The following is a 57671-nucleotide window of genomic DNA, read 5'->3' on the forward strand; positions in this document are numbered from 1 at the left end:
TAAGCTACCAATAAAAATGGTTTGCTTGCTTAAAACTTGGTTCTTAGTGTTTAAATAAAGACAAACAAAATGTTCCTGAGATAGAAAACGCATTTCGTTCATCACATAATTAGCAGCATCTTCTGGTGAACGAATGCTGTATCTTTCATCGAAGGTTAAATTAGCCATTCTTCTGCCGATTTCTACAGCTGCCATGATTTGAATGGCTTTTGCCTGGCCAATACCTTTCACTTCGGTAATTTCGCTAAGGGAAGCATCCTTTAATAAACGCAATCCATCAAACTTTGTTAGCAAGCGATTGGACAGCTGCAAAACAGATTCATTTTTTGTCCCTGTCCGCAATAAAATAGCTATTAGTTCATGATTGGATAAGCTCTCTGGTCCACTCTGCATTAACCTTTCCCTCGGCTTTTCATCTTGAGGGAAGTCTTTAATCATTAAGCTTTCCGTATGCATCCCTTTCCTCCTTTTTCATTATCCAAACAAATGGTGAGGAAGTGAATAGCCCATTTTGCGCAACTCTCTAATCGTTTGTGAAATAGGCAATCCCATCACAGCAAAATAGTCTCCGTGTATTTGTTTAACAAGTGTTGCACCAATTCCTTGGATCCCATAGCCCCCCGCTTTGTCAAAAGGCTCACCCGTTTGGATATAGGCATAGATTTCTTCTTCTGAAAGCGGCCAAAATTCAACTTTTGTAACAACAGAAAAACGAGTTATTTTATTAGCTGTTAGTATCGCTACACCTGTGTACACTTCATGTGTACCGTTCGATAGGTTCTTAAGCATAAGATACGCTTCATCTTCATCAATCGGTTTGCCTAAAACCTCGCCTTTTTGGACAACAACCGTATCTGAGCCAATAACAAAAGTATCACTTTCGTTATTGTAGACTGCTCTCGCTTTTCGTTCCGCCAATTCTTGCACAATTTCATCCGGCTTTAAATTGGCTTCAAACTGCTCATCAACATGACTGCCTTTTACTTTGAAAGATAAATTTATTTGTTCAAGGAGCTGTTTTCTACGAGGAGAAGTGGAAGCGAGTATGAGGGTTTGTGTTTGCATGTGGTTCACCTTACTTTCATCGTATTTCAAATTGGGAGATACTTCTCTATCGTATCAAACAATCCACCTATTAACAATTTTAAATCATCTAATAATATGAATTTCCCACAAAAAATAGCCCGAAGAAAATCGAGCTAAAGAGAGGTAATCTGCTAAAAATAAATATAGACAGTGAAATCAGTGTTTCATAGATTCAATTAGAAATAAAATTAAATTATTCCCCAGAAAATAATATACTAAGAAACTTTTAAGTTTGAACGATGACCGTATATGATTGTAGGAAATTTAAGGCTGCCTGTTGAGCGTCCTTTCCGTTATTAGCTTTTAGAGCAGTAAGCATTTTATCCTTTAATGCTATTAGGTCTTCATGGTTCAGTCCTTGATTAATCTCATTTAACGTACTTGAATATGCATTAATTTGTTCAGGGGACGCTTCACCTGTCAATAATTGATACACTTGGGGTGAGAGCTCTAAGATTTTCTTTTCTTCTGCAGTTAAACCTTCTACCTTAGCACCATCAATCGTATACTCTTTAGCAAACACTTCTGCACCTTGACCTTCTAATTGGGTACTCATAGTCTTAGCCGCTTCACTTGTAGCTGCTACTCCGATGATAAGTGTATATTGTTCTTGATTCTGGTGGATAAATGTAGGAATGCCTTTTTCCTTATACGAAGCAGCGATACCCTCTGCACTATCCTTGGTAGTAAAAACACCTCCTTGGACGATAAACGTATCTAAAGCAGGTAATTCTGCCGTCTCACTACCCGCAGTTACTGCTCCTGATGCACCTACTTGGGAACTTGCTGCGCCTCCTTCTGCCGTTTCCCCTTTATCGAGAACATTTAACATTACCAACCCAAATCCCGTTCCGATAACAACAGCAAACAGAATGGTAAAAAACATCGACGGGTTTAATTGATATTTCATTTGTTTAAAACTACTTTTCTTAGCTGTGCTTTTACTGTATTTGTTTTTCTTTTTCGTCACTTTTTCTCTATCTGCAAGTTCTTTCTCCCAATCTACTTCTTCTTCTCCACTTGGTAAAATCCAATCAAATTGATCCTCCGCTTCATTTTCCTTTGTGGCCGCTTGCTCCTTTACACCTTCTTCTTTATGCTTCGGTTGCCCGTCCTGATTTAATTTTATTGTGATTGTTCTCGCCTTTCCATTATGCTTGTCCATCTTTGTCCACTTCCCTCCCTCTTACCTTTTACTATTATTTTCATCACTTTATCATAGGAGAAAAAAAAAATAACAAGACTTTTGTCGTCTTGTTACAGAATGATTTCGTCAAATTCCATCATGGATAAAAACTTTGTCAAAGAAAGGCATCAGTCTCTATCTTCAAAAGGATAGGACTTGCCAGCAGCTTGATCATTGACGATTTTAGGATCATTTTCTTTTAAATCAATAGCGGTAGGAAAATGATAAACTGATACAACCATAGTGTAGTCTCTTATACCATCTTTCACCTGGGTGATTTCGATTGATTCAATGGTTGTATACCGCTCTAGATGCTGTAATTCCTCTGTGAATGAAAGCCAATCCTCATAGCTTTGAGATTGCAAGTGCATGCTAATGACGGTCTTTTCTAATCCATTGGGCAACTTTACTTCAACAATACCTTCTTCTGATGTTGTCGAAATATCATTGATTGTTTCACTATTTGCCGTCTCATCCGAATGAACTCTTTCAACATTAATGGCCATTTGTGTAAGCTGAATCTTATTGACCGTTGCCGCTTCATCTAATAATAATAAAAACTGTTCTTCTAATGGCTCGATAGGTAGATGTAGTTGAGCATCTTCCCATTGTTCTGTCTGTGATACCGTTGCGGAAGAGCCTTGTTCCTTTAAGCTATTTAACCGTGCTTCTTCTGTAATGACCCTTTTTTTTATGGCCGATTCCTCTAACTTGAGTGGGTATAAGTAAAGAACGTAGGTTAATACAACTGTTATAAGCATGGATAAAACAATTACCAACAACCAATATTTACTTCCTTTGAACACAGTCAACGTTTTTCCTCCTCTACAATTGAGAAATAAGAGGGATCAAACGTGAAGGAGTAACTTGCTTCAAAACGAGACCGTTCCATTTCAGCTGCCTGTTGTTCATTAATCGTTGCTAAAGACGCATCTATAGACCAATCAGCTTGTTTAATACTGTGCAATAAATAAGCTGCTTCTCTTTGTGTATCAAATTGAACAAGCATCTCAACCTCATTTTTGTTCGATAGCTGCAGCGAAAGAATATAGCCTCTTGTTGGCAAAAGAGCTGTTAATTCAGATAAAAACCCGGTGATATTCACGCGTTCTTGTTCTAGCCAAGTTGTTGCATTCATTAACTCTTCTAGCGATTGTGATTGCTCTCTCTCATTCGACATTTCTGTTTGCTCTATTATTTCAACTTGTATATACGCTAATTCTTCCTCACTTGATTGGATACTTCTTTTTATTTTGTAGGCTCCTACGAAAATCGAAGCTAAGAGTAGCAGCAGGATGACCAACAAGATAACTATAAAAGTTGGGTTAACTAAAGGCTTTTGCTTTTGCAACAAATTTATATTGACCGTCATTTAAAGCACATCCTTTAACGCTAACCCCAGCACCTTATTCATCGAAGGTACAATCGTTTCATCATCCATTATTTTCCTAGCGTCAACAATAGCTATACGGCTTGTCATTCTACTACTTAAAAACAACTGAAAACTATGTATAATATTTTCACCACTTAATAAAACACTTGTAGTTGCATGATTGGTTTGTTGAAGGGTGAAAAAATGAAAATCTTGTAATCGATCCACTTCACGATACACTTCGGTAAATAAATAATCATCATTGGTTAATTCTATATTGTCATCATAGGGTAAATAATGAACAAGCATAGGAATGCCATGATGAATGATAGAGATATGAACACCTTGTTTTTCAAAATGAATGATAACAACACTCTCATTATCCTCTGCTAATCCTAAATAGGCGCTCAACCTCCATAAAGATAATGCTGTGATCTCTGCTTCTTCTGGGTAAACATTAGCTTGAGCGATTACTTGTTCAAACTGATGAACGAGCGTCTCCTCCGCAGCAACTAACAACACACGTTTCTCTTCATTCACCTCTTTATTAGGCATGAGGTGATAATCAAATACTGGTTGTTGAAATGGTAAATGAATGCTAGCCCCTATTTCCATATCCAAATATCCATGAATATGCTTTGCAGGCACTTCATCAGGAATAACTACTGACCTTACAACACTTTGTCCATCCGGAACTATAAATCTAACTTTTTTCCGATGAAGCTGCCAGTCTTCCACACAGCTTTGGAGGATTAAGGATAACCCCGTTTCATCTATTATTTTTCCTTCTTCAATGATTCCTTTTGCAATAGGTTTCACTGCTAGCTTTGTACCATAGGGAAACTGCCGCTTGTTCACTTGGCAATAGCGAATGCAATCATCCTCTATGACTATATTACAAAAGCTTTTTCTTAAGAAAGATAAAGCCATCATTTAAACTCCTTTGTCTAAACTAGAAGATTTGTAAATAATACAGCCATATTTCTTTGCCGAAAAAGTAAGCAGAAAGCGCTCCAGCTGCAATAAAGGGGCCAAAGGGGATGGGGTTGCCTCGTTTAACTTTGCCTACTAGCATAGCTAGTAAACCGAATACAGCGCCGTAAATCGTCGCAAGGAAAAAGGTTAACAAGACAAGCTTTGCACCAAGAGCAAACCCTAATAACGCAAACAGTTTAATATCACCACCGCCCATCCCACCATTACTCACAACTGCAATGGCAAGAAGCAAAAAGAAGCCAATAGCGCAACCTACTAAACTATCCCACCAAGGTGAAAGTGGCCAAATCAATCGTTCTATTATAAAAATGACTGCAAAACTTAGCAAAATACGATCCGGTATTAACATATATTGAATATCCGAAACGAAAATAATCATAAATAAAGATATCAACGTTAGAGCAAACAAAAGCTCTGGCGTCCAACCTAACGTGACAAGCGCAAGCACGAATAACAGCCCTGTTAACAGTTCAACAATAGGATATAAGGGCGAGATCCTCACACCACAGTGACGACATTTCCCGCGCTGAAATAAATAAGATAACACTGGCACCAATTCATACGCTTGTAAGTTATGGCCACAGTCAGTACAAGCTGACCGCGGTTTTACAATCGATTTTTTCACAGGTACCCTCAAACCGACAACATTGTAAAAGGAGCCGAGGATGAGGCCTATGATAAATAAGTAGATTAGTAGTATGTGATTGACCTCCTAACTTTATTCCTTAACACTTTCTCTAGATAAGTCAGATTCTAGAACGGCTTCATTATTTCCATCAGAAACTGATCTTTCTCCGTTTGTTAAGAAAACTTTGTATGTGATATTGCTTTTATCTTTTTCAACTTCAACATAGGAACCATTTTTATTTTTATTTCTTTTATATCCATTTTTAACTTTATCTGGATCATCCATCTTTTCCAAATAACCAGATTCCTCTATATCAGCTAAGTATATTATTTTATTTCCATTGTTCTCTTGAATAACATCCTCTGAAGCTACCATTAATTTAGCTGAACTAATCATCTGCCTTGCATTGGCGACGTGAGCATCCTTTTTACTATTATCAATCAATCCTCCGATACTAGGCACAGCAATGGCAGCTAGTATACCAAGGATGACAACAACTGCTAATAATTCAACAAGCGTTAGCCCTCGCTCATTTTTACACTGTTTTTTCCATTTTTTCAACATGTTCATCTACCTTTCTATCTTTTTATTTAAAATAGGTATAATTACCTAAGTATATTATACTATTTTTCTGTGAAATAAATAGATATTTTTTCCTCTAAATGGTAGATATTATTCAACATGATTAAAAATATCAAACATAGGCACAACGATACTGATAACGATTGTACCGACGATAAGTGCTAAGATGATAATCATAAGCGGTTCAAGCAGCGCTTTCATCCGTTCGGTTGTCTGATCGATTTCACTATCATATAAATCAGCTACTTTTTCAAGCATCTCATCTAAGGAACCACTTCTTTCACCAACGGCAATCATATGTGAAAGCAATGGAGGTAGCAGACGATTCTTCATCGGCTTCGCTAATGATCTTCCTGTCTCAATACTGAGACTTGCATCTTGTAGAATAGTTTTTATTACCGTTAAGGAAGCCATTCTTTCCACTATTTTAAGTGCTTCTACAATCGATACAGAACTGATTAACAAGCTTGATAATGTTCTCGTAAATAAAGCGACCTCTTTAATAATAAGCATTCTTCCGATAAATGGGGTACGTAACAATAACCAGTCTCTACAACCTCTAAGGAGTTTATGATCACGAAATAGTAAAATCGTGAGTACAAGCACGAATAAGAAAAAGAGAATCATATACCAGTTCATCGTAAGGTAGTCACTAATACGAAGGACAAATATCGTAATGGCTGGAAGTTCTGCATTGAAGCCTGCGAACATTTGAACGAATGTCGGCACCACTTGTAGCATTAAAAATAGAACAACAAAAATAGCAATGATGCTGACAACAATAGGATAGGCTAGGGCAGATAAAACCTTGTTTTTTAGCTGATTTTGTTTTTCGTAATAATCGGCCAGACGGCGTACGACATCATCTAGCATCCCCCCGGCTTCTCCAGCATGTATCATATGAATCATATAAGGCTGAAACAAATCAGGGTGTTCTTTTACTGCTTCCGATAGAGGCTTTCCTTCATCCAAAGTGTCTCTCATACTTAATAATGCTTGCTTTAAACGTTTATTTTCCGTCTGCTCTGCTAACATATCTGTTGCCTCAATTACTGTAATTCCAGCTTGTAAAAGGGCAGCGAATTGCCTCAAATACACTACAAGCACACTTGTCTTTAATCCCTTTTTTAAGGCAATATCTTTTGTCCAGAATGTTTCTCTCACTTCATTTAATTCGATAACCCGAAATCCTTTTTGCTCTAATTTAGTGACCGCCTCTTTTTTTGTCCAGCCATGAATGATTCCTGTCCGCTTTCCTTTTAAGCTTTTAGCGACATAGGAGAATCTAGCCATGACGTCTCCTTTCTTTTATAAAGGGAGAAGCCACCTCCGGAGAGATGAGCTGTTTTTGTAATAATTTCGTTACGCTTGTCTCTAGTGTATGCATGCCAATCTCTCTTGATGTTTGCATCACATTGATGAGCTGATGGATTTTCTCGTTACGAATAAGGTTAGCTACTGCTGCTGTATTCACTAATAATTCAGTAGCTACCGTTCGACCGGTACCCGTTTTTAAAGGCAAGAGTCGCTGTGAAAAAACCCCTACTAAGACGGATGAAAGTTGAAAGCGAATTTGCGTTTGTTGGTCAGCCGGAAAAACATCAATCATACGATTAATTGTTGAAGGAGCACTAGATGTATGCAATGTGCCTAGAACGAGATGACCCGTTTCAGCAGCTGTAATCGCTGTTTGAATCGTTTCAAGGTCACGCATTTCACCCACCAATATGACGTCAGGGTCTTGTCTTAATGCAGCCCGCAACCCGTTGGCAAAGTTTTGTGTATCAAAACCGACTTCTCTCTGATTAATAATTGACCGATGATGTTTATGTAAATACTCAATCGGATCTTCTAAAGTGATAATATGCTTAGAAAAAGTTTCATTCATTTGTTGAATAATAGCTGCTAATGTTGTTGATTTGCCGCTACCTGTTGGTCCCGTCACTAAGAAAAGCCCTTGTGGTTGCTCAACTAATTTAGCTAACACCGGCGGTAAAGAAAGCTGATTCAATGTTGGAATGCTGACTGGAACAACACGAATTGCGAGGCTTATACATGACCTTTGATGATAAGCATTGACTCTAAAACGGGATAAACCAGGAATGCCATATGAGAAATCTAATTCCCCTTTTTCTTTAAACTTTTGCCAAAGGTGAATAGGAATGATCTCTTTAGCCATCTCCTCTGTCGCCTGTGGTGTTAATATTTCCTCTGTGATTCTTTCTAGCACACCATTGATACGAATAATCGGTTGAGTCCCTACACTAATATGTAAGTCAGATGCCTGTTTGTTATACGCGCTCGTTAACAAATCTATCATTTTCATTTCCCAAACTCCCCCCTTCCTCTAACATCGTTACTTTTAACACTTCCTCTAAAGTCGTCAGTCCTTGAGAGATTTTATGCAATCCGTCTTCTAATAAGCTTCTCATCCCAGCTTTCTTGGCTGCGATTTTTAATGTAGTAGTATCATGATCAGTAGTAATAATTTTTCGCAAAACGTCGTTTAATGTAAAAACTTCATGTAAAGCGATTCTCCCTTTATACCCTGTCATCTGGCAATGACTGCACCCTCTCCCTCTTTGTAAGTTTTCAGGTTCAATTCCTTTGCTAGCAAATACCGTTTGCTCATACGAAGTAGGTGTAACGGTTTCCCTACATTCAAGGCAGACTTTGCGTACCAATCTTTGAGCAACCACACCATTTAATGCTGAGCTCACTAGGAAAGGTTCAATTCCCATATCGATTAACCTCATCACCGTTGACACACTATCATTTGTATGGAGAGTACTTAAAACGAGATGCCCTGTTAAAGCTGCCCTTATAGCGACTTGAGCTGTTTCTTGATCTCTTATTTCACCGATCATGATGATATTTGGGTCTTGCCTTAATATAGATCTCAATCCACTAGCAAAGGTCATCCCCACTTGCTTATGAACTTGTAGCTGATTGATTCCTTTTAGAATTTGTTCAACAGGGTCTTCAATCGTAATAATATTGACTTCTTCTTTATTCATTTCATGCAAGGCGGCATATAAGGTAGATGTTTTTCCGGCACCAGTTGGTCCTGTAATTAGTACAATACCTGCCGGTTGCTGAATCATCTGCCTTATTTGCATTAAATATTCTTTTTGAAAGCCAAGATGTTCAAACTTCATAAGCCGCTCTTGCCGATCTAATATTCTTAATACCGCTTTTTCCCCATGAACCGTCGGAATAATAGACACCCTTATATCGACCGTGCGATAATCAATTGGTATTTTGATACGTCCGTCTTGTGCTATTCTTTGCTCGGTTGTATCCATCTCTGCCATGATTTTAATTCTTGAAAATAGTTCATTTTGGATTGATTTCGCTAATTCCCTCTCTCGACGTAATAACCCATCAACGCGAAAGCGAATAACAACACTGCTTTCTTGTGCATCTATATGAATATCACTAGCCTTCATGGCAATGGCACTACTTAATAATTGATCTATTAACTGGATAATCGGTGCATTCCTTCTACTTCTTTGCTTTCCTTGCCTTTCATTCCCAGCTGCCACTTCTTCTTTAGGTTCATCTCGATAATAGCGATGGATCGTACGAACAATATCATCTTTAGCAGCAATGGCTGGATGAATTTTATACCCTGTTGTTAATCGAAGATCATCAATTGTATAGTAATCTAGTGGGTCCGCCATCGCCACGAGGAGATGGTCACCCTCAAGCTTTAAAGGAATGACAAGATTTCTCTTCGCCACTTCCATTGAGATAAATTGCAAAATTGAGGGATTGATTGGATAAGCCGTTAAGTCCACATGAGGAATGCCCAATTGCCATTCGAGCGCTTGAATGAGTTGTTTCTCCGTTATTAATTCGCTTTGTAGTAAGGCATCCCCGAGCTTTTGACTCTTGTTCTTTTCCCATAATACCTTCTCTAATGCTTCATGGGTGATAACACCGGCATCTATTAATAATTCACCTAATTTTTTGCGCAAGAGATTTCCTCCTTTATTTCTCCATTTTTTCGCCCTCTATCCCCCATAAATCATCACGCGGTTCACTTTCTTCATTAGAATCCTTTGTTACTTTTTTGTTCTCTTCATCTTCCCTACCGTCACCTCTCCATTCAATTGTAGATATGGGGGGATAATAATCTTTCAATCTAGCAAATGTCTCTATAAACATACCTTTTCGCTTCTGGCGCTCAATGACAACCCGTATACCTACGGCACCCTCTTCAATCATTTTCACACCGTCTTCTAACCCTTCTTGGTTATATACCTTTGTCAGTGGCTCAATTTGCTCCATCTCTTTTATTACGGCTTCATAATCATAAATAAATGGTGGCCCCATTAAAGTAAAATACATCCTCCCCCTGTTCTCTTCTATTTTGATTGTATAATTGACAGTATTAGGGTTGTAGAATTTGAAATCATGTTGTCTTTTTTTGTCCACGTAAGCTTCATATCCTGCCTCAGTAAAGCTTGGCTGCTTATTTTGAATGTATCTTTCTTCAATGGAAAAATTCGTATGTAAAATAAGTTGATAAATGCCTGTTGCTATTATATGTAGATCATTTTCCTCACCGAATTGATCTAACACAGAGAAAAGGGAACGATTATCGATAGCAATGGATTGGGTATAGCCACTCCAATCAGCATCTACTTGTAGTACAACTTGAGCGAGTGGTTCTTGTACAAGTGTTACAGGTAAGTATTCCTCTATTTGCACATTATAGGATGTTTCTAATCTACTAACTTTATCTACAATGTCCTCATAGATTTTATTCATCTCTTCTTCATTCAACGTCAATTGTGAAAATAATTCTTCTACACGCTCATAAAATAATTGCTTATCATATTCAACAAAAAGTGGATTATTTGTTCCTTCTGTTAGTTCTTCAACAGTATCCTCCACGTTAAAGCGAAATAATTGCGGGTCAAGTATCCATTCTTCATCAAGGTAGGCAACCTTTATTTGTGCTTTATTTCGCCATTGTTCTATTTTTTGCAGTAACTTACTTTTTATTTCTCCTTCACTTAAACCTTTAATGACCACATCTGCCACTTTCGTTTTGCTTGAATGAATAGAAGGAGGAGTGGCATGAGCAACATACTGCCAAACGATGATGAGCAGAAGAATTAGTACAATACTTGTTAGAATTATTCTTGCTTTCATTTTTCTTCACCTTCATGTACGAATGCCATTGCAGATCCGCACTTATTTTTATAAATAGGGATTATACCTAACCCTTCTATATCCAATGCATTGTCACATTTACAAGCACTCGTCTCATCCTCTATCTCAACCCAAGATGTATCTGTAGCGAAAACCACACAGTGATGGTCAGATAGCGCGATTGCCTTGTTCCCTTCTTGTGTAGCAAATAGGATTACTCCTACTTCAATCAAACGACGATGTTGAATATCAAATTGACTTTGTGTGATTTGTTTGGTTGATTGAAGGACACCTAACAAAAGCGGTGGGATGATAATAAATATCAAGATTATAATTAAGAGAACAGTAACAAGTGCATACCCCTTTTCGCCATTTTCCTTTACTCGCACTCTGAACCCTCACCTTCAAGTTGTGATACACCATAGAGTTCCTCTAAAGGCTCATCTCTTTCCTTTCCATTAGAGACAGTAACCTTCAGTATTGCTTTTTCTTCTACCATCTTCTGAATCACCTTAATAACATATTCTTGGTCGTTTATATCAACAGTTTCTTGACCGCACTTTCCCTCTATTAATGCTTTCTCTGCTAGTTGTAATGCAGTAAAATCATTCTCCGCTCTTGTTATTTGTCCGTTTGCATTGATAAAGACAGAAATAAACGCAGTAAGTACAATCGTGATTAACAAAAGAGAAACAATGACTTCAATGAGTGTTAACCCATTTTGTTTTTTTAATAGTTTAAAAATTCCTCATTCACCTCCAGGTAATTATTATGTAAAATAAAGGTATGAAGGGGGTATAAAGAAATGGGTCAATATAACTATAAAAATAACATAGGTATGACATTAATTGAAGTACTAGCGACCATTGCTATCCTTTCAATTATTAGTTCTGTCATTTATGGTACTTTTATTTCAATAGAGAAAACAAAAAGTAAGACTTTTACTTCTGTCAATTTAAGGCAAGAATCTAACCTCATTATGGCTTATTTAAGAGACTTACATCAAGTAAAATATGCAACAACGCCACAATATTCTTTATCGCTACCTTCTTTACTATTAAGAAATGATATTCACTTCAAAGACATCTCGATTAAACCTGCTAATCAAAGCACAGCAGATCCTTATTGTAGTTATCATGAAGATGATGTGAAACCTCTTGAGGATTGCCTCATTTCTAGTGATGTAATTGATGTTCAATTCACTCTTGCAGGCGGAGAAGATACTTTCGGTGTTCATACAAAAATAAACAAACTGCTGTTAGGAGATAAAGAGGACGATTCTGGAAACGAGGAGAATCCCGGCGACGGAGGAGGAGGCGATGATAATGGCGAGGACCCTAATGAAGGAGAAAATTCTACTTGCTCTGACAGCTTCTATCAATGTATGATAGAAAGTCAACTATTTCTCCATGGTTCCTCATTTGCCTTTCATGGTAACCGAATCAATGGTAGCGATGCCACCATATATATTGGAGATTCATTAAAAACTGCCCAGATCAATGGCGGCGCCTTAAGTAGTGTTTCTAATCTATTTATAGATGGAGATGTAAATTTACAAGGAGGTAGTGCAGGGTTAGGATCAGCTTCTAAGCCAGGGCAAGTTTGTATTAACGGCGACTTTTCAGCCTCAGGTGGACGTTCTATTTATGGTCATACCGTTGTGAATGGAAGGGCCAATATTAAGGATACGACTTTTTATCAACCTTTAACAATAATGAAGGATGCAGTGTTACCTGGAGGAACATATAAAGATAACGTACATATTGGTGGTGACACATACATCAAAGATGCTTACTTTGAGAAGGCGCTTTTTTCTCATCAAGATTTGACGGTTGATTGGACTCCATCCTTTTCTCCTTCCGCTTTAGCAACATATGTTGGAGAATTGTATCATCCGAATAATATAGATTTATCCGCTTATCAAAAAGGATCATCTTTAGAAAAGTTAACGAGTTGTAGCATCCCTTCTTACCCTCTTCTTAAAACCAAACCAGCAGGATGGTATGAAGCAAATGGCTATGGTTCCTCAGTAAAAAGTGAAAATATGAAATTATTTGGCGAAGATATTACCATTTCTCCATATCTTGACGAAAAATACCGTTATATAAACTCCTTTTCAAAAGCAGTAATTATTGCTACCGGTGATGTATATATCGGTTCACAAAGTCAATGGATTGAACGATTTAGCGGAGTTGTATTTGCTCCATATGGAAGTGTAACCTTTTATGGAGGAGAATTTAATGGCAGTATCATTGCTAAAAATGGCGTTTACCTTATGAGTGGGGGAACAACAGTGAACTACATCCCGATTAGTGATTTTTTTGCTCAAGAAAAGGATTTCCCTCTTGAATAAGACACATAATGAGAAAACGCCAATTGCTCTATTCATGTTGGTCAACTAAAAAGTAAAGGGCGATTCTAAAAGTATTTGACGCCCTTTACTTATACGGCTACAAGTAATATCCATCGTAACCAATCATTATTGATGAGCAAAAAAACGCTTTACTTCAGAAATAAAGTATAGGGAACCTGTAATCACTAAAACATCATTTTCACGCATCATTTCCTTCGTTTCTTTTATTGCTTCTTGCCAATCAGCTGTAACTAAATGATGATTCTTTTGACTGATTGCAGACAGTTCCTCAGCTGTTGCCGCACGAGGGAAATCAAACCCTACAAAAGTAATCGCTTTCGCACAATCCTCCATTCTTTGAATCATGCCTTGCAGTGGTTTGTCCTTTAATGCTGCAAAAATAAAATAAATATCACGATCTTGATAGCGCTTTTCTAATTCGTCACAAACAGCAGCCATTCCTTCTTCATTATGTGCTCCGTCTAAAATCGTTAGTGGTGCTGTTGCCACGCGCTCAAAACGACCAGGCCAATACATTTTTTTCAAGCCTCTCTCTATGCTTACTTCTGAAATCACAAAGGAAAAATATTGATTCAGAAAATCAACCGCCATCAACGCCAAGCTAGCATTTTCTACTTGATGAACACCTGGCATCGATATTTCTAAATAGTCTCTTTGCCTAAATGTATTCTGAAAAGAAAAGGCCTCACCTACTTCTGTCGATACGATATGCTCCGCTTGGAATTGCTTATTTGCTTGATAAACTTTTGCATGTTTTTCTTTTGCTGTCTTTTCGATAACAGCCACTGCCTCATCTTGCTTAACACCAGTAATAGTTGGGGTCCCAGGCTTTATAATCCCAGCTTTTTCAGAGGCAATCTTCTCAATCGTATCACCTAATATCGCAGTGTGATCAAGACCGATATTTGTAATGATAGATAATAGGGGATGAAGGACATTTGTTGAATCTAGTCTGCCACCTAATCCTACTTCAAACAAAGCAATATCAACCGGTTCAATATGGGCAAAATAATGAATCGCCATTGTTGTTATAATTTCAAATTCAGATGGCTCTCCTAGTTCTGATCCTTCGAGCTCTACTGCAAGCGGATAAATATCATTTACTAGCTGGACAATATCTTTATCAGAAATCGGCTTGCCGCCTAATGTAATCCGTTCATTGAATTGCTCTATATATGGAGAAGTAAATGTACCTACCATAATCCCCTCTGCTTCAAGGATTGAGTGGATATAAGCTAGTGTCGAACCTTTACCGTTCGTTCCCCCTATATGTATAACCTTCAGTCTTCTTTCTGGATGATTCAATTTTCCCATCATCCATTCCATCCTTTGTAATCCTGGTTTGATCCCAAGACGAAGACGAGAATGAATCCAACCAATTGCTTCTTCATATGTTGTAAACATTTCTATCTGCCACCTTTATTAATATAACCATTATAAGAGGAGACGATATTTCGCCTCCTCTCCTATTATACCTTATTCACCTTTTAATTCGTTCATTCTTGCTTCAACTGCTGAACGTTTTTCGCTATAATCTTGTTCTTTCGCTTTTTCTTCAGCGATTACTTTTTCAGGTGCTTTCTTAATAAAACCTTCATTACTTAATTTTTTCTGAACACGTTCTACTTCTTTATTTAACTTATCCCATTCTTTTTGTAAACGAGCAATTTCTTCATCAATATTAATTAAACCTGCTAATGGCAGAATAATTTCTGCTCCAGTAACAATTGCTGTCATCGCTTTATCAGGTGCTTTTGCATCAATCGCAATGGTTAATTGCTCAGGGTTACAGAAGCGTTCAATATAACCAACATTTTTACTTAAAACCTTCTGTACATTTTCATCTTTTGTTTTGATGAGCATATCAATCTTCTTACTCAATGGTGTGTTTACCTCTGCACGAATATTACGTACAGAACGAATAATTTCCACAAGCAGTTTCATTTCTTCTGCTGCTGCTTTATCGGAAAGCTCTTCATTCACAGTCGGCCAAGAGGCAACTGTAATCGATTCTCCTTTATGAGGGAGGTTTTGCCAGATTTCCTCTGTAATAAACGGCATGAATGGATGCAATAATCTCATTGTTTGGTCTAATACATAAGCGAGAACAGATCTTGTTGTCTGTTTAGCCGCTTCATCTTCACCGTATAATGGCAGTTTTGCCATTTCAATATACCAGTCACAGAAATCATCCCAAATGAAGTTATAGAGGATTCTGCCCACTTCACCAAACTCATAACGATCGGACAACCTTGTTACCGTTTCAATTGTTTCATTTAAGCGCGTTAAAATCCATTTATCTGCAACCGATTTTTCATCGGTTAAATCAATTTCATCATAAGTTAATCCATTCATGTTCATTAAGGCAAATCGAGAAGCGTTCCATATTTTATTGGCAAAATTCCACGTAGATTCTACTTTTTCAAAGCTGAAACGCAAATCCTGACCTGGTGAGCTTCCTGTTGATAAGAAATAGCGCAAAGAGTCTGCACCATATTTCTCAATAACATCCATTGGATCAACACCATTACCTAGTGACTTACTCATCTTACGACCTTCCGCATCACGAACCAATCCGTGAATAAGTACATCTTTAAATGGACGGCCACCAGTAAATTCAATACCTTGGAAAATCATTCTAGATACCCAGAAGAAAATGATATCATAGCCGGTTACTAACGCATCAGTCGGATAATAGCGTTTAAAATCAGCACTTTCTTCATTCGGCCAACCTAATGTAGAGAATGGCCATAACGCTGATGAAAACCATGTATCAAGCACATCTTCATCTTGTTTCCAGTTCTCACTATCACTCGGTGCTTCTGTTCCTACATATACTTCACCTGTTTCCTTATGATACCAAGCTGGGATGCGATGGCCCCACCAAAGTTGACGAGAAATACACCAGTCACGAATATTTTCCATCCAGCGTAAATACGTATTTTCAAAACGATCTGGAACGAAGTTGACTTTATCTTCACCCTTTTGTAACTCAACAGACGCATCCGCAAGTGGTTGCATTTTTACAAACCATTGGGTAGACAAATAAGGTTCTACAACTGCTCCACTACGTTCTGAATGACCAACAGAATGAAGATGCTCTTCGATTTCAAAAAGAATACCTTCTTCTTGCAAATCTTTAACGATTTGTTTACGACATTCGAAACGATCTAGCCCTTGATATTTGCCAGCATTCTCATTCATTGACCCGTCTTCATTCATTACTAGAATTCTTGTTAGGTTATGACGATTACCAATTTCAAAGTCATTTGGGTCATGAGCTGGTGTAATTTTTACTGCTCCTGAACCAAATTCCATGTCAACATAATCATCTGCAACAATCGGAATTTCTCTGCCAGTAATAGGTAGTTTCACCGTTTTACCAATCAAGTGTTGATAACGCTCATCTTTAGGGTGAACGGCAACCGCTGTATCACCTAGCATCGTTTCAGGTCTTGTTGTCGCAATTTCAATATGACCACTACCATCTGTTAATGGATAGCGCATATGATAGAACGCCCCTTGAACATCTTTATGGATCACTTCTATATCTGATAAAGCTGTTTGAGTAGAAGGGTCCCAGTTAATAATATACTCGCCTCTATAAATCAAACCTTTATTGTATAAAGCAACGAAAACTTCTTGTACAGCATCTGATAACCCTTCGTCTAGTGTAAAGCGTTCACGGTTATAATCTAGACCGAGACCAAGCTTAGACCATTGTTGTCTAATATGTCCTTTATATTCATTCGTCCATTTCCACGTTTCCTCTACAAACGCTTCACGACCAAGATCATAACGACTTTTTCCTTCTTCGCGCAGTTTTTGTTCAACTTTTGCTTGAGTAGCAATACCTGCATGGTCCATACCAGGTAACCACAAAACATCATACCCTTGCATGCGCTTCATTCTCGTCAAAATATCTTGAAGCGTTGTATCCCATGCATGACCAAGATGCAACCTTCCCGTTACATTTGGTGGCGGTATCACAATTGTATAAGGTTTTTTCTGTGGATCATCTTTTGCCTCAAAATATTTTCCTTTTAACCACCAATCATAACGACCTTGTTCAATAGACTGAGGGTCATATTTTGTTGGCATCGTGATATTATTCTCTTCCATCGCCTATTCATCCTTTCTCACATTCGCTTATCGTTAACAATCAAACAAAAGCAAAATAAAAAACTCCACTCGTCACAAAAAGGACGAATGGAGTTGCTTCCGCGGTACCACCTTTTTTTCAATTACCATAAACTTTAGTAATTGACTCTCGAATGGATAACGGCGTTCCCGTCTTTCGCTAATAATAGAACTACGTTCACGAAAGAAGCTCCAGGGCGACCTTCCAATGGGTTCGCTTAGAAAATCTCACAGCAATTGATTTTCCTCTCTTAAAGCAAAGCGCCAATGTACTCTTCCCTATCAAAGCTTTTCATTTGTTTGAATATAAAGTAATACTACCTAAAAATAGTCACTATAGTCAATAAGGATGACCAATTTTTTTTATTATATACATGATAATAAAAAAAGGGAACAAACCTGTAAAAAAAATTGCTCATATTTTGAGCCTGCCTATGTATGAGGGAATATGCGCGGGATGAGGATGCAAAAGAGAAATCCACTACCTAAATGTAAACTTTCGAGGAGGGGTAGAAAGGTATACCCTAAGATATAAAACTTGCTTTTACTGAGTGAGTTTGTTTACCATTTGGATTCTCTTAAAATGAATATAGGAGCCCAGGTTTTATCCATTTTGGGCTCCTTCTTGTTCTGCATTCGCCTTCTCAGCTGCTTCTTGTGCTTGTTTTTTCTGACGCTCAATTTCATCAATCCTCATAGCCACATATTCCGTATTTTTTAATAACCAAAATTGCCTTTGTATATGCTCTACATGCTTTCTTTCATTCTTTTTTGACTTACCATTATGATATTTTTCTGCTGCGCGAATGACAGGCCCTGGATGAGCAAAATAACTTTGAAATAACAGCATTTCATCTTCTCTAAACGGATAATGCTTAAAATAAGTGTAAATCCAATCGACAGCATCGTCCGCACGCTTCGGAAAGGTTTTTAATGACCTTGATAAGAACGGAAGAAGATCATGCATAGGTGAACTTCTCTTCGCTTCTTCAAAATTCAAAAAATAGCCATATCCGCGCTCATCATACAAGAAATGTTCAGTAGAAATTTTTCCATGTATAACAGCTGTACGAACTTTTTCCTCTTCCTTCGTTTTTTCGTACCAATCCTTTAATTTCTTCGTTGAGAAAGTTAAAGCTTGAGCGATATCATTATAATATTGTGTAAACATCAATTCATAAGGAGATAAATATTCCCTAGATTCACATGTTTCAATAAAACCATCCAAAAATTCACTCTGCTTTTCCCATTCTAGTAACGTATTTTCATAATGCTCTTCACGTTCTTCTTTGGAGACTTCCACTTCTTTCGTACTTAAGACATGCAAGCGAGCAAGTTCTCTAAACATTTGTTGATGCCGTTCAAATTGATCTTCTTTAATCTCATTAGCTAGCCAAGGCATTAAATAATACAGCTTTTGGTTGTGTAAAACGGCATACCTACCATCAACCGTCGGATAAATCGGGACGATCCGGTTATAACCCATTTGGTATAATTGCTGAATATAACGAATGAAGTCCGCACCATGATTTGCTTTTATTTTTTTTAAAGAAAAAACACCTTTGCTAGAGTAAACCTTTTGAACGCTACCAAAACTTTCGATGAAATTTGGCTCAAGTGCATAGTGTTTTAAGATCGGACCATATTTTTTTAATCTATTTTCCTTTGCCACTTAGACCACTCACTTTCCTCGCTTACCTAAACTGTGTAAGTAAACAAGTGACACTGATAAAAATGCGAGCAGACCGATGAGATCTGCTCTTAATGTACTCCCCTTATCCGCTAGTTCGTAACAGCTACAGGGATATATAAAACTTGGCCTTCATGCACTTCTTGATTCAATTCTAGTTGATTGGCTCTCATTAATGTTTGTGGTGTCACATCATATCTTTCTGAAATAAGATCAATCGTATCATTAGGCTGGACAATACATACCTTAACCTTCGTCAATTGTTCTTCATCTTCTTTACGAGCAAAAAATTCCGTCAAACTCATGCTTTTCTTGCCCTTTACTTTTTTCTTTTGTGGTTTCACTTCTTCTGAAGAGGATTCAAGCTCATCTTTCAATTCTTCAAGCTCTTGAACTGGTTTTGTTTCTTCTACTTGCTTAACCTCAAAAATCTCTTCTGCTTCCTGCTTTTTCTCTTCATATCGATTAGCTATAAAAGAAACCTCTGGCATATCAATGGGTTCTTCTTCTTGGGGCTCAAGAATAGGTAAGGAGCGATTTAATACCGGTTCTTCTTCAACCACTTCTGGCTCCTGCTTCGCTTCAGCAACAAACACATCTTCATCTTTTTCATTCTCCTCTGGTAGGGAGAAGTTAATTTCTGTTGTTTGTTCTTCTTCACGACTGGTGTCTGTGTCTTCTTCTTCTTGATCCTGAACCGTTGAACGTTCTACCGTATCAAGTTCAAGCACATTATTCTCATCTTCAGTATATGCCACATGCTGTTGGTCACCATACAAACCGGATATCGTCAAATTAGCATGGAGTTTCATGCAACTTCTTTCAGGAAACATATAATCAAATGACTCTACTTGGACATCAATATCATCCAATCTCTCAATACGGTTATTCGGGATCGTAATATCTACAGGAAAGTAGTGTGTAAACTCACATACCCCCTCTTCCCTTTCTTCCACAGATTGGATAAACCTTAATGTAGATGGCGGTTCATTCATACTGTCCTCGGTTGATTCATCACGATGATATTCGCCTGTTAGTTCTAGTGCACCTTGAATCGTTACATACTGCTCACTATCCTGAATCGTTATATTCGGATCAAGTGAAATCGAAAGTAATTGTGATACTTCCTGTCCTTTTTGAAACCAAACGGATTCCTCTAATGAAAACCGCAAGTTCGACGGATTTCCTTGAGACATATTCGACTCCTCCTCCCATATCATCAAAAACAATAACATCTTTTCTCTTACACTTTATGAGGAGGAAAAGTGAATTATGATTACTTTACTTAGAAAGGAGCACGTCTTCGATAGAATAACTATATTGTTAAAGAGGAATAGATTAATTTAGGGTTGCGAATTTAAAATCTCACATCTTTTCCAACAGAGAATTATTTTCTACATAAGTGACTATATCCACTTTGACTATTTTTTCGATGTGAGCCTTTTTCTTTTTCATTCTGGCTACCGTTGTTCTTCTCTTTGCCCCTCTCTCAAAAAGATTGGCATCTTTCGATCGAGAATAAAAAAGCGAACAAATTCCGGAATGGAATTGTTCGCTAAAAACTTATTTCAATTTCGCAAAAGCCTTTTCTGCTGCGGCAATTGTTTGATCAATATCTTTATCCGTTAATGCTGTAGACAGGAATAAACCTTCAAATTGTGATGGTGGAAGGAATACGCCTTGAAGCGCCATTTCACGATAATAAGAGGCAAAGAAGTCAAGATTAGACGTTCTCGCTTGATCATAATTAATGACATCTTCATTTGTAAAAAATAGTCCAATCATCGATCCTGCCCGGTTAATTGTATGTGGAATCTCATATTTTTCTGCTGCTGTTCTCAAGCCTAATTCGAGTTTATCAGCTTTCTTAATAAAGTTAGCATACGTATCCGGTGTTAATTGACTTAATGTTGCATAACCGGCAGCCATCGCAAGCGGGTTCCCTGATAATGTACCTGCCTGATAAATGGGGCCACTTGGTGCAACCTGCTCCATAATTTCTCGTTTACCACCGTAAGCACCAACAGGCAGTCCACCACCTATTACTTTTCCTAAGCAAGTTAAATCAGGTGAAACGCCGAAGAAACCTTGGGCACAGTTATAATCAACACGGAAACCTGTCATTACCTCATCAAAAATAAGAAGGGCACCGTATTCAGTTGTCACATCACGTAACCCTTGTAAAAATCCTTCTACTGGTGGGACAACTCCCATATTACCAGCAACAGGTTCAACAATGATGGCAGCGATATCTTCACCAAATTGTTCAAAAGCGTATTTAACACCTTCAAGATCATTGTATGGAACTGTAATCGTATTCTTTGCAATACCTTCAGGCACACCAGGACTATCAGGCAATCCAAGTGTAGCTACACCAGAACCGGCTTTAATTAAGAGAGAATCTCCATGACCGTGATAACAGCCTTCAAATTTAACTATTTTATTGCGTCCTGTGAAACCTCTAGCTAATCTTAATGCACTCATCGTTGCTTCTGTACCTGATGAAACCATACGAATCACATCAATTGAAGGAACACGATCGATGACGAGCTGTGCTAATTCATTTTCAATCAACGTTGGCGCCCCGAAGCTTGTGCCATTTTCGGCAACTTCCTTCACCGCAGAAACAACTTTTTCATTAGCATGTCCTAAAATCAGTGGTCCCCATGAAAGGACATAATCAATATATTCATTACCATCAATATCATAGATTTTTGACCCTTGGCCCTTCTCCATAAAAATCGGATCCATATCAACCGATTTAAAAGCACGCACTGGGGAGTTTACTCCACCAGGCATCAATTTAACTGCTTCTTTAAATGCGGCTTGTGACTTTTCATATGAACGCATAAACATCCCTCTTTTCTTATTTGTGTGAGTTCATCCATTTGGCAGCATCTTTTGCATGATAAGTAATAATTAAATCACTACCAGCTCTTTTCATCCCTGTTAACATCTCAAGCACGATTCTTTCTTCGTCAATCCAGCCATTTTGTGCAGCGGCCTTTACCATCGAGTATTCGCCACTTACATTATAAGTAACAAGTGGTAAATTAATATTGTTTTTCACATCGCGAACAATATCAAGATAAGGCATCCCAGGCTTTACAATGAGGAAGTCTGCACCTTCCATTAAATCTGATTCTGCCTCTCTCATTGCTTCTAAGCGGTTTGCAGGGTCCATTTGGTATGATTTCCGATCACCAAATTGTGGTGTACTGCCAGCAGCATCCCTAAATGGTCCGTAAAAAGCAGACGCATATTTCACTGCATAAGACATAACAGGTATATGTTCAAAGCCTGCCTCATCAAGGCCCTCACGAATAGCGATTGTAAATCCATCCATCATATTAGAAGGAGCAATAATATCTGCGCCTGCTTTTGCTTGACTAATTGCTGTTTGCACAAGTAATTCTAATGAAGCGTCATTTAATATTTCGCCATTTTCAATCAAACCACAATGACCATGGTCAGTATACTCACAAAGACAAGTATCTGCAACGACCAAAATTTCTGGATACTTTTCCTTGATTAATCTTGTTGCTTCTTGGACAATTCCATGTTCATGATACGCCTGCGTACCACAAGCATCCTTTTCAAGAGGAACACCAAATAATAAAACAGATTGGATACCTAGAGATACAACCTCATCCATCTCTTCAGTTAAATGGTCTAATGATAAATTATAAATGCCTGGCATAGAAGGAATTTCTTTTTTTATGTCTTGTCCTTCTGCAACAAAAATTGGATAAATAAAATCCTCCACATGTAGATGTGTTTCTCTTACCAAATTGCGCATATTAGCTGTCCGACGTAAACGGCGATGACGATTAAATTGACTATCCATTGTACTACCTCCAACTTGATTAAGAAATGACTTTTACTACTTCCTTAATTAAATGTTTAAATGTATATATAGTTGGTACAGCATGTACCTTCAAACCGTAAAATTCTGCTCTTTTTGCAGCTATTGGTCCTATACAACCGATGATACTCTTCCTTATTTGATTCTTCAAATCATGACCCTCTACGATTTCCATAAAGTGATCAATCGTTGATGGGCTGGTAAATAATAGTATATCAATGCCATCATTCAATAAGCGACCCGTTAATAATTGTTTACTCTCATCAGGAAAAAAATTTTCATAAACGATTCGTTCAGTCACTCTATGCTTTGCTTCCATAAGCTTTTGCTTAATATAATCTCGGGCCAAGTTGCCCTTAGGCAAGAATATATTTTGTTCATCCCCTAAAATTGCTAAAAATTCAAGGGTAAAAGTTTCAGCCACAAATTCCGTTGGTATGAAATCAGCTTTCAAGTCATATTGTGATAACTTTTCAGCTGTTTTCTTTCCTATAACGGCCAACTTCGGTAAGTTTGTCTTCTGTGACACATATGTAAAAAACACCTCAACTGACACACTGCTTGTGAAAATAATCCATTGGTATTGTGTGAAATCATGGGTTTTTAAAGAATGGGCTTCTGTTGTTTCTCTAAACGAAATTAATGGGATAATTACTGGATGTCCACCAAGGGATCTGACCAAATCACCACTAGCCTCCGATTGATCTTTACTTCGGGGAATAAGGACAGACATTCCATGTAAGGCACTGTCCTCATGAATCATCCTTCGTCTAACTCCTCTTTGACAGCATCAATTAATGCTTTTGCACCTAATTCCGATAAGTTTTCTGCTACTTGATACCCTATTGTCTCAGGATCATCACCAACAACCATATCTTTATAAATCGTACGACCATCTGGAGAACCAACTAAACCAGTCAAACTTACTTCACCATTCTCAGTTAAACGTGCAAAGCCTGCAATCGGCACTTGGCAACCGCCCTCCATTTTATGAAGAAATGCACGCTCGGCAAGCACTGTTCTTTTCGTTTCCTCACAAGTGAATGCATCTAAAAGCCTTCTTAGTTCATGATCATCTTCTCTACATTCAATAGAGAGTGCACCTTGACCAACAGCTGGTAAACAAATATCTGGATCAATAAATTCTGTAACGATCTCCTTCGTCCATCCCATTCTTGATAGGCCGGCAGCAGCAAGAATAATGGCATCATATTCTTCTGTTTCTAGTTTAGCAAGACGTGTATCAATATTCCCTCTTATCCATTTAATTTCCAAATCTGGTCTTTTAGCCAAAATTTGTGAACCTCTTCTTAAACTACTTGTCCCGACAATTGCACCTGGTTTTAAGTCAGCTAATTTCACATGGCCTTTGGAAATAAGTGCATCTCGATAGTCTTCTCTTTCCGGAATACAACCAATGGTCAATCCTTCAGGTAAGACAGCTGGCATGTCCTTCATACTATGTACAGCCATGTCAATTTCCTTATCTAACATCGCTTGTTCTATTTCTTTAACGAATAGGCCTTTTCCTCCTACCTTTGAAAGGGTAACATCCAGGATTTTATCTCCTTTTGTCACAATTTCTTTTACTTCAAAATCAACTGCAGGATTCAAACGGCGTAACTGATCAATCACCCAATTCGTTTGTGTTAACGCAAGCTTACTTCTTCTTGAACCGACAATTATTTTTCTCATGACAGCCTCCCTATTCTTTAAAAACATATTCCTTTTCTTATTCATACCAGAAATGGAAAGACGATAACCTTCCAAATAAGAAAAAATTAATTAATACAACAAGGAAAGCAGCCACATTCCAAGTAGCAAGTGATTTACCACTCATTCCTCTGCCAACCTTTAAATATAAGTAAATACTATACAAAATGAGTACCAATAAGGAACCAAGCACTTTTGAATCCAACCATACCATATTTGGTAATTTCATATAAGCCCATTGTATCCCTAATATTAAACTAATCACTAACATAGGCACCCCTATACTAGCAAATAGATAAGACATTTTTTCTAGTTGTGATAAATTCGCAATTCGAATAAGCCTTGAACCCCACTTTTTCCTCTTCAACAAATCATATTGAATCAAATATAAAAGAGCAAATACAAATGACAATGAAAAAGCACCATATGAGAGAATCGCACCAATAATATGAAAAAAGAGGAGCTCAGACATCAATTGATTCGCCAGCACATCTGATTCAATCTCAATAGGAGCAAATGTATGTAAAGCCATAATAAAAAAACCAAGTACATTTGTGAAGAAAACGATAAAATCGACTTTCATAATGCGATTAATAATTAAAGAAAATGTAATAAGTACCCATGCGTAGAAGTATAAACCTTCAAATATCGTTAATACAGGGAATCTACCCGTATTCCACATATAGAGTAATAAGAATACCGTCTGTAATCCCCATACAAATGCAAGTAACCAGAAGGCGACACGATTGGCCTTCCGGTTACTTGCTAAAAAGTCAATAAAGTAGAGAAGTACACTCGCTGCATAAAGAACGACAGTAAATTCATGCAGGCGTGCCATATAGATATCAAACATGGACAGTACCCCTTTTTATGATTGAAAGGATGTCTGTTGCACCTTTACACGATCTGATTTTGGTTGTTCTTGTTTTTCGATTTGCTGGACAACAAGATCTTCTATATTAAATATTTTCACGAACAATTCTAATGCTTTATCAGCATTTTTATGTCCTGCCAATTCTTTTGCTTGTAATACAGGGTCTTTCAACATTTGGTTCACAATACTCTTCGTGTGCTTGCTAACCACTTTTCTTTCACGTTCTGTTAGGTTAGGAAGCTTTCTTTCCAAACTTTTCATTGTGTCAGCCTGAATAGCAAGAGCTTTCTCTCTTAAAGCAGAGATGACAGGTACAACACCTAGAAGTTTAAGCCATTGTTTAAATTCAACGATTTCTCCTTCGATTAATAATTGAATTTTCGCCGCTGCTTTTTTACGTTCTTGCAAATTCGCTTCAACAATACCTTCTAGATCATCAATATCATATAAGAAAACGCTATCTAAATCAGCGAGTGCTGGATCTAAATCACGTGGAACAGCAATATCGACCATAAATAATGGCTTACCTTTCCGCAATCTTTCTACATCTGCCATCATCTCTTTTGTAATCATATAACTGTTTGCACCTGTAGAAGAAATCACGATATCGGCTTCCACTAATGCACATTGTAATTCTTGCATTAATTTCGCTTGCCCTTCATAGCGGTGTGCTAAATTTTTCGCTTTCTCAAAAGTACGATTAATAACCGTAACATTCGCACCATTTGCATGAAGATGTTGTATCGCTAATTCGCCCATTTTACCTGCTCCAAGAATAAGTACTTGCTTATTCGTAATTAGACCGAATATTTTCTTAGCAAGCTCAACTGCAGCATAACTGACAGATACAGCATTTGCACCAATATCTGTTTCGGAATGTGCTTTTTTAGCAAATGTAATGGACTGCTTAAATAATTGATTGAAAATTGTTCCAGTTGTATGTTCAACTTGCGCTTGCAAAAAGCTAGAGCGAACTTGGCCCAAAATTTGAGTTTCTCCTAGAACCATTGAGTTTAATCCACTACCGACTTTAAATAAATGCTCTATCGCACCATCATGTTCATAAATAAAAAGAAAGGGCGAAAATTCATTTTGATCTATTTGAAACCAATCGGCTAAAAATTCTTTAATATAATATCTTCCTGTATGCAGTTGATCAACAACCGCATAAATTTCGGTCCGATTACATGTGGATAGAATTACATTTTCCAAGATGCTTTTCTTTTGTTGCAATGCTTGCATTGCTTCACCCAATTGAGAAGGATCGAATGTTAATCTCTCTCTAATTTCCACAGGGGCTGTTTTATAATTTAGACCAACGACCACGATATGCATTTTTAGTAGACCCCCCAAAAAAATTGCATAATTACATACATATATTATAACATTATCTTTACAAGCTTTTTCGAAAAAATGTGAACAGAGTATGAACACATATGATATGATATTTGAGTAGTATATGATTACTTTAGAACTATTATAATTTGATATTTATTATCATAAACACTCCACTATGTACAATACCAAAAATCTGCCTAATATTCAAGTGTACCTAACTGAAAGTGGTGAATAAATGAAAAGTCAACGACTATTTGCCGGTATTATCTTAGTAGGCTACGGCTGTTTCTTTCTCATCCAGCAATTACAGGTTGAGAGTTTACAATCGTTATTGACCTGGCCAGTATTACTAGCTATTACAGGTTTGGCCTTTTTAATCCAAGCATATAGCGGTAAAGAATATAATGCTATATTTCCCGGTGTGATTCTCTTTGGGTTTGGTTTACATTTCATCATTGTTGATCGTTTAAGCATATGGCCTAATCATATTGGTGCCTTTGTCCTTATTATTGCCCTTGCCTTTTTATTATATTACTTAAAAACAGGCAACGGCCTCTTGCAAGGGTTTCTTATGTTAGTATTAGCCATTACTTTATTATTTTATGAAAAAATTTCGCAATATGCAGGTAGCTACGGTGAGATCATTTCATACATAACGAAATTCTGGCCTGCTATTTTTATTATCATTGGCCTCTTTTTCCTCATTAAAAGAAAATAATCTATTAGAAACTTCCATTGAAAAAACGAACATATCTGCAAAGAAAATGTTCGTTTTTTCGTTTTAATTATTAACTCTTTTTAAAGAACAGAATCTAGGAAGCTTTTCGTTCTTTCTTCCTTTGGATGATTAAATAACTCTTCAGGATGACCGACTTCAACGATTTTACCATCATGCATATACACTGCCCAATCTGCTACTTCCCGCGCAAATCCCATTTCATGCGTGACGACAATCATCGTCATTCCTTCTTCAGCAAGTTCTTTCATTGTTGCTAACACTTCACCAACTAATTCTGGGTCTAGTGCAGAAGTTGGTTCATCAAACAGCATTACATCCGGCTTCATCGCTAATGCCCTCGCAATGGCAACACGCTGCTTTTGACCACCCGATAGTTTAGATGGATAAACATCTTTCTTATCCGATAAGCCAACTTTATCTAAGAGTACTAACGCTTGTTCCTCTGCTTCCTTTTTCGATAATTTTTTCACTTGCATCGGTGCTTCCATTATATTTTGTATGACTGTTTTATGAGGGAAAAGATGAAAGTGCTGAAACACCATTCCAACTCTCTGTCTAATTTCATTTAAGTCATGAGAGTCCTTTTCTATTACTTCACCCTCTAATGTAATTGTTCCACTATCTTTTAATTCTAGAAAGTTAAGACATCTTAGTAATGTGCTTTTACCAGAACCACTGGCACCTATTAGACAAACAACATCGCTTTCTTTTACTGTAAAATCAATATCTTTTAATACATGAAGATCACCAAAAGACTTATTTAATTTCTCTATACTAATCATAACTGATTCACTCATCTACATTCATCCCTTTCTATCGCTCACTATTAGACATTTTCTTCTCAACAAGGTTCACAATAACTGTAAATAGAAGAACAAGCACTAAATAATAGACGGCAACAATCAATAAGTAAGTCATATAATCATAATTGATTGATCCTTGTGTTGTGGCAATATTAAAGAGCTCATAGACACCTACAAACGAAGCTAGTGAAGAATCCTTTAACGCGATAATAAATTGGTTCCCGAGTGGTGGCAAAGCACGTCTGCTTGCTTGTGGTAAAATAATTCTTCGCATTGTTAAGCCTGCACTCATCCCTAGGGATCGACCTGCCTCCATTTGACCACTTTCAATAGATTGAATGGCTCCTCTAAAAATCTCTGCAATATAGGCACCATTATGGAAGGCTAAACCTAAAACAACGGACCAAAAACCGGAAATATTTAATGAAGTTAAACCGAAATAAAAGATAAAAATTTGCACAACGAGAGGTGTTCCTCTGACTAAGAAGATATAGAGGTCCGCAACCCACTCTAATACTTTCACTTTAGATATCTTTAACATTGCAAAAAAGAGACCGATAAAAATAGCAATAAAAATTGAGACTATTGTTAATTGAAAAGTTAGGAGCATTCCCTCAAAAAACATTGGGAAGGTGTCAACAAACGTTGTTAGTATGTCCATATTTCCTCCTTAAGGTAAAATGTATTTTCTCTTTAGATAGAAGAGGCGAATGCACACGCAATAAACGGAGATGCATTCGCCAACAGAAAATTATTCTTCTGATTCTACAGTAATATCTTCGCCGATATATTCCTTGCTAATTTCAGTCAAGGTTCCATCTTCATGAAGCTTCTCTAATGCATCGTTAATTTTTTCAAGTAGCTCGTCATTGTCTTTGGCTACAGCAATCGCTTGCTCACTTTTTTCTAAAAGCTGTTTTCCCTCAATATTCATACCCGCACCGATCGCTTCTTTACCTGTAACAAAATCGGTAATTACAGCATCATGCTTTCCACTAGATAAAGCCTCGAGTGCTACGACATCGCTATCATAAAACTTAATATTATCTGTAACTTCTGATACTGTTTTTTGATACGTTGTTCCTTTAGCTACAGCTACTTCAAGACCCTCTAAATCTTCTAATGTTTCTACATCACTATCCGGTCTCACATAAATTTGTGGGCCTGAATAGTAGTAAGGAATCGAGAAATCAACAGCTTGTAATCTTTCCTCTGTTATTGTATGACTAGCAACAGCGGCATCAAAACGTCCTGATTTTACACCTTCAACAATTCCACCGAATTTAAATTTTTGCTGCACTGGTTCTAGTCCTAGCTCTTTTGCAACTGCTTCTGCTACTTCAATGTCGAAACCTGTCATTGAACCATCATCTTGCGTTACACTAAATGGATTAAATTCTCCCGATGAAGCATAAGTGAATTTCCCTTCCTCTGCTAAATCCATTCCTCCACTACTCGCTTCTTCATTTGAGCCACATGCAGCTAATACAGCTACAGATGCAGCAACAATCATTCCTTTAAGTATCTTTTTCACTAGTAAAATATCCCCCTTGTATGTTCTTTTTTCATATACGCTATCAACCTTACCACTCTTACAAATTATTCTCAAAATTCATATTTTATGATATTTTGAGATATAAAACTGTAAGAAAGTCTCACACATCCCTCTTATACTCTATCCTCCTTATTAAACATGTATCCTCCTATATCATCTCTATTACTAAGTATAGCGGGAAAAGGGCTCACTTGATTCACAAGTGAAATTATGTAAACCGAAATTCACGTACATAGTCTAATTTCCCTAAATTCAGAAAAATAAACGTAAACTTCTCAAAAAATGATTAACTTTTAACTTATTTTGATAACCATTAATACTACCAAGATGAAAGATATAGCGAATTAAATCTTTAACAAAAAAAAGCGAACAAATCCGGCTTTGTCCGGTTTGTTCGCCTTTTTAAATGTTTGTTTGATTTTAACCTTGAACCCGATTACATCAATCCTTTAATAACAGCCCATGCTTCCTCTTTCCCTTTTCCTGTTTCTGAAGAGAATAAGATAAGGGAGTCACTAGGGTCAACATCAAGGGTTTCTCTCGTCACTTTAATATGTTTCTGCCATTTTGATTTTGGCACTTTATCGGCTTTTGTGGCAATAATGATACAAGGAATCTCATAATGTTTAAGGAATTCATACATCATAACATCATCTTTAGTAGGCTGATGTCTTAAATCCACAATCAGAACAACCGCTCGTAATTGATCTCGAGAAGTGAGGTATGTCTCAATCATTTTCCCCCATGCTTCCCTTTCTTTTTTTGACACTTTTGCATAGCCATATCCTGGTACATCAACAAAATGTAAGATTTCATTAATAAGATAAAAGTTTAATGTTTGCGTTTTACCAGGCTTAGAAGATATTCTTGCTAATCCTTTACGATTCAACATTTTATTAATAAAAGAAGATTTCCCTACATTCGATCGACCTGCTAATGCGAATTCTGGTAATTCTACATCTGGATATTGCTCAGGCTTTACGGCACTGATGACAATATCTGAACTTACAACCTTCATTGTTCCACCCCGTCTACTAACGCTGCTTTAAGCACTTCATCTACATGGGATACAAGCACAAATGAAAGTTCCTCACGAATCGATTCTGGAATATCATCTATATCCTTTTCATTATCTTTCGGTAAGATAATTTTCGTTAATCCCGCTCGATGAGCACTTAGTGATTTCTCCTTTAATCCCCCGATAGGTAAGACACGACCACGCAACGTTACTTCACCTGTCATTCCTACTTCTCTTCTAATTGGTACACCGGTTAATGCTGAAACAAGTGCAGTAGTCATTGTGATTCCTGCAGATGGACCATCTTTAGGGACAGCCCCTTCTGGAACATGAATATGAATATCGAATTTCTCATGAAAATTCTCATCAATCCCTAATTCCTTCGCATTTGAACGCACATAACTAAAAGCTGCTTGAGCGGATTCTTTCATCACATCACCAAGTTTACCAGTTAAGACTAACTTGCCTTTACCTTTTGATAAAGAGACTTCGATTTGAAGTGTATCTCCGCCTACAGTTGTATAAGCAAGTCCTGTAGCGATACCGACTTGATCCTCTAATTCCGCTTGGCCGTATCTAAAACGTTTCTTACCTAAGAAATCTTCAAGGGATTTCGCCGTAACTACAACTCTTTTTTTCGTCTCTGATACAATAATTTTTGCCGTTTTTCTACAAATACTAGCCAGTTGACGTTCTAAACTCCTAACACCAGCTTCTCTTGTATAATAACGGACAACACCTTGAACAGCATCATCTCTCACTTGCAATTGAGATTTCGAAAGACCATGCTCTTTAATTTGTTTTGGCAGAAGATGGTCCTTGGCAATATGAAGCTTCTCATGTTCTGTATAACCAGCAATTGAAATAACTTCCATGCGATCTAATAATGGTCCTGGAATTGTACTTAAATTGTTAGCCGTAGCAATGAACATAACCTTCGATAAATCATACGTCTCTTCAATATAGTGATCACTGAAGTTATGATTTTGCTCAGGATCTAATACTTCAAGCATTGCTGATGAAGGGTCACCACGAAAATCATTAGACATTTTATCAATCTCATCTAATAAAAATACTGGATTGACTGTTCCTGCTTTTTTCATTCCCTGGATCACTCTACCAGGCATTGCACCAACATATGTTCTTCGATGGCCGCGAATTTCTGATTCATCACGGACACCGCCTAAAGATACCCGGACAAAATTACGGTTGAGTGAGGAGGCGATTGATTTCGCGAGACTTGTTTTCCCTACACCCGGAGGTCCAACGAGACAGAGGATAGGGCCTTTTAAAGAGTTCGTTAACTGTTGAACCGCCAAATACTCAAGCACTCTCTCTTTTACTTTCTCTAAACCATAATGATCTCGATCAAGGATTTTCTCTGCTTTGTTGATGTTTAAATCATCGACCGTTTCTTTAGACCAAGGTATAGCTAATAACCAATCGATATAATTACGAATAACAGAGCTCTCTGCCGAACTAGAAGGAACCTTTTCGTAACGATTTAACTCTTTTAATGCAGTATTTTCTACATTACTAGGCATATTTGCTTCTGTGATTTTCGCTTTTAAATCTGCAATTTCTCCTGTTTTACCTTCTTTATCGCCTAATTCGGTTTGAATGGCTTTCATCTGTTCACGCAAATAATATTCTTTCTGCGTTCTTTCCATCGATTTCTTTACCCGATTACCGATTTTCTTTTCTAAATTAAGCACTTCTTTTTCGTTATGAATAATGCTGATCACACGATTCAAACGATCTTTTATATTAATCGTCTCCAAGATTTCCTGTTTCTCTTTAAGTTTTAAAGGAAGATGAGAAGCAATAATATCAGCTAAACGACCGGGTTCTTCAATATCTGTAACAGATGTAAATGTTTCTGTTGATATTTTTTTAGATACTTTTATGTATTGTTCAAAATGACTTAAAAGAGTACGCATTAATGCTTGGTCTTCTACATCGCGAGATTCAGGCTCTTCGAATGCTTCCACTTTTACTGAAAAATAGTCTTCATCATCTAAAACCTCTGCTATTTTTGCACGTTTAAGTCCTTCTACTAGTACACGAATCGTACCATTTGGCAATTTGAGCATTTGTTTTACCCGAGTAAGAGTACCTAAATGATATAATTCATTGCTGTCAGGCTCATCTATAGAAATGTCCTTTTGTGTTGTTAAAAAGATTAAATGGTCATCTACCATTGCTTTTTCAAGTGCTTGTACTGATTTATCACGACCTACATCTAAGTGCAGGACCATTGTAGGATAAACGAGCAAACCTCGAAGCGGCAGGAGGGGGACGATGATCTCTTTCTTATTCGTCATATACTTGCACCTCCAAAATGCATATGTATCAAGATTTCAATTCATTTTCTTTGTACAATTTTATCTTATTTACTTCACAGTGTCGACTTTTTTAATCTAGTTCCTTTGCTAAAAGAGTTAAAAAGTACAACCGTTTTGTTTGTTTTCTTCATTTCTCGCTTGACAATTACTTATTTCATTCCCTATTTATAGGACTTTAAAACGAAAGGAATAAAAACTCCGGCAGTTGTTGCCGAAGTTATTACCTTACATACTTTCCTTTTTAGCAAGATCAATCGTTGACGCATCTAGTGGTGAAATTAACGGCTTTTCATGTTGATATTCTTTGTGGAGGGCGCACTCGAACACCTCATTCAACGTTTTAACGGTAACAATATGAATTCCTTCCACTTCATTTAATATCGATTGCATATTCTCTTCAGGGATAATAACGGTTTTTGCTCCAGCTTTTTTAGCAGCTTTTACTTTTGGATATACGCCGCCAATAGGCTTAACGGCACCATGAATACTAATTTCTCCTGTCATTGCCACTGTATTGTCTATCGGATGTTTATAAATAGCTGAATATATACCTGTAGCCATTGCAATCCCAGCAGATGGGCCATCAATCGGTACACCACCAGGGAAGTTCACATGAATATCATAATCATCTGCAGGTACGCCCATTGAGCGAAGAACTGTAATCACATTCTCAATTGAGCCACGTGCCATACTCTTTCTTCGAATCGATTTTCCTTGTCCGCCAATACTTTCTTCTTCTACAATTCCTGTAATATTAATTGATCCTTTTTCTTTAGCAGGAATCACAGTAACTTCAATCTCTAATAAAGCACCAGAATTAGGTCCATGAACAGCCAAGCCATTAACTAAACCAACCTTTGCTGTTTCTCCGATTTTTCTTTCCATTCTCGGCACTAACTGACTTGATTGGATCACCCACTCGACATCTTCGTCCTTAATATAATCGCGCTCTTCTTGTATTGCTAGACTCGCTGTCGTTTGTACTAAGTTGACTGATTCACGACCGTTTCTTGCATAAGATGCTAATGTTTGTAAAGCTTGTTCACTTATTTTTAAGTTCACTTTATCAGCTGCTTTTTTAGCAACTTCTGCGATTTCTTCTTCTGTTAATTCCCGGAAAAACACTTCCATACAACGGGAACGAATAGCTGGAGGCAATTCGTTAGGTGTTCTTGTAGTGGCACCCACTAACCGAAAATCTGCCGGTAAACCATTTTTAAAGATATCATGTATATGAGAAGGAATTTGCATATTTTCCTCATTATAATAAGCGCTTTCGAGGTATACTTTGCGATCTTCCAACACTTTTAACAACTTATTCATCTGAATAGAATGTAACTCTCCAATTTCATCTATAAACAAGACCCCACCATGGGCATTTGTGACTGCTCCTTGTTTTGGTTGTGGGATTCCTGCCTGCCCCATCGCTCCTGCCCCTTGATAAATGGGATCATGTACAGATCCAATAAGTGGATCTGCAATTCCTCTCTCATCAAAACGAGCGGTTGTCGCATCTAGTTCAATAAAGACGGAGGATGGTTTAAATGGTGATTTTTGATTTTTCTTTGCTTCTTCTAATACTAATCTGGCTGCAGCTGTTTTACCTACTCCAGGAGGCCCATAAATGATGACATGCTGGGGATTTGGTCCACAAAGTGCCGCTTTAAGTGATTTTATGCCATCTTCTTGACCTACAATATCATCAAAGGTCGCTGGCCTAACTTTCTCTGACAGAGGTTCTGACAGTTTAATTGACCTCATCTTCTTTAATTGATCCATTTCTTTACGAGACTCTCTATCAATAGAGACTTTTTGAGTACGTTGGTTTTTAAGTAAGTTCCAAAAATAAAGCCCAATAACAATCCCAAAAAATAGCTGTACAAACAATGCAATTCCCGTCCAACTCATCCTATTCCCTCCTGAACATTTTCTTGCTGTTAATGGATAGTATCTCCTGCGCAAAGTTGGAATAAACAAGAATTTTAAATTCAATAAGAGGAAGCTTATGGTTGTTTTAGCATTTATTATAGACGAATTATTTAGTAAAAAAGGAAATCAATGAAAATAAGTTTTACTTTTTGTTAAGCTGTGATTGAGCTACACAAAAAAGTGGTTGTTTTCATCTTCTACTTTACCTAGAGTAATAAACCTCAATCGTACGATAATTAACAAGTTTTACTATTTTTGATGAATTCCTATTTTACGTTAAAAGAACACACAGCTTATCTTGACTGAAAGGTATTTTTGGGGTCCTCTTTTTCGAGTGAGTTGTTTTTGCTCTGCTAGCTTTGTGGTTTTCACGTTGGATGTACGAGGAAATCGGCTTTGTTCTGCTATCTTTGGTATTTTCTTTTTGGATGTACGAGCTAATTGACTTTGTTCTGCTATCTTTGACATTTCTACACGAGCTAATCGACTTACCCCTGCTATCTTTGCGATTTCCACTCTACAACTACGAGCAACTACCGTTTACTCCATAATGGGGCGAAATCACTTATCTTTTTTCTCTATCCCTTCAACCTTTTTGCTGGAGGTAATAGAAAAGGAACTAAACCGTAGTTTAGTTCCTTTCAAACTTATGCAGACGTTTTTCTTTCTTCTTTCACAATTGTACCGTCTTCAAGTAATAACTTTGGTGAACCATTCTCAAGGACTGTATCTTTTGTAATGATACATTTTTTAATGTCTTCACGAGAAGGTAAATCAAACATGACATCAAGCATAATTCCTTCAATAATTGAACGTAATCCACGGGCACCTGTTTTTCTTTCAATTGCTTTCTTAGCAATTTCAATTAGTGCTTCATCCTCGAATTCTAACTCAACATCATCTAATTCAAGCATTTTTTGGAATTGTTTTACTAAGGCATTTTTCGGCTTTGTTAAAATTTCAATTAATGCTTCTTCATCTAATGGTGTTAAGCTTGCAATAACCGGTAGACGACCAATAAATTCAGGAATTAAACCGAAACGCAATAAGTCCTCTGGTAAAACCTTAGATAGTAACTCATGTTGTTCAAGTTCTTTCTGCTTATTATCCGAACCGAAACCGATCACTTTTTGACCTAAACGGCGTTTAATGATTTGTTCGATACCGTCGAAGGCACCACCACAAATAAATAAAATGTTCGTCGTATCAATTTGAATAAATTCTTGATGCGGATGTTTTCTTCCACCTTGTGGAGGTACGCTGGCAACAGTGCCTTCAAGAATTTTCAATAATGCTTGTTGCACACCTTCACCAGATACATCTCTTGTAATCGACGGATTTTCTGACTTACGGGCCACTTTATCAATCTCATCGATATAAATAATTCCTTTTTCAGCTTTTTCCACGTCATAGTCAGCAGATTGGATAAGCTTTAGGAGAATGTTCTCAACATCTTCACCAACATAACCTGCTTCTGTTAACGAAGTCGCATCTGCAATTGCGAATGGTACATTTAGAATTCTTGCTAATGTTTGGGCTAGTAATGTTTTACCACTTCCTGTTGGCCCAATCATTGCAATATTACTTTTTGCCAGTTCTACATCATCTACTTTACTGTTCGAATTAATTCGTTTGTAATGATTGTAAACTGCCACAGCTAGGTTTTTCTTTGCTTGGTCTTGACCAATTACATATTCATCGAGAATGTCGCGAATCTCGGACGGCTTTGGCACATCCTTAAATTCAACTTCTTCCTCTGTTCCAAGTTCTTCTTCCACAATCTCGGTGCATAATTCAATACATTCGTCACAAATGTAAACACCAGGACCAGCTACTAGCTTACGAACTTGATCTTGTGTTTTCCCACAGAAGGAACACTTTAATTGACCTTTTTCATCATTAAATTTAAACAAATCCTTCACCCCTTGATCAAACTTCTAAGCGATATATCTTCTGCGAACTTTTGTTTATCATTAGCTAAATATTTGAGCCAATTCACTCGCCAGTTCTTATTAAAAACGCTTGATAAAAACTAACCTTTAAGTTATGTATTGCATTGTAACACACTTCAGCAAAAGACAGGAAATAATAACACTTACCTCTAAGTTATGTACGTAATACGTTATTCATGATTCGCAGAAGGAAATCACTCAATAAAACTTGTACTTCCATAAGCATGTCCATTTTTATGCCCATCCATAAGTGGAATTTTTTTCAGGCAGTGTATGTATGTGATAAGGTATCCTGCTTTTGCCGTACTGCTATTATGTAATATCTTAAATTGTAGAAAACAAGGCACGATGTGATCGCGCCTTGTTATGTGTAAGTTCCGGGTTGCTACCGTTACTTTGTTATATTCATTTTAAACAGTTTTACTATTTTCTACAAGTAAATCGATTGCTTTTTTCGCTTTAATATCAGATTGTAAACCATCAAGGCTACCACCCAGCGCCATTTGAATATTTTCAGCTGTCATATTATACATTTCAGCCATTTTATTTACTTCTTCGTTTATTTCATCTTCAGAAACTTCGATGTTTTCTGCAGCAGCAATTGCTTCAAGAGTTAAGTTAATGCGCACGCGCTTCTCTGCGTCAACTTTCATTTGCTCACGTAATGCAGACTCATCTTGTCCAGAGAATTGATAATAAAGCTCAAGGTTCATACCTTGCATTTGTAAACGTTGTTCGAATTCTTGCATCATGCGATCTAATTCAGTATCAACCATTGCAGCTGGAATATCAATTGTTGTGTTTTCTGCTGCTTTTTCTACTACAGAATCACGCACATGGTGCTCTGCTTCATGGTTTTTACTATCAACTAGTTGTTTCTTCGTTTTTTCTTTTAGTGCATCTAATGTTTCAACTTCTTCATCTACATCTTTAGCGAATTCATCATCTAATGCAGGAAGTTCTTTTGTTTTGATTTCATGTACAGTCGTTTTGAATACTGCTTTTTTACCCGCAAGCTCAGCAGCATGGTATTCTTCTGGGAACGTAACATTTACTTCTTTAGATTCACCAGCAGAAACACCAATTAATTCTTCTTCAAAACCTGGAATGAATTGTCCAGAACCAAGTTCTAATGAGAAGTTGTCACCTTTTCCACCTTCGAATGCTTCTCCATCAACGAAACCTTCAAAGTCGATAACAACTGTATCACCTTGTTCTGCTGGACCTTCTTCTTTAACAACAAGCTCAGCTTGTTTTTCTTGTAGGCCTTTTAATTCGTTTTCTACATCTTCATCCGTTACTTCTGTATCGAATTTTTCTACTTCAAGGCCTTTATATTCGCCAAGTTCTACTTCAGGTTTTACAGTTACTTTCGCAGTGAAAATAAGCGCTTTACCTTTTTCGATTTGTTCTACATCGATTTCAGGACGATCAACTGGCTCAATGCCTGTTTCATCAATTGCATTTGCATACGCTTCTGGTAAAAGAAAATCTACTGCATCTTGGTATAAAGACTCAACACCAAAGCGTTTTTCAAATAGGCTGCGAGGCATTTTACCTTTTCTGAAGCCAGGAACATTTACTTGTTTAACTACTTTTTTAAATGCAGCGTCTAAACCTTCGTTTAACTTCTCTGCATCTACTTCAATTGTAAGAACCCCTTGGTTCCCTTCTAACTTTTCAAATTTAGCAGACATACTATTATTTCCCTCCAAAATCTATGATCATTTCATTCACAGCAAATAGAATGAATATGTCTAATCGATTATTCATTTATATAAGGTGAATCAGCTTTCTATCCACATAATACAACCATTATATTATAACATAACGTCTCTAGCTTTCAACAATGAGACTATATTTTAGGATAAGAAAATTCTTCTATTGCTTCAATATAAGTAATAGCTGCATGATAATCCTCTTCTTCGACACAATATTTCTCAAGCATCTCATCCACAGCAAGGTCCATCCCTAGGTAATCAATCGCAAGAGTATGATAAGCTGCAGACCATGTTTCAATAGAAAAAGGTTCTAATTCTATCGGATACATGAGAAATAAATGACGGTTCACAAGAGATGCAGCATGTTCAAGTAAAATGGGGTCATCTTGCTCCATTTTCTCTTCTAACACTTTGAGCATTTCAATCCTTTGTTGGAAATGCTCAAAGTCAGGCAAGTGTGCAGGAACAAAACTTTTTATATTACCCATTTTTTCAACAATAACTTCCTTATTATATAGATGCTGTTTTAACACATCGAGAAGTAATGTCTTAAAAAAGGGATGTCCCTCCTCAGATCGTAAATAGGAAAGGATTTCTTTTACATTGTGCACAATATTCTTTTCTGCCAATTCTTTAGCGAGCATCATCTGCTCTTGTTGATCTTTTATTTCAAAAAGCTGTAGGTGATTTTCCGAGCCGTCCTCTACCTCACTGGATTTTATGTCTGCTTCAGCCATTCTACGGCTGAATTCTAATAACCGACTAAAATGTTCAAATTTTTCATGAGGTACTTTGTTCTCTTCAAATAAGTATTCAATAGTGGTCACAATTTCATCGTAGCGATGTAATTGTACTAAAATCATCAAATACATATCTACCACTTGAAGGTAGTCACCTATCCCATTATGGAGCATGTATTCCGCTTGTTTTTGCGCATGTTGTAATTGACCTGATTCAAAAAAGGCAAGCACAAGACCCGTTTGAATATCTTCATCCTTATCATTTAGCTCTGAAGCTTCTGTTAAGAAATCTACTGCCTCTTGAAACTCCCTACGGTGTAAAGCCTCTAACCCTTTCTCTAATAAACGTCTATCTAAAAAGGGAAAGGGAATCACTTTATTTTTTTTGTCATCACGATTATGTTTTGTCATTTTGCCTACGTCCCTTTAATTCCTTATTTAGAGGTAAGTGTAGCATGAAAAGAGAAAAATGCAAAAGGATTGTGCGATTGAGAGGTTCAGCGGAAAAACTTCATAAAAAATGAGCCCTATATACAATGCATACGGGCTCACAAGTAATGATTTATTTACTATCTTAATGCTTGTTCATATGCAGTGATGTGATCATCTAATTGCAAGGTAATTTCAATCTCATCCCACCCATTCATTAGCATCGTTTTCCAATAAGCATCAATTTCAAATGATACTTGGAACCCTGCTTCATCACCAATCGTTTGCTTCTCTAGATTCACTTCTAATTGATAAGGCTGTTGTTTGCCTTTTTCAAGTAATTGCACAATTTGCTCCTTTGGTAACGCAATCGGTAACACACCATTTTTCAGGCAATTTTGATGAAATATATCTGCGAAGGATGGTGCTAATATCACTTTGAACCCATAATCTAGGAGGGCCCATGGTGCATGCTCCCTAGATGACCCACAACCAAAATTCTCATTTGCAATTAAAATCGATGCATTTTGATTTTCATCTTGATTCAATTCAAATGTTGGGTTTAAACTACCATCTGCCATATAACGCCAGTCATAGAACAAAAATTGACCAAAGCCCGTTTTTTCAATTCGTTTTAGAAATTGCTTAGGAATAATCTGATCTGTATCTACATTGGCACGGTCAAAAGCAACCGCTTTATCCTTTAAAGTTTTAAATCCAGTCATCTACTCCGCTCCCTATCTTACTGGTTGTCTTTCAACCATTTTTCTAACATCGACAAAATGACCATGAATAGCTGCTGCTGCAGCCATAATTGGACTGACTAAATGAGTTCTCGCTCCAGATCCTTGCCGACCCTCAAAATTCCGATTAGATGTGGAAGCACAATGTTCACCGCTAGGGACAATATCATTATTCATACTCAAACACATACTGCAACCCGAATCTCTCCATTCAAACCCAGCTTCTCTAAAAATTTCATCCAGACCTTCTTCTTCTGCAAGCGACTTGACCGTTTGTGAACCTGGCACAACTAGTGCACGCACATCAGGATGAACTTTATTGCCTTTGATTACAGAAGCAGCCTCACGTAGATCTTCTAGTCGTGAATTGGTACAAGAACCGATAAATACATGTTGAATCTGAATATCTTCTATTTTCTGTCCTTCCTTTAGTCCCATGTATTTAAGCGCACTCTCAAGTGATTTCTTTTCCACGGCTGTTTCATAATCACTTGATGTAGGAATTGAATCAGTAACTTTAGATGTCATCGCTGGGTTTGTCCCCCAGCTAACCATTGGGGCAATATTAGCTGCATCAATAGTAATCACACGATCATAAGTTGCATCTTCATCCGACACTAATGATCTCCATTTTGTCACTAGCTCTTCAAAGGCATCCCCTGTTGGGACATACTTACGTCCTCTTAAGTAAGAAAATGTTGTTTCATCAGGGTTCACTAATCCCGCCCTCGCGCCACCTTCTATCGACATATTACAAATCGTCATCCGCTCTTCCATTGACATATGAGCAATAACTTCTCCCGTATATTCAATGACATGTCCTGTTCCAAAATCAAACCCATACTGAGAAAGGACATAAAGGATAACATCTTTTGCTGATACACCTTGTTGCCTTTTTCCATTGATTTCGATTTTTAACGTTTTCGGTTTTTGGCGCCAGATGGTTTGTGTGGCTAACACATGCTCCACCTCACTTGTACCGATACCGAATGCAATCGAGCCGAATGCACCGTGTGTGGATGTATGACTATCGCCACATACAATTGTCATCCCTGGTTGCGTTAGGCCTAATTCTGGACCAATGACATGAACAATTCCTTGGTCTGGATGATCAATTCCTGCTAGTGGTACTTGGAACTCTTCACAGTTTTTTTCTAGTGTTGTCATCTGGTTTAATGCAATCTTATCATTGATGACTTTACGATTATCTGTTGGGATATTATGATCCATCGTAGCGAAGGTTTTATCTGGTCTTCTAACCGTTCTTCCTTTCATTCTTAGGCCAGAAAACGCTTGAGGCGATGTCACTTCATGCACTAAATGCAGATCTATATACAATAAGTCCGGTTTTCCCTCTTCTTGATGAACAATATGTTGTTTCCATATTTTCTCTATAATTGATTGCCCCATTAATATTCACACCTTTCTAAAAGAAACACGGACCCACAATAGGGCCGTGTCCCTTCTTCATTATTTAAGCGTACGCACCCATAATATGCATAATGGCTTCATTATCAAGTAGCATCGCTTTTACTTCCGCAATCATTTCTGTTGTCGATGTCACTTGTTGGCCGAACTCCGCAATATCACTCGTTCTAAAGCCTGCATCTAACACTTGCTTTACAGCACGTTCTACTTCATTCGCTTCTGTTTCTAACCCGAACGATTCACGAAGCATCATTGCAGCAGATAAAATCATTGCTAACGGATTGGCCACGTTTTTCCCAGCGATATCAGGTGCCGAACCATGAATCGGTTCAAATAAATATGGACCATTCTCAGATAAACTAGCAGATGGTAGCATACCTAATGAACCGGTTAAAACGGAAGCCTCATCACTTAAAATATCACCAAACATATTCTCGGTTACGACAACATCAAACTGTTTAGGATTTGTCACCATCTGCATCGCCGCATTGTCAACTAACATATGCTCAAGATACACATGGGGATAATCTTTTGCCACTTCCTCTGCTGTTTCCCTCCACATCCTACTTGATTCAAGAACGTTTGCTTTATCAATAGATGTGACTTTTTTTCTTCTCTTATCTGCTAAAATAAACGCTTTTTCGATTACTCGCTTCATTTCTGCTTTTTTATAAAATAATGTATCGACTACCGCAGACTCCCCGTTAGCATCCATGCGTTCACTCGGTTGACCAAAATATAATCCGCCAGTTAATTCGCGTACCATCAATAAGTCTACACCTTGGATCACTTCATCTTTTAGAGGAGAAGATTTCGCCAAACTTTCAAAATAAGTTGTTGGACGAAGATTGGCATATAGATTAAGCTCTTTACGGATTTGTAATAACCCTCTCTCCGGACGGATATCAGGATTTACTTGATCCCATTTAGGACCACCCACTGCTCCTAAAAGAATCGCATCGCTTTCTTTGCAAAGTTGAATGGTTTCTTCCGGAAGTGGTTTGCCTTTTTCATCAATCGCATGGCCGCCAATCATACCATAAGCAAATTCAAATTGGTGATTATAGCGCTCTCCGACTGCTTGGAGAATTTCAACTGCTCCCTTTGCAACTTCTTTCCCGATCCCGTCTCCTGGTAGTACAGCGATACGTTTTTTCATCTTTTATCCCTCCGATTAAAGTGTAAGTTAACTATTCTGCATAGCTGGTTCCGTTTTTTCCTTCATATATATGACTCGGTTAACTGCATTTAAATAGGCTTTTGCTGATGCTTCTAGCACATCTTGAGCGAGCCCTCTACCACTCGTTTCTACCCCTTGGTAAGCTAACTTAACGAACACTTGCGCAAGTGCATCTCTACCGGCACCAACTGATTGAATGCGATAATCGAGTAAATTAATCTCACCATTCACACTTGCTTCTAATGTGTTATATAGTGCCTCAATACTACCTGCACCCGTACCTGCTTCTTGTATCACTTGATTATCGCTACCGGATAATGTAACCGTTGCTGTCGGCACTTGATTCGTACCGTACTGAATTTGGATTTGAATTAATTCATAGAATCTTTGTTCCTTCGACAATTTTTCTTCTAGCACAAGGGCGACTAAGTCTTCATCTGTCATCTCTTTTTTGCGATCGGCTAAATCTTTGAATACGGTAAATAGTGGTTTGATATCTTCATCTGCCACATCTAAACCTAATTCGTCTAAACGATTTTTAAATGCATGTCGTCCTGAATGTTTACCAAGAACAAGAGAGTTAGATTGCACACCGACTAATTGCGGTGAAATAATTTCATAAGTGGTTACTTCTTTTAATACGCCATCTTGATGTATACCAGATTCATGAGCATAAGCGTTTGCTCCAATAACGGCTTTATTTGCTGGGACCGGCATTCCGGAAAGTTTGCTTACAAGGCTACTTGTTCGGCTAATCTCCCCTAGGTTTAACGTTGTTTGGGCATTATAGAAATCTTTTCTGATGTGAAGGGCGACAGCTATTTCCTCAAGCGCTGCATTGCCCGCTCGCTCACCAATTCCGTTAATCGTTCCCTCTATTTGTGTCGCACCATTTTCGATCGCAGCTAAAGAATTCGCTGTCGCCATCCCTAGATCATCATGGCAATGAGCAGATAATGCTACTTTATCGATAGATGGGACATTATTTTTTAAATATTTAAAAATCTCTCCGTATTCCTTCGGTGTTGCATATCCGACTGTGTCCGGGATGTTGATCACCCTCGCTCCTGCTTGGATGACTTTCTCCACGATTTCTGCCAAGAAGGGCAATTCCGTCCTTGAAGCATCCTCTGCTGACCATTGCACAATGGAGAAGCGTTCCGCCGCATACTTAACGGTGTTAACTGCCGTTTCCACTACTTGCTCTTTTGTCATTTTAAGTTTGTAATCACGATGGATAGGGCTAGTTGCTAAGAAGGTATGGAGCCTTGGTTCGGCTCCTCCCTTCAATGAGTCCCATGCTGCATCTATATCCGATAAAACCGCTCTCGCTAAACCTGTTACAGAAGCGTTCTTTACTGTTTCTGCAATAGATTTTACCGATCCAAAGTCTCCTTTAGACGCGGCTGGAAAACCTGCTTCGATGATGTTTACACTCAGTCTTTCTAGCTGTCTAGCAATCTCTAATTTCTCAGAGAAGTTCAAGTTGACTCCTGCTGATTGTTCTCCATCTCTAAGCGTTGTATCGAATATATTAATTTGTTGCACTGCTCACCACTTCTTTCTTTTTATTGTTTTGGACGAATGGCATCATTTTGCGAAGCTCTCTACCAACTCTTTCAATTTCATGTTCACTTTCTTTTGCATTAATAGCTGTAAACACCGGACGATTCACCTGGTTTTCCATAATCCAGCCTTTAGCAAATTTGCCTTCTTGAATATCTTTTAATACTTCTTTCATTTCTGCTTTTACCCGTTCATCTACAACCCGTGGGCCACTGACGAAATCTCCCCATTGTGCTGTATCAGAAATAGAATATCTCATTCCTTCTAATCCACCTTCATACATAAGGTCAACAATTAATTTGAGTTCATGGAGACATTCAAAGTAAGCGAGTTCCGGCTGATAACCTGCTTCCGTTAACGTTTCAAATCCTGCTTTAACAAGAGAAGTCAGTCCGCCACATAATACTGCCTGTTCTCCAAATAAATCTGTTTCTGTCTCTTCTTTAAATGTCGTTTCTAAGCCCCCAGCTCTTAGTGCCCCAATTGCTCTTGCATAAGCTAGTGCTAATTCTCTTGCTTCACCTGATACATCTTGGTGAACGGCGAATAACGCTGGTACACCTGCTCCCTCTTCATATGTTCTTCTTACTAAATGACCTGGTCCTTTTGGTGCGACTAATAAAACATCACTTTCTTTCGGTGGAACGATTTGATTAAAATGGATATTAAATCCGTGAGCAAACATTAATGCTTGATTGGTTAAATTTGGTTCGATTTCTTCTTTATATACTTTCGTTTGCAATTCATCTGGTAATAAAATCATTACGATATCTGCTTTAGCAGTCGCTTCTCCTACTGAGTAAACTTGAAAGCCATCTTCAACTGCTGTCTGCCATGATTTTCCCTGCCTTAAGCCGATTACTACCTCTACACCGCTATCTCTCATATTTTGCGCATGCGCATGACCTTGTGATCCGTATCCAATTACTGCTACTGTTTTCCCGTTTAAGTAGTTCTCATTTGCATCTCCGTTATAGTACATTTTAGCCATTATTCATTCTCCTCTATTCATCATTTATTTTTTTATACAATTGAAAAATTATGTTTTTGTTGCGACTGTCTTTGTGTCCCTCTTGGGAAAGCTGTTGTACCCGTTCTAGCAATCTCTTTAATACCGTAAGGCTTAATTAACTCTAGGAAAGCTTCGATTTTTTCAGATTCTCCTGTAATTTGGATGACTAGACTATCTTTGCTAACGTCAATGACAGAAGCTCTGAAAGGTTCAATTAAGGAATAAATCTCATTTCTTGAGTGCGGATTAGACTGTACCTTTATCAAAGCTAGTTCTCTAGCAACAACTGCTTGATTTGTAATATCCGTCACTTTCAGTATGTCGATCTGTTTATTGAGCTGTTTCGTAATTTGCTCACTTTGTTGGTCAGACTCAACATAAATTACACATGTGATTCTTGACATCCCCTCCTGTTCAGATAAACCCACTGAAATACTTTCGATATTATAATTTCGTTTAGAAAATAAATTAGTAATTCGATTAAGTACACCAGGTTTATTTAAAACAAGCAGCGATATGATTCTCTTCATTCTTTCACACCTACCATCTCATGAATCCCTTTACCCGGAGCGATCATTGGAAAGACATTTTCGTCAGCATCGACACGGAAATCTAGCAATACAGGCTCTCTTGTTTGTAATACTTCAGCTAACACTCTCTCCGCTTCTTCTTCTGTTGTTATGGTATAGCCTTTAATATCGTAAGCTTCAGCTAGCTTCACAAAATCAGGTTGAACTGGAATCTTGCTATGAGAAAAACGTGATTCATAGAAAAACTCCTGCCATTGTCTAACCATCCCTAAAGATTGATTATTGAATATTGCGATTTTTATTGGTAAGTTCATTTCTTGTATAACTGCTAATTCCTGTGTTGACATTTGAAAGCCTGCATCACCGACAATGGCAAGCACACAACTATCTGGATCAGCAATTTGAGCGCCAATACTAGAAGGTAAACCAAATCCCATCGTTCCAAGCCCACCAGATGTAACCCACCTATCAGCATGTTTAAAGCGATAGTATTGCGCAGCCCACATTTGGTGTTGACCGACATCTGTCGTTACAATCGCTTCGCCCTTCGTGTTCTCATACAAGAGCTCCATTACTCTTTGCGGCTTTAACTTTGGTGAAGCTTTATCATAATGGAAAGGATGTGCAACACTCCACTGTTTTAATGTCTCCATCCATTCGCTATGAGCTGGTTCATTACATTCTTCTTGAAGAAGTGCGAGAAGCGCAGCCTTTGCGTCTGCTACAACAGGAATAACTGTCGGTACATTCTTACCAATTTCCGCTGGGTCAATATCGATATGAGCAACCTTAGCATTCGGAGCAAAGTGTTCCAAATTACCTGTTAAGCGGTCATCGAACCTTGCACCGATATTAATCAATAAGTCACATTGTGAGAGTGCCATATTTGCTGTATAACAGCCGTGCATGCCAGCCATGCCAATGAATAATGGGTGATCACTTGGAAAACCACCAAGACCAAGTAATGTATGGACAACTGGTATTTTTGTTTTTTCTACATACTGTAAGAGTTCGTTTGCCCCCTTCGAATGAAGAATGCCTGCACCCGCTAAAATGACTGGTTTCTGTGCTGCTCCTATCGCATCTGATAGCTTACGAATCTGAAGGCGATTAGGCTTTAATGTCGGTTGATAACCCGGTAACTCCATTTCTGCTTCTTCGGGCCTTTCGGTAATCGTCGAAGCTATATCTTTAGGAATATCAATGAGCACTGGACCGGGTCTGCCTGTCTTTGCAATATAGAACGCTTCTTTAATGACTCTTGGAATATCCTCCAATTGGCGAATTTGAAAATTATATTTTGTAATCGGTGTTGTAATTCCTAATATATCTGCTTCTTGGAAAGCATCTGAACCAATCACACTTGTTGCTACTTGGCCTGTGAAAGCTACAATTGGTAATGAGTCCATCATGGCATCAGCCAAACCTGTTACGATATTCGTTGCTCCAGGCCCTGATGTTGCAATGACGACACCAGGCTTACCTGAAATTCTTGCGTAACCTTCTGCAGCATGTATGCCGCCTTGTTCATGTCTAGGTAAAACATGAAGGAATTTCGCATCATAAATCTTATCGTAAATCGGCAAAACCGCTCCGCCAGGGTAGCCAAAGACGACTTCTACATTTTCCCTTTCTAACGCATCCATTAATAAGTCTGCGCCTGTAATCGTCTCAAGCTTTGTTTTCACTTCTTCTGTTAAGGCAGCTTCCCGCACCATCGCTCTTTAACCTCCTTAATAAAATAAAATTAAATATAAAAAAGCCTCTCCATCCCTCATTGACCAATCATTGGTCAAGGGATGAAAAGGCTTTGATCACCATTCCACGGTACCACCCTTGTTCGCGTTTTAAATCTCCACGCGCACTCAGTAACAGCATAATAACTGCTAAGCTTAGATAACGGGTTCCTTCGACCCGGAAGACTCTACTTATCATTGTTCAAGTCTTCACTCCGAGGTGAGTTCATTTTAAGACTGGTTTACCGGTTTCCAGCTTGCCCGGCTCTCTGCAAAACCTACATCAAAAAACTACTTATCCTCATCAACGCTTTTAGTTTCTCACTTTAAACCACTAAAATTTCGTTTGTAAAAATAAAAGGAAAATAACGCTGCTTCCAATTTCATTTTCGATTTATTTTATTGTGCTTTGCTTTGTTGAGGACTATCTTACGCCCATTTTCAAAAGTCGTCAACACCTTTTTGGAAAATTATTTGATAATTTAGATTAGTCTGTTTTCATGTATCCGCTTACATCATTGATCTATTAACCTTTTAATTGGACAAAATTTTTTATTGATTTATTCATTCTGTGGCATGCGAGAATAGCAAGTGAAGTACTTTTAGGATGGGGGTATTTGAACAGCTCATGAGCAAAAGAACGCGACTAATTGAAGGCTATTACAAGATAAATCATGTGCGTTCATTTACGATAAATACTATACAAAGAAACTACAACCTTCAGAGACCATTTCATGTTAATCCATTTTTTTAATATTTAATCACATACAAACGTGATAACTTCTACTATATGCTGACTCATCGTTACATCATTCGATAAAAATCACCAGTATTTGGGGATGTTTTTATTCAGTGCATCTTATCACTATTATTTCAATATAGTATTTTTATAGTTGTTTCTTTGGGTTTTTAATTGAGGATGGAAAACAACAAAGGAAGATTACTTATGGAGAAGTCTAATATGAAATCGATCTCTAGCTGAAATAAAAAAAGCGCTAATCCAAGTTTTCACAGGAATCAACGCTAGTGTTGGTAGATAAATATGTAGCTAATGGCGTCCCAGGAGAGATTCGAACTCCCGACCGACAGCTTAGAAGGCTGTTGCTCTATCCTGCTGAGCTACTGGGACTTAATATCAAGACAATACTTATTATACGCAGGATAAACTGAAGTGTCAATTAATTTTTAAATAAATTTATAATTGGCAGAGAACTGCTGTAATAATAGCAGTTCTCTGGCTACGCAAACGAAAAGGATTGCTGCCATTCCTCGAGCTCGACACCGTCTCTTGTCCAAATGGAAACGACCACTTTTTCCACTGTCCAATCTACCATCATATATGTTTTTTCTTTCGGCTGCCTTGGAAGCGAGATACTATTTGGATTAAGATAAAGGATTTGATCTACCATTTCAGCCCCCAGTTGATGCGAATGACCAAAGCACACAATACGTGCAGCTACTTCTTTTGCTCTTAAGCTTAAACCTAATAAAGACGATTTTACGCCATATAGATGACCATGTGTAATCCATACTTTGCCGTTATCCGTATCTATTAATTCTTCGTTTTTAAAGCGAGCATCGGCATCGCAATTCCCTCTCACAGCGACATATCCAGTGATTTCAGCTTGGTCACTACTTAATTCAGAGTCCCCACAATGAATCATATAGTCGACATTTTGACTGTGACGTACTTTTAGTTCTTGCAGGATGTCACCATCACCGTGGCTGTCACTAACGATGAGTAACTTCATGTTATCCTCCTCCTTAAAGAATAGTTGGAAGATCTTTTTCTAATTGCTTTAATGCTTGTCCTCTATGGCTAATGGCTGCTTTTTCTTCTGATGTTAACTCTGCCATCGCCTTATTCTTTGCATTCGCCCAAAAGATGGGATCATAACCAAAGCCATTTGTTCCTTTTCGTGCATAAAGAATTTTACCTTCACATGTCCCCGAAACGGTGTATGTTTTCTTTCCAGGGATAGCTACCGCAAGTGCACAATAAAACCGAGCATCCCGCTTCTCTTCCGGTACATGTTTCATTTCTTCAAGTACTTTATCTATATTCGCTTCATCATTTTTATCTTCCCCTGCATAACGAGCGGAAAATATTCCTGGGCGTCCTTCAAGTGCATCAATTGATAATCCGGAATCATCAGCAATCACCGGTCGATTCATTAAGCGCGAAATCTCTTCTGCTTTTAAAACGGCATTTGCTTCAAAAGTCGTACCCGTTTCTTCCACATCTGGCATATCAGGATAATCATGTAATGTTTTCACTTCATAACCGAGTGATGCAAACATTTTTTTAAATTCTTCTGCTTTGCCTTTATTCTTTGTCGCAATAATAATCTCAGACATATAGCGTTTCCTTCCTTTTATGTTCGTCATAAAAAATAAAGAGAAGAGGAGGCCCCTTTCCTCACTCTTCTCATTTTACTATAAAAGGATGGTGATACCAATTAATAGCTACCTGTATTCACACTTTCAGGTCTTGAAACAGGCTCTAGCTTTTCGCCATCTTCATCAAGTAAATCAGCCTCGCCATTCACTGTAACAGCAACAGATTCCACTTCTGCTTGTTCTGTAAGTGATAACGCTAAAACTTTTAATACATTCTCGTTAATGACATTTTCTCCCCCACTAGAGAAAATCGATTCATCGAAATCGAGGGTAATCGTTCCATCCTCTACTTTAGGTTCACCTAATAAAGCGACTTCACTTGGTAAGACGGCAGAAAGTTTAGATCCTAAAGAAGGGTTCCCTAACTCATCAATGATTGCCGTCACGTTATTGTCGACATTATTAGACACTCTTTTTGTTACTGGAACAAAGTATTTAGCATCTTCTTCGCCACCCATGTAATAAACGGTAACTGGTTTTGTATTTGTAATATCTGTGACAACAGAGTTATCATAATTGATACCGATAGAACGACTTACTTCTTCGCCAATCGGTGTACCATTGACTGGCATTTCTTTAATCGCATTCCCATTTATACTCAATTTCACTTGTTCTATTTCATCGAATTGGGTCAATGTCCATGTGACTGATTGCAGGATTCTTGCTTCATCTTCTGGATTATACTCAGCAAATTCCTTAGAAAAATCAACATGAGCCACTTTATCTTTCACATCAACCGTCATTTTTGTATCTGCTGGTAAGACTGCACGGAAATTATTTGGTAAGAGTTCAGTTACTTTTCCATCTACCACTAAATATTCTAACGCTTGTTTAGCAACAGAATTCGTACTTGGTAAATCTAATGTTTGTGATACAACATAACCATTATTGTCAATTAAGTATAATTCTGTTGGAATCGTTGTTGTTTCTGCCGCTTCATCAGCAGCTCCACTTTCCTCACCAGTCGTCTCTTCTGTCTCTACATTGGCATCTTCGTTATTAATGGACATTTCACTCGGTGGGTCAATTTTCTCTTTCTCCTCTCCACCAAATAATCCACAACCTGATAACAAAGCAGATGAAACTAATACAGCGGACACTGCGATGGTCGCTTTTTTATTTAAAGACATAACCTTTCCCTCCTAAGACAGTTTGTACTACATGTATACGAGCCTATTTACAAAATAGACCGCCTTTAGGAAAGAAAGTCTTCTATTCTTTTAGACAAATTTGGACAAAGCGTATTCAAACAAAACGATGTTTCGTTAGAACAGCCTTAATTTGAAAGTAATCAATTGTATCATCATTGATTTCATCTTTAATCGGTCTTAACTTTTCTACACCGACTTTATCTGCAGCTACAAGTACTTCCTCTTCTACCTGCTCATTGAAAACTTGATCCCAGTCAATCGGATGGCCCTCTGCTACCGCTCTAAAAATATGATTTTGAATCGTTATCGGTGAAAAAGAACGCTCTCTAGCAATCTCCGAAATCGTTTTACCTAATAGAAAGGCTTCATATGAATGGATATGACTTCCTGTCCCTTCAGCCGCTTTTTTATTTACTGGTGGTGTCTTCACATAGTGTTGCTCTTTGACCTCGATGTTATTTTTTTCAGTAAAAACTTTTATCTCTTCTAGAAATGCTTCCCCATATTTACTATACTTCATTTCACCAACACCTTTAATCGATAACATCGCTTCTTTAGTAGTAGGGAAATAAGTGCACATTTCTTTTAACGCTGTATCAGCAAAAACGACATAGGGCGGTACACCTTGTTCTTGCGCTAAGTTTTTTCTTAACTCTCTTAAGATAGCAAATAACTCGCTATTTTCTTCACCAGCTGGACGTTCTTCTAGCTCTTTATCATCAGAGATTTTCATAGATACTTGGGCTTCTCTTTTTAAAACCGGGATAGCTTCATCAGCTAAAGTAACGGTCGGATATTGTCCATCTGTCATAGAAAGATAGCCTTCAGCAAGTAAATAATTAATCATATCAACAATTTGCTTTTCCGTTTTTGCTTTCATAAGCCCATAAGTCGTAAGTGTATGAAAAGACAATTGCTTAATCCGCTTATTCGCGGACCCTTTTAACACTTGAGCTGTTAGCTTAACGCCAAAACGCTCTCCCATTCGTTTAATACACGAGAAAATCATCATCGCTTCATTCGTAATGTCAACAGATTGTCTTTCATCTAAACAGTTCGAACATTTATTACATGACGATACATCTTGATTGGCAAAATAAGCGACAATATAGGATTGCAAGCAACTTTCCGTATGACAATAATTCGTCATCTGCCTTAGTTTTTCATATTCTTGCTCGCGAAGGCTTGTTGACAGCTCGCTCTTTTCTATTAAAAATTTTTGTAGGAGAATATCTTGAGGTGAGTAAAGTAAAATACATTCACTTTCTTCCCCATCTCGCCCTGCTCTTCCGGCTTCTTGATAATAAGCTTCGATGTTTCGTGGCATATTATAGTGCACCACATAACGCACATCCGGTTTATCTATCCCCATCCCAAACGCATTGGTAGCAATCATCAACGTCACTTGATCATGGACAAATTTTTCTTGAGAGTGTTTACGATTATCCTCAGAAAGACCAGCATGGTATCTTTCAACTTTATAACCTTTCTTTAGAAAATGTTCATATAATTGATCGGTTTGTTTTCTGCTAGAAGTATAGATAATACCTGATTCTTCTTTTCTACTGGAAACATAGGTTTCTAAATACTTGCGCTTATCTCTTCCTTTTAACACTTGAAAAGAAAGGTTTGTTCGGGCAAAGCCTGTAACAAAAATATGTTCTTTTTCTATATGCAATAAGCGACTTATATCTTCTTCTACATTTTTCGTCGCTGTCGCTGTTAATGCAGCAATTACAGGCGTTTCAGTAAGAGAGAAAATCCTGTCCACTACCGATCGATAACTCGGTCTAAAATCATGCCCCCATTGAGAAATACAATGCGCCTCATCAAAGACAATCATTGATAAATGAATCTTCTCCATAATCGTTAGAAACTCCATTGACTCCAGACGTTCCGGAGCTATGTAGACAAGCTTATATTCCCCTGCCAACAGTCGCTCTTCTGTTTCCGAATATTCCTTGTAAGAAAGACTACTATTCATATAGGCTGCAGGAATTCCTGCTTCAAGAAGGGCATCTACTTGGTCTTTCATTAGTGAAATTAAAGGGGAGATAACGATCGTCACACCGTCATTCATAAGTGCGGGAATTTGGAAGGAGAGTGATTTACCACCGCCAGTTGGTAGAATGCCAAGTACGTTGTGGCCATGATTTAAATTGTAAATAATATCTTTTTGACCTGGTCGAAAACTTGTATAACCGAAATACTTCTGCAAATGCTCCTCTGCTGTTTGCATATCCATCCTCACCTCATTCTTATTGATATATATTTAAAAGCATAACGCATATCGTTTCTTTCTCGCAATCTATTCATTTAAAAAACACCAAATACAACCAATGATTGTTCATTGATTATATTTGGTGCCTCCATATTATCCGAGTTGTATGCGCTCCACATCGTTTATCTCTCTATGCAACCATTTTGTTGCAATGTCTTTGAACATCGCTTCAGAACCTGTTGTGAAAAAACGGTGCTGAGGATCTTCTTCACTCGTGTTTAAAAAGCCGCGATCATAAAGAATCGTGCTTGCTTCTCGAGCGGTTTCATCTCCGGAACTAATCACGTTAACACCTTCACCCATCACTTGCTTAACAAGATTCTCCAACAGCGGATAATGTGTACAGCCTAATATCAATGTGTCTAAACCTTTATTTGTTAATGGCCCTAACGTTTCTAGAACGATTTTTTTCGCAAATACACTCTCGTACTCCCCACTTTCTACTAGTGGGACAAATTTAGGACAAGCTAGGCTATGAACTACCGTACGATTATTGATCCCTTTTAATGCGAGTTCATAAGCACGACTCTTCACCGTTCCCGCTGTACCAATGATGCCAATGATATGATTTTCTGTTACTTTTAGCGCCGTTCTTGCTCCAGGAAAAATAACGCCAATGACCGGAATTGGTAACTCATTCTTAATATCATCTAATGCAACAGCAGTCGCAGTATTACAGGCAATAATGAGCATCTTCACTTCTTTTTCTAATAAAAACTTCGTCATTTGCCATGTGAATTCTTTTACTTCTTCTCCAGACCTCGGACCATATGGACATCGAGCTGTATCTCCTAAGTAAATAATATTTTCATTAGGTAACTGACGCATCACTTCCTTTGCAACAGTTAACCCGCCAACCCCTGAATCAATAATACCTATCGGTTGTTTCACTTTCTTCTCGCCTCAATCTCTTTTCATATCTTGATGCAATTTTCTTAGATTCTCCCTTAAATGAACGACCTCTTCACCGGAAAAATCCTTTAATACTTCTTGCAAATAATCTTGCCTTTTGTCGATCACTTCTTCTATAATTCTTTCGCCTTCCTCCAATAAGTGGATTCTTACAACGCGACGATCATTAGGATCTTTCACTCTTTTTACCAATTCACTCTTTTCCATACGATCGACTAAATCTGTCGTTGTACTAAAGGCTAAGTACATTTTATTCGATAATTCTCCAATTGTCATGTCCCCGTCCTCTAATAACCACTGTAAGGCAATAAATTGCGGGGGAGTAATGGTATAATTGCTTAAAATTTCACGGCCATGTTGCTTAATAATTCCAGAAATATATCGTAAATCCTTTTCTATATCTGCTACAACTTCATTAACATGTTCATTTCTATGTTCTCTTACGTTCATTCACTACACTCCTATATATATCATCGAAATATTCGGTTATTCCGTTACTTTTAATCCTAATTTTATTGTCACCTTTTTCGAAGGAAAATTCAAGCGAGAACTGTAAGCAAACTAAAAAAATATGTCAAGAAAAGAAAAACGAGCATTGCGCCCGCCTAAAATAATAAAATTCTATTACATTGATAACCGGCAATCCAGACGGACTGCCGGTCTAAAATTATAACTCTAGCTCTCCCATACGAAGGAGCTCTACAACAGCTTGTGAACGCCCCTTTACACCAAGCTTTTGCATGGCATTAGATATGTGGTTCCGAACTGTCTTTTCGCTTATAAATAATTCACCAGCGATTTCCCTAGTTGTTTTATCTTGTACTAGCAGCTCGAATACTTCCCTTTCTCGTTTTGTGAGTAACGGCTTGTGAGTATAATCATTCTCCTTCAAGTATTGTAACCCTCCTTGCCTTTCGCCAGCCATGAATCGCGGGGTGGGTGTGTATTAGTCATCATATCATATGTATGTTAAACAATGAGAGTGACTGAAATTCTTGAAGTAGAGAATGTTTATTTTCTAAATGTACGCCTGTCCCTATCTAAGATTGAGGTACATTTATTTTCTCATGAAAAGCAAGCTTCATATCATCAGTCCACTGCGCACCTTTACCAGTTAATTTAGATACCTGAACAATCGTTCCTCTTCCTGTAAAGCAAATGTCACCATTCTCTCTTTTACCCATGTAATGAATATCTACCGATGATTGTCCGATTCTGCCTGCTTTTACATAAATTAAGAGGTTCTCATCGAAGTAAACTTGCTTCATATAGTCACATTGAAGATCTGCAACGACAATAAATGTTTCGTTTTCTTCCTTCACCCAATCGTCCATAAGATTTAAACTTTTAAAATACTCAATGCGAGCCTCTTCAAAGTAAACAAATGGAACCGTATTATTTAAATGACCAAACATATCTGTTTCAGAAAAACGCACCTTAACAGGGTGAGCAAATATAAATTCTTCTTCCCATGTCACGAAATTTTCTATATAATCAGTTTTTTTCACTTTTAGATCCTCCTCGAAAATGAATGAGCATTCAGTCGTTCTTTTTCTTATTATAGCTTTTTTCACACAAATACTAAAGGAGAAATTCATACATAATCTTATGTTACTTTTTCTGATTTTGTAACTATAATTGCTTAATTGAGTCATTCATGTGAAAAAATGTTTAAGGCAGACCGTGTAAAACGTTTTTTTGGGTCATTTGAAAGGATTTCCTTTTCAAATGTAAAAAGCAGATAAAATGACTCAACAAATAATTTACCAACACTTTCTTATAAAAAACGAGAAATCTCAAAGATATGGAGTTAACACTACAATAAAAACCCCAGCACAAACTTTTTTACGAAGTGTGTGCTAGGGCTTACTTTAAATAGGTTTTATCCTAAAATCCAAACCATTTTTTAATCATTTCCCAAATCCATCTTGTGAATTCTCTTACCTTATCCTTCAAGTGATCAATGATTTCTTGTTTACACTCAGACCAGCTAGTATCAGGGCCAGGAATACAAGCGCTCGGCTCTTCAGGGTTTTCAGGTTCACCTGGCTCTTCCGGATCTGTTGATTTCACTTCTGCAATAATTCTTCCTTCAACTTCCGGAGCTACCGGATTATTGTTTTCCAAATAGGTGGAAAACACATCATAATCCACTTCAAATAGTTCAGTAATTCTGCCCTCATCCTTGGCTTTTTTGAACATATCATATCCATCTCCACCATCGGCCGTGAAAGCGTTGGTCGCAACCGTATAGGTTTCGTCTTCATTGATTGCTATATATTCACCGTCTACTTTCACGTCAACGCCATGGACACGTTCACCCACTGGCTGTGCTTGGTCAAATTTAAAGCGAAGACCTGCCACTTGCATAAACTGGCCAGCACCTTCTTCAATATTTGCTACACTATGTTCTAAAGCTTGTTTTATTTCTTCTCCTGTTAAATCAAGGGTGACTAACATATTACCGAAAGGCAACACAGTAAGAACATCGCCA

Annotated in this window: 52 protein-coding genes, 1 tRNA gene and 2 other annotated features (2 of these 55 running past the window's edge); of the genes, 2 read left to right on the forward strand and 51 right to left on the reverse strand. The window is 37.7% G+C overall.

From position 1 onward, the window contains the following. From radC to MHI57_RS08325, 14 genes are all read right to left on the reverse strand, one after another. Positions 1-456: the 5' portion of a RadC family protein gene (gene radC / locus MHI57_RS08260; protein ID WP_095372400.1), read on the reverse strand. The gene continues 234 nt to the left of window position 1, outside the view; the window shows 456 of its 690 coding nt (coding positions 1-456); the start codon lies at positions 454-456; the stop codon falls past the left edge of the window. 18 nt (positions 457-474) lie between these two features. Then, a complete protein-coding gene (locus MHI57_RS08265; RefSeq protein WP_095372399.1) occupies positions 475-1065 on the reverse strand; it encodes a Maf family protein in 591 nt (196 codons plus the stop codon). A 247-nt stretch (positions 1066-1312) separates the two neighbouring features. Further along, complete coding sequence (locus MHI57_RS08270) at positions 1313-2251, reverse strand: SPOR domain-containing protein (protein ID WP_095372398.1); 939 nt, start codon at positions 2249-2251, stop codon at positions 1313-1315. Positions 2252-2400: 149 nt separating this feature from the next. Continuing rightward, on the reverse strand, positions 2401-3084 hold the full coding sequence (locus tag MHI57_RS08275; RefSeq protein WP_095372397.1) for a hypothetical protein: 684 nt from the start codon (positions 3082-3084) through the stop codon (positions 2401-2403). Then, positions 3081-3644 carry a hypothetical protein gene (locus tag MHI57_RS08280; RefSeq protein WP_095372396.1) on the reverse strand — a complete coding sequence of 188 codons (564 nt, stop codon included), beginning with the start codon at positions 3642-3644 and terminating at the stop codon, positions 3081-3083. The genes MHI57_RS08275 and MHI57_RS08280 overlap by 4 nt, the downstream gene beginning before the upstream one ends. Further along, a complete protein-coding gene (gene pilM / locus MHI57_RS08285; RefSeq protein WP_157733923.1) occupies positions 3645-4574 on the reverse strand; it encodes a type IV pilus biogenesis protein PilM in 930 nt (309 codons plus the stop codon). A gap of 22 nt (positions 4575-4596) precedes the next feature. After that, the gene (locus MHI57_RS08290; protein ID WP_095372394.1) at positions 4597-5340 is read right to left on the reverse strand and encodes a prepilin peptidase; all 744 of its coding nucleotides are present in this window, start codon (positions 5338-5340) and stop codon (positions 4597-4599) included. 18 nt (positions 5341-5358) lie between these two features. Further along, entirely contained in the window at positions 5359-5832 is a 474-nt protein-coding gene (locus MHI57_RS08295) for a prepilin-type N-terminal cleavage/methylation domain-containing protein (protein WP_095372393.1), read from the reverse strand. Between the two features lie 108 nt (positions 5833-5940). Then, positions 5941-7143 (reverse strand): type II secretion system F family protein, encoded by a 1203-nt coding sequence (locus MHI57_RS08300; RefSeq protein WP_095372392.1) that lies wholly within the window; start codon positions 7141-7143, stop codon positions 5941-5943. After that, positions 7136-8176, reverse strand: a complete 1041-nt coding sequence (locus MHI57_RS08305; protein ID WP_095372391.1) for a type IV pilus twitching motility protein PilT — start codon at positions 8174-8176, stop codon at positions 7136-7138. Before MHI57_RS08305 ends, MHI57_RS08300 begins: the two co-directional genes overlap by 8 nt. Next, the gene (locus MHI57_RS08310) at positions 8142-9830 is read right to left on the reverse strand and encodes a GspE/PulE family protein (RefSeq protein WP_340975770.1); all 1689 of its coding nucleotides are present in this window, start codon (positions 9828-9830) and stop codon (positions 8142-8144) included. The genes MHI57_RS08305 and MHI57_RS08310 overlap by 35 nt, the downstream gene beginning before the upstream one ends. Positions 9831-9843: 13 nt before the next feature. Then, positions 9844-11013 carry a hypothetical protein gene (locus MHI57_RS08315; protein WP_340975773.1) on the reverse strand — a complete coding sequence of 390 codons (1170 nt, stop codon included), beginning with the start codon at positions 11011-11013 and terminating at the stop codon, positions 9844-9846. Beyond that, the gene (locus MHI57_RS08320) at positions 11010-11402 is read right to left on the reverse strand and encodes a hypothetical protein (protein WP_340975774.1); all 393 of its coding nucleotides are present in this window, start codon (positions 11400-11402) and stop codon (positions 11010-11012) included. The genes MHI57_RS08315 and MHI57_RS08320 overlap by 4 nt, the downstream gene beginning before the upstream one ends. Next, entirely contained in the window at positions 11393-11758 is a 366-nt protein-coding gene (locus tag MHI57_RS08325; RefSeq protein ID WP_340978582.1) for a type IV pilus modification PilV family protein, read from the reverse strand. Before MHI57_RS08325 ends, MHI57_RS08320 begins: the two co-directional genes overlap by 10 nt. Before the next feature lie 60 nt (positions 11759-11818). Here MHI57_RS08325 and MHI57_RS08330 point away from each other — a divergent pair, with 60 nt between their 5' ends. After that, on the forward strand, positions 11819-13366 hold the full coding sequence (locus MHI57_RS08330; RefSeq protein WP_340975777.1) for a PilW family protein: 1548 nt from the start codon (positions 11819-11821) through the stop codon (positions 13364-13366). Positions 13367-13492: 126 nt separating this feature from the next. On the opposite strand, the gene MHI57_RS08335 is transcribed toward MHI57_RS08330, so the two are convergent. The 10 genes from MHI57_RS08335 to hemA form a co-directional block, all read right to left on the reverse strand. Beyond that, a complete protein-coding gene (locus MHI57_RS08335) occupies positions 13493-14791 on the reverse strand; it encodes a bifunctional folylpolyglutamate synthase/dihydrofolate synthase (RefSeq protein WP_340975780.1) in 1299 nt (432 codons plus the stop codon). A 72-nt stretch (positions 14792-14863) separates the two neighbouring features. Further along, positions 14864-17509 (reverse strand): valine--tRNA ligase, encoded by a 2646-nt coding sequence (locus MHI57_RS08340; protein WP_340975782.1) that lies wholly within the window; start codon positions 17507-17509, stop codon positions 14864-14866. Between the two features lie 76 nt (positions 17510-17585). Beyond that, positions 17586-17822, reverse strand: a binding site (T-box leader). Between the two features lie 309 nt (positions 17823-18131). Continuing rightward, entirely contained in the window at positions 18132-19199 is a 1068-nt protein-coding gene (gene ysxE, locus MHI57_RS08345) for a spore coat protein YsxE (RefSeq protein ID WP_095372383.1), read from the reverse strand. A gap of 110 nt (positions 19200-19309) precedes the next feature. Then, positions 19310-20413 (reverse strand): stage VI sporulation protein D, encoded by a 1104-nt coding sequence (gene spoVID, locus MHI57_RS08350; RefSeq protein WP_095372382.1) that lies wholly within the window; start codon positions 20411-20413, stop codon positions 19310-19312. A gap of 367 nt (positions 20414-20780) precedes the next feature. Continuing rightward, complete coding sequence (hemL, locus tag MHI57_RS08355) at positions 20781-22067, reverse strand: glutamate-1-semialdehyde 2,1-aminomutase (protein ID WP_340975785.1); 1287 nt, start codon at positions 22065-22067, stop codon at positions 20781-20783. Positions 22068-22083: 16 nt separating this feature from the next. Beyond that, the gene (gene hemB / locus MHI57_RS08360; RefSeq protein ID WP_095372380.1) at positions 22084-23064 is read right to left on the reverse strand and encodes a porphobilinogen synthase; all 981 of its coding nucleotides are present in this window, start codon (positions 23062-23064) and stop codon (positions 22084-22086) included. Between the two features lie 19 nt (positions 23065-23083). Continuing rightward, positions 23084-23845 (reverse strand): uroporphyrinogen-III synthase, encoded by a 762-nt coding sequence (locus tag MHI57_RS08365; protein WP_322909643.1) that lies wholly within the window; start codon positions 23843-23845, stop codon positions 23084-23086. Beyond that, positions 23842-24777 carry a hydroxymethylbilane synthase gene (gene hemC, locus MHI57_RS08370; protein WP_095372378.1) on the reverse strand — a complete coding sequence of 312 codons (936 nt, stop codon included), beginning with the start codon at positions 24775-24777 and terminating at the stop codon, positions 23842-23844. The genes MHI57_RS08365 and hemC overlap by 4 nt, the downstream gene beginning before the upstream one ends. 37 nt (positions 24778-24814) lie before the next feature. After that, positions 24815-25648, reverse strand: a complete 834-nt coding sequence (locus MHI57_RS08375) for a cytochrome C assembly family protein (protein WP_095372377.1) — start codon at positions 25646-25648, stop codon at positions 24815-24817. A gap of 15 nt (positions 25649-25663) precedes the next feature. After that, positions 25664-27004 carry a glutamyl-tRNA reductase gene (gene hemA / locus MHI57_RS08380; RefSeq protein ID WP_322909645.1) on the reverse strand — a complete coding sequence of 447 codons (1341 nt, stop codon included), beginning with the start codon at positions 27002-27004 and terminating at the stop codon, positions 25664-25666. 238 nt (positions 27005-27242) lie between these two features. Here hemA and MHI57_RS08385 point away from each other — a divergent pair, with 238 nt between their 5' ends. Further along, positions 27243-27725 carry a LiaI-LiaF-like domain-containing protein gene (locus tag MHI57_RS08385; RefSeq protein WP_095372375.1) on the forward strand — a complete coding sequence of 161 codons (483 nt, stop codon included), beginning with the start codon at positions 27243-27245 and terminating at the stop codon, positions 27723-27725. Positions 27726-27805: 80 nt separating this feature from the next. Here the strand turns inward: MHI57_RS08385 and MHI57_RS08390 are convergent, their stop codons facing one another. From MHI57_RS08390 to MHI57_RS08520, 27 genes are all read right to left on the reverse strand, one after another. Beyond that, positions 27806-28543, reverse strand: coding sequence for an amino acid ABC transporter ATP-binding protein (locus MHI57_RS08390; protein WP_307312704.1), 738 nt, complete (start codon positions 28541-28543; stop codon positions 27806-27808). 16 nt (positions 28544-28559) lie between these two features. Beyond that, the gene (locus tag MHI57_RS08395; RefSeq protein ID WP_095372373.1) at positions 28560-29210 is read right to left on the reverse strand and encodes an amino acid ABC transporter permease; all 651 of its coding nucleotides are present in this window, start codon (positions 29208-29210) and stop codon (positions 28560-28562) included. 90 nt (positions 29211-29300) lie between these two features. Further along, positions 29301-30083: a transporter substrate-binding domain-containing protein gene (locus MHI57_RS08400; RefSeq protein ID WP_095372372.1), complete on the reverse strand. Its 783-nt coding sequence runs from the start codon at positions 30081-30083 to the stop codon at positions 29301-29303. A 457-nt stretch (positions 30084-30540) separates the two neighbouring features. Beyond that, the gene (gene yihA / locus MHI57_RS08405; RefSeq protein WP_322909646.1) at positions 30541-31122 is read right to left on the reverse strand and encodes a ribosome biogenesis GTP-binding protein YihA/YsxC; all 582 of its coding nucleotides are present in this window, start codon (positions 31120-31122) and stop codon (positions 30541-30543) included. Further along, entirely contained in the window at positions 31119-33446 is a 2328-nt protein-coding gene (lon, locus tag MHI57_RS08410) for an endopeptidase La (RefSeq protein ID WP_340975799.1), read from the reverse strand. The genes yihA and lon overlap by 4 nt, the downstream gene beginning before the upstream one ends. Positions 33447-33692: 246 nt before the next feature. Next, a complete protein-coding gene (lonB, locus tag MHI57_RS08415; RefSeq protein WP_095372369.1) occupies positions 33693-35375 on the reverse strand; it encodes an ATP-dependent protease LonB in 1683 nt (560 codons plus the stop codon). Between the two features lie 297 nt (positions 35376-35672). Continuing rightward, entirely contained in the window at positions 35673-35912 is a 240-nt protein-coding gene (locus tag MHI57_RS08420) for a hypothetical protein (RefSeq protein ID WP_340975801.1), read from the reverse strand. A 131-nt stretch (positions 35913-36043) separates the two neighbouring features. Then, positions 36044-37309, reverse strand: coding sequence for an ATP-dependent protease ATP-binding subunit ClpX (gene clpX, locus MHI57_RS08425; RefSeq protein ID WP_095372368.1), 1266 nt, complete (start codon positions 37307-37309; stop codon positions 36044-36046). A gap of 449 nt (positions 37310-37758) precedes the next feature. Next, positions 37759-39045 carry a trigger factor gene (tig, locus tag MHI57_RS08430; protein WP_340975804.1) on the reverse strand — a complete coding sequence of 429 codons (1287 nt, stop codon included), beginning with the start codon at positions 39043-39045 and terminating at the stop codon, positions 37759-37761. 158 nt (positions 39046-39203) lie between these two features. Then, positions 39204-40220 carry a tetratricopeptide repeat protein gene (locus tag MHI57_RS08435; RefSeq protein WP_307312702.1) on the reverse strand — a complete coding sequence of 339 codons (1017 nt, stop codon included), beginning with the start codon at positions 40218-40220 and terminating at the stop codon, positions 39204-39206. A gap of 158 nt (positions 40221-40378) precedes the next feature. Continuing rightward, entirely contained in the window at positions 40379-40963 is a 585-nt protein-coding gene (leuD, locus tag MHI57_RS08440; protein WP_340975807.1) for a 3-isopropylmalate dehydratase small subunit, read from the reverse strand. A gap of 12 nt (positions 40964-40975) precedes the next feature. Then, a complete protein-coding gene (leuC, locus tag MHI57_RS08445; protein ID WP_095372364.1) occupies positions 40976-42391 on the reverse strand; it encodes a 3-isopropylmalate dehydratase large subunit in 1416 nt (471 codons plus the stop codon). Between the two features lie 64 nt (positions 42392-42455). Beyond that, entirely contained in the window at positions 42456-43568 is a 1113-nt protein-coding gene (gene leuB / locus MHI57_RS08450; protein ID WP_307312699.1) for a 3-isopropylmalate dehydrogenase, read from the reverse strand. Positions 43569-43595: 27 nt separating this feature from the next. Next, positions 43596-45137: a 2-isopropylmalate synthase gene (locus tag MHI57_RS08455; protein WP_340975809.1), complete on the reverse strand. Its 1542-nt coding sequence runs from the start codon at positions 45135-45137 to the stop codon at positions 43596-43598. Next, entirely contained in the window at positions 45124-46146 is a 1023-nt protein-coding gene (gene ilvC / locus MHI57_RS08460) for a ketol-acid reductoisomerase (protein ID WP_095372361.1), read from the reverse strand. The genes MHI57_RS08455 and ilvC overlap by 14 nt, the downstream gene beginning before the upstream one ends. Before the next feature lie 32 nt (positions 46147-46178). Then, the gene (gene ilvN / locus MHI57_RS08465) at positions 46179-46697 is read right to left on the reverse strand and encodes an acetolactate synthase small subunit (RefSeq protein ID WP_095372360.1); all 519 of its coding nucleotides are present in this window, start codon (positions 46695-46697) and stop codon (positions 46179-46181) included. Beyond that, positions 46694-48415: an acetolactate synthase large subunit gene (gene ilvB, locus MHI57_RS08470; protein WP_095372359.1), complete on the reverse strand. Its 1722-nt coding sequence runs from the start codon at positions 48413-48415 to the stop codon at positions 46694-46696. The genes ilvN and ilvB overlap by 4 nt, the downstream gene beginning before the upstream one ends. A 74-nt stretch (positions 48416-48489) precedes the next feature. Then, positions 48490-48750: a binding site (T-box leader), on the reverse strand. A gap of 735 nt (positions 48751-49485) precedes the next feature. Further along, positions 49486-49562 (reverse strand) — tRNA-Arg (locus MHI57_RS08475). A 109-nt stretch (positions 49563-49671) separates the two neighbouring features. Then, a complete protein-coding gene (locus MHI57_RS08480) occupies positions 49672-50184 on the reverse strand; it encodes a metallophosphoesterase family protein (protein ID WP_322909649.1) in 513 nt (170 codons plus the stop codon). Positions 50185-50197: 13 nt separating this feature from the next. Beyond that, positions 50198-50791: an XTP/dITP diphosphatase gene (locus MHI57_RS08485; protein WP_095372357.1), complete on the reverse strand. Its 594-nt coding sequence runs from the start codon at positions 50789-50791 to the stop codon at positions 50198-50200. A gap of 101 nt (positions 50792-50892) precedes the next feature. After that, the gene (locus MHI57_RS08490) at positions 50893-51963 is read right to left on the reverse strand and encodes a GerMN domain-containing protein (protein WP_340975813.1); all 1071 of its coding nucleotides are present in this window, start codon (positions 51961-51963) and stop codon (positions 50893-50895) included. Positions 51964-52078: 115 nt separating this feature from the next. Further along, the gene (recQ, locus tag MHI57_RS08495; protein ID WP_340975815.1) at positions 52079-54223 is read right to left on the reverse strand and encodes a DNA helicase RecQ; all 2145 of its coding nucleotides are present in this window, start codon (positions 54221-54223) and stop codon (positions 52079-52081) included. 135 nt (positions 54224-54358) lie between these two features. Continuing rightward, a complete protein-coding gene (gene racE / locus MHI57_RS08500; protein WP_095372355.1) occupies positions 54359-55156 on the reverse strand; it encodes a glutamate racemase in 798 nt (265 codons plus the stop codon). A 12-nt stretch (positions 55157-55168) separates the two neighbouring features. Further along, entirely contained in the window at positions 55169-55627 is a 459-nt protein-coding gene (locus MHI57_RS08505; RefSeq protein ID WP_095372354.1) for a MarR family winged helix-turn-helix transcriptional regulator, read from the reverse strand. A gap of 217 nt (positions 55628-55844) precedes the next feature. Continuing rightward, entirely contained in the window at positions 55845-56069 is a 225-nt protein-coding gene (locus tag MHI57_RS08510; RefSeq protein WP_066191568.1) for a helix-turn-helix domain-containing protein, read from the reverse strand. 148 nt (positions 56070-56217) lie between these two features. Beyond that, positions 56218-56685, reverse strand: coding sequence for an acyl-CoA thioesterase (locus MHI57_RS08515; RefSeq protein ID WP_095372353.1), 468 nt, complete (start codon positions 56683-56685; stop codon positions 56218-56220). Between the two features lie 379 nt (positions 56686-57064). Continuing rightward, a protein-coding gene (locus MHI57_RS08520; protein ID WP_095372352.1) for a 5'-nucleotidase C-terminal domain-containing protein crosses the window boundary here: on the reverse strand, positions 57065-57671 show its 3' portion. The gene runs 3272 nt beyond the window's last position; 607 of the gene's 3879 nt are visible here — the last part of the coding sequence; its start codon lies off the right edge, out of view; the stop codon is at positions 57065-57067.

The organism is Cytobacillus sp. FSL K6-0129, from assembly GCF_038007625.1.
In the GTDB taxonomy this organism is placed as follows: Bacteria; Bacillota; Bacilli; order Bacillales; family Cytobacillaceae; genus Cytobacillus; species Cytobacillus kochii.

Coding starts and splice junctions, on each gene's coding strand:
- ilvB (WP_095372359.1), bottom strand. CDS start 48,415: ATGGTGCGGGAAGCTGCCTTAACAGAAGAAGTGAAAACAAAGCTTGAG.
- MHI57_RS08335 (WP_340975780.1), bottom strand. CDS start 14,791: ATGTTTACAACATATGAAGAAGCAATTGGTTGGATTCATTCTCGTCTT.
- MHI57_RS08315 (WP_340975773.1), bottom strand. CDS start 11,013: ATGAAAGCAAGAATAATTCTAACAAGTATTGTACTAATTCTTCTGCTC.
- lon (WP_340975799.1), bottom strand. CDS start 33,446: ATGACGAATAAGAAAGAGATCATCGTCCCCCTCCTGCCGCTTCGAGGT.
- MHI57_RS08295 (WP_095372393.1), bottom strand. CDS start 5,832: ATGTTGAAAAAATGGAAAAAACAGTGTAAAAATGAGCGAGGGCTAACG.
- hemC (WP_095372378.1), bottom strand. CDS start 24,777: ATGAGAAAAATAATTGTCGGTTCAAGAAGAAGTAAGCTTGCGTTAACA.
- hemB (WP_095372380.1), bottom strand. CDS start 23,064: ATGGATAGTCAATTTAATCGTCATCGCCGTTTACGTCGGACAGCTAAT.
- MHI57_RS08375 (WP_095372377.1), bottom strand. CDS start 25,648: ATGTTTGATATCTATATGGCACGCCTGCATGAATTTACTGTCGTTCTT.
- MHI57_RS08280 (WP_095372396.1), bottom strand. CDS start 3,644: ATGACGGTCAATATAAATTTGTTGCAAAAGCAAAAGCCTTTAGTTAAC.
- leuB (WP_307312699.1), bottom strand. CDS start 43,568: ATGAAAAAACGTATCGCTGTACTACCAGGAGACGGGATCGGGAAAGAA.
- leuD (WP_340975807.1), bottom strand. CDS start 40,963: ATGACTGGATTTAAAACTTTAAAGGATAAAGCGGTTGCTTTTGACCGT.
- MHI57_RS08480 (WP_322909649.1), bottom strand. CDS start 50,184: ATGAAGTTACTCATCGTTAGTGACAGCCACGGTGATGGTGACATCCTG.
- MHI57_RS08485 (WP_095372357.1), bottom strand. CDS start 50,791: ATGTCTGAGATTATTATTGCGACAAAGAATAAAGGCAAAGCAGAAGAA.
- tig (WP_340975804.1), bottom strand. CDS start 39,045: ATGTCTGCTAAATTTGAAAAGTTAGAAGGGAACCAAGGGGTTCTTACA.
- MHI57_RS08385 (WP_095372375.1), top strand. CDS start 27,243: ATGAAAAGTCAACGACTATTTGCCGGTATTATCTTAGTAGGCTACGGC.
- MHI57_RS08330 (WP_340975777.1), top strand. CDS start 11,819: ATGGGTCAATATAACTATAAAAATAACATAGGTATGACATTAATTGAA.
- spoVID (WP_095372382.1), bottom strand. CDS start 20,413: ATGTCTCAAGGAAATCCGTCGAACTTGCGGTTTTCATTAGAGGAATCC.
- MHI57_RS08435 (WP_307312702.1), bottom strand. CDS start 40,220: ATGACAAAACATAATCGTGATGACAAAAAAAATAAAGTGATTCCCTTT.
- ilvC (WP_095372361.1), bottom strand. CDS start 46,146: ATGGCTAAAATGTACTATAACGGAGATGCAAATGAGAACTACTTAAAC.
- hemA (WP_322909645.1), bottom strand. CDS start 27,004: ATGCATATCGTGGTCGTTGGTCTAAATTATAAAACAGCCCCTGTGGAA.
- MHI57_RS08300 (WP_095372392.1), bottom strand. CDS start 7,143: ATGGCTAGATTCTCCTATGTCGCTAAAAGCTTAAAAGGAAAGCGGACA.
- MHI57_RS08365 (WP_322909643.1), bottom strand. CDS start 23,845: ATGATTCATGAGGACAGTGCCTTACATGGAATGTCTGTCCTTATTCCC.
- MHI57_RS08395 (WP_095372373.1), bottom strand. CDS start 29,210: ATGGACATACTAACAACGTTTGTTGACACCTTCCCAATGTTTTTTGAG.
- MHI57_RS08340 (WP_340975782.1), bottom strand. CDS start 17,509: ATGGAAGAGAATAATATCACGATGCCAACAAAATATGACCCTCAGTCT.
- pilM (WP_157733923.1), bottom strand. CDS start 4,574: ATGGCTTTATCTTTCTTAAGAAAAAGCTTTTGTAATATAGTCATAGAG.
- MHI57_RS08270 (WP_095372398.1), bottom strand. CDS start 2,251: ATGGACAAGCATAATGGAAAGGCGAGAACAATCACAATAAAATTAAAT.
- hemL (WP_340975785.1), bottom strand. CDS start 22,067: ATGCGTTCATATGAAAAGTCACAAGCCGCATTTAAAGAAGCAGTTAAA.
- yihA (WP_322909646.1), bottom strand. CDS start 31,122: ATGAAGGTTGTAAGTTCAGATATTGTCATCAGTGCCGTAAAGCCTGAG.
- MHI57_RS08265 (WP_095372399.1), bottom strand. CDS start 1,065: ATGCAAACACAAACCCTCATACTCGCTTCCACTTCTCCTCGTAGAAAA.
- MHI57_RS08390 (WP_307312704.1), bottom strand. CDS start 28,543: ATGAGTGAATCAGTTATGATTAGTATAGAGAAATTAAATAAGTCTTTT.
- lonB (WP_095372369.1), bottom strand. CDS start 35,375: ATGAGTTGGACGGGAATTGCATTGTTTGTACAGCTATTTTTTGGGATT.
- leuC (WP_095372364.1), bottom strand. CDS start 42,391: ATGGGGCAATCAATTATAGAGAAAATATGGAAACAACATATTGTTCAT.
- MHI57_RS08505 (WP_095372354.1), bottom strand. CDS start 55,627: ATGAACGTAAGAGAACATAGAAATGAACATGTTAATGAAGTTGTAGCA.
- MHI57_RS08305 (WP_095372391.1), bottom strand. CDS start 8,176: ATGAAAATGATAGATTTGTTAACGAGCGCGTATAACAAACAGGCATCT.
- recQ (WP_340975815.1), bottom strand. CDS start 54,223: ATGCAAACAGCAGAGGAGCATTTGCAGAAGTATTTCGGTTATACAAGT.
- MHI57_RS08490 (WP_340975813.1), bottom strand. CDS start 51,963: ATGTCTTTAAATAAAAAAGCGACCATCGCAGTGTCCGCTGTATTAGTT.
- ilvN (WP_095372360.1), bottom strand. CDS start 46,697: ATGAAGAGAATCATATCGCTGCTTGTTTTAAATAAACCTGGTGTACTT.